The organism is Thermophilibacter immobilis, assembly GCF_015277515.1.
Taxonomy (GTDB): Bacteria; Actinomycetota; Coriobacteriia; order Coriobacteriales; family Atopobiaceae; genus Thermophilibacter; species Thermophilibacter immobilis.
The window spans coordinates 1092777-1149290 of sequence record NZ_CP063767.1 but is presented as its reverse complement, the minus strand read 5'-3'; the positions used below and the strand labels follow the sequence as shown (position 1 = coordinate 1149290).

Genomic DNA, 56514 nt, shown 5'->3' with positions numbered 1-56514 from the left:
TTCCTCACGCCTCCCAGGCGCAGCGATCCATGTCCACTCGTCCGTTCGGCAGAAAGCTCACGCCCTCGCCCTCGAGCAGGCGGCGCTGCTCGTCCGGCCCGCCGAAGGCGAAGCCGGGCGCGAGCGAGCCATCCTTGAAGACCACGCGGTGGCAGGGGACGCCCCCGGCCATGCCGGGGCTCGCGTGCAGGGCGAAGCCCACGAAGCGCGCCTTTCTTGGCTCGCCGAGCATGCGGGCCACCTGCCCGTAGGACGCGACCCGTCCCTCGGGGACCTGCCTGACCACCTCGTAGGTGCGCTCGAAAAGGGAATCCACGGCTACGGCCTCGCTCTCGTCTTGGGTGCGTGCCCACTCAGGCTACCATGGAACCACATCAAGCGAGGAGGAAGCCATGCAGCTGGACAGGGACGTCTGCGCCCTTCTGGTCATCGATGCGATCGAGGCCGTCGACGACGATAGGGTCTACGACCCGGACACGGCCACGAGGGCCTATCGCGCCCAGGTCGCGCGCACCGTGGCAGCCTGCCACCGGGCGGGCGTTCCCGTCATCTTCTGCAACGACGAGCATGTCAGGGGGCTTGACCACGAGCTCGATCTCTGGGGCGAGCACGGCATCGCGGGCCGCACGCGCATCTTCGGCGAGATCGAGGTGGGGCAGGGCGACCTCGTGATCCCCAAGCGTCGCTACTCGGGCTTCTTCCAGACCGACCTCGACCTTACCCTGCGAGAGCTGGGCACAAGGACCGTCATCGCCGTGGGCGCCGACACCAACATCTGCGTCCTGCACACCCTGGCCGATGCCTTCTTCAACAACTACGCCTCCGTCGTGGTCTCCGACGCCACGATGACCTTCCTCTGCGGCACGCAGGACTTCGCGCTCGAGCACTGCGAGAGGTGCTACGGCTCCGCGATCTGCACGGTGGCCGAGCTCGAGGGCGCCCTGGCGTAGGCTTTCCTCTTCGGCTTGCCCTCAGAGGTCCTTCCCGTCGTGGACCCCGTTGCGGATCCCCTCGCCGATTGGGGCACTTTTTTGATGCTCATGGCCTTCTCGCCAGCGCCCAACAGGCCTTTTGTCAGACGAGAAGGCCGCGAATCTCGCCTTGAGCCTGTATCACATCAAGAAGTAGCCCCAATCGGCAAGAGCCGAGAAGCGAGGGTCGAGAAACGCGACGAAGCGAAAGCCGCCCCTACTCGTGGCGGGTGACGAACCGCTCGACGGTCTCGTTGTAGAGGTCGGGGAACTCGACGTTGCACAGGTGCGTACCGTCCTCGATGAGCAGCCACTCCTCGGCGTTGGGCAGGCGGTCGTAGAACTCCTTGGCGATGAGCGGGGTGCACTCGTCGAACTCGCCGGAGATGACCAGGGCTGGCTGGGTGACGTCCTTCAGCTGGTCCTCGACGTCGTAGGTCCTGAGGTTGCCGGTGAACACGAACTCGCTCGCGCCCTGCATCTCCTGGTAAGCGGGGCCCGTCTGCGAGAAGCTCCTCTTGACGCTTTCGGGCCAGTCCTTGGGGTCCAGCGAGCAGACGTGGCGGCGATAGAACTCGTCACCGGCGGCCTGGGCTGCGGAGGAGTCGTAGTCGCCGGTCCGGTCGGCCTCGTCGAGGGCCGCGCGCATCTCGGGCGGAAGCAGGCCCTTGAGCTTGCCGGCCTCCCTGATCCAGAGCTTGGCGCTCGGAAGCCCGGAGGAGACGACGATGGAGGCGACGCCCACGGGCTTCTCTTGCAGCAGGTAGAGGAGCATCAGGACGGTGCCCCACGACTGTCCGAGGATGTGGAGACGCTCGAGGCCCAGGGTCTCGCGAACGACCTTGAGCTCCTCCACGAACAGCTGCGCGTCGTAGCGCAGGGCGCCCTCGGGCACCGTGGACCTGCCGCAGCCGATCTGGTCGTAGTAGATGACCTGCCTGCCGCCCTCGGCCAGCGGGTCCAGGCTCTCCATGTAGTCGTGCGGCATGCCGGGCCCGCCGTTGAGGACGAGCAGAGGCAGCCTGCCGGGGTCATTCTCGCCGACGATGCAGTAGTGGGTCTGATAGCCCCTGAACGCGACGCTGCCCTCTGTGATCTTGGCCATGATGCTCCTTACCTGGAAGCCGGAAGTTGCCCCAGTATACCAGCGAGCTTGCGCGCGATCGGCGATTGAGCTCCACGTCAGGATTGGGGAGCATCTTTGACATTGTTGCCGAGAAAGTCAAGTTCTTGTCAGCGTTTTCCCAGTTGGCGAGAAGGACAGGCTCCTCTGGTGGCCGCGTGAGGTCGTTTTACATCAAAAACTGCCCCAATTCTCGCGAGGGCCCAATCCTCACGAAGAATCCCAGCAGGGGACAACAAGGAGGCGCGACGGGGGACCGTAGCGTGACCACCGCGGCGCAAAAAAAGGTCGTCGGCACACTGCCGACGACCCCTCATATCTGGTCGGGTGGACTGGATTCGAACCAGCGACCCCTTGACCCCCAGGGCGCAATCCTTGATGAATGTCAATAGACACCAGAGGACACCACTTCCACAAATTGTGCTGTTTAACTGGGCATTTGCTGACCTTGGCGAACATGAGGCGACCACAGCCCCCGTCATGTAAAGTCGTCCGCAGTACGCAAATAGTACGCCACGTACTATCCACGTACTGCACGTACTGCGACGCGCGCGGGCAGGCGCATCAAAGGTTCAAACGTTGATGGGGGCACGATGCCGAGGAATCTGAGCAACGGGTTCGTCTTCAAGGACGAGAGGTCCGGCCACTGGAGGGCCGCAATCAGCTGGCAGGACGACGACGGCAGGCAGAGGAGGATGACGCGCAACACCCCCGTCGCCTGCTATCCCGACAGAGTGAGCAGGAAGACCGGGAAGGTCACCAGGGACAACCGCGGGAAGGGCGCCGCCGAGGACTTCCTCAGGGAGTGGCGCGACGAGGAGGTCCGAAAGGACGAGGAGCTCTCCGGCACCGTCTCCTGCGAGACGCCGGTATACCGCTACGTCCTCGACTACATAGACATGAAGGAGTCCACCGGCAACATCCTCGCCTCCACGGCGGACGGCTACCGCTGGTACGCGAAGCACCTCCTGGGCACCGAGCTCGGCAAGACCCCCGTGGGGCAGGTCACCGCGAGGCAGATCCAGGAGTTCGAACGCGACATGGTGCAGGACGGCTACGGCGGCAACACCGTCTCCCACACCCACGTGCTGCTCAAGACCGCATTCATCAGGGCGCGCAGGCTGGGCGACATCCCTTCGAACCCCTTCGACCTCGTCGATGCTCCGAAGAGGCCCACGAAGCCGATAAACTCCCTCGACGCCACGAGCGTCCGGCAGCTCAACCAGACGCTCGGGAGCGTCGCCGACCCGTTCTCCACGGCCGTGCTCCTCGCGCTCATGACGGGGATGAGGCAGGGCGAGATATGCGCCCTCAGGTGGCAGGATGTCGACCGCGTGTCGCGCAAGATCCGGGTCTCGCACGCGCTCACGAGGGCGAACGGCACCTTCGCGCTCTCCACGCCGAAGACCAGGAGCTCGTCCAGGACCATCCCCTACGGCGACGAGCTCGCACGCGTACTTGAGGCGAGGGCGCGCGCCATGCACGGCGAGCGCGAGGCGATGGGCCTCGACTGGGACGAGGGGCTCTTCGTCGTGGGCAGCGCCGTCACCGGCGCCTGGAAGAGCCCGATGGCGCTGGGGCAGGAGTGGCGGGCGTTCGTGCGGGTGGCGAGGCTCGTGGGCTCCCAGGGCGAGCCGCCGAGGTTCCACGACCTCAGGCACACCTTCGCGACGATGGCGATCGGCTCCGGCGTGGACGTGAAGACCGTGAGCGCCATCCTCGGCCACTCCAACGCCGCGATGACCTTGAACGTCTACGCCGACGCGCTCGCAGACAGCAAGAAGGCCGGCATGGACCTCATGGGCAGGATCATGTCCGCGGGGCTCTCGTAGGAACGGGGTGCAGACGGCACCCATCGAAGCATCTGAAGCGGATTCGGGGCGGAAGAGAGTCCGGTTGCCGCAGCGCGTGCGGACGCACACTCTGGGGCGAACGGAACGCCGATGGCGACTTTGGAGGATTGCATTATGGAGCGTTCGATTGAGGATGTGTCAAATGTAGAGTGTCTTCGCTATACTATTGCCATGGCTAAGATAGATGACATATACGGGGCGGCCGACGACTACGGCCTCGTGACGTCCGCGGACGCGAGGGCGCTCGGCGCCTCCGACGCGGAGGTGGTGCAGTACGCGGCGCGCGGCAGGCTCGAGCGCGTGGCCAGGGGCGTCTACCGAGTGCCCGTGTGGCCCTACCAGGAGCAGGCCCCCTACGCGATCGCCGTGAGGGCCGCGGGCGAGGGCGCCTACCTCTACGGCGAGTCCGTGGTGGCGCTCCTCGGGCTCTGCCCCACCGACCCGCGCGCAATCCGGGTGGCGACGCCCAGGAGGACCAGGCGCAGCCTCGGCGAGGGCGTGAGGCTCGTCTGGCGGAGGCACCCGGACAGGGTCACGCTGTACGAGGGCATAGCCTGCCAGAAGGCTGCCGACGCGATCCGCGAGGCGACGAGGACCCTGGGACCCCTCCGCGCCGTCGACGCGGCGCGCGAGGCGGAGCGGAGGGGCTACGTCACGCCGGCCGAGCTTGCGGAGATCGAGGGGGAGGTGGGCGCCCATGCCTAGGCGCCCGAACAGCATGAGGCACCTGGACGACGCCATCCGGAGGGCCTCCGGCGGCACCGCCGACGGCTACGTGCGCATGCGCACCCTCGTGGCGAACGCGATAGTGGCACAGATGCTGCCCGACGGCGTGGTGAAGGGCGGAAGCGCCGTCAGGATGCGCTTCGGGTCCGGGGCCACGCGCTACACGACCGACCTCGACACCGCCACGGCGAGCGACCCGGACGAGTACGCTGCGAGGCTGTCCGAGGCGCTCGCCGCCGGATGGGAGGGCTTCACCGGCCGCGTCGTGCGACGCGAGCCCGCCGCGCCACCGGGCATCCCCGGCGAGTACGTGATGCGTCCCTTCGACGTGAAGCTCTCCTACCTGGGAAAGCCCTGGTGCACGGTGCCCCTAGAGGTGGGGTTCGACGAGATTGGTGACGCCGAGCGGGCCGACGCGACCAGCCAGGTCGAGGCGTCGGACGCCCTCGAGAGGCTCGGGTTCCCCGCCGTCGGGGACGTGGCCCTCATGGACCTCTGCTACCAGGTGGCCCAGAAGCTACACGGGCTCACGAGCGGCGGCGACCGCGTGCGCGACCTCGTTGACCTCCAGCTCATCATGGGCAACGCCGACGTGGACCTGGCGCGCACGAGGCGGGTCTGCGTGAGGCTCTTCGCCTACCGGAAGGCCCAGCAATGGCCGCCCAGGGTCGTCTCCGGAGAGGGCTGGGACGAGCTCTACGCCGCCCAGGCGGAGGGGCTCGGCGTGCTGCAGGACCTCGCGGAAGCCATCGCGTGGGCCAACGGACTCGTCGCCCGCATCGATGCCGCACGGTAGCGGGAAGTCGCGATGCCGCTCCCCGTCCTTCAATACCAGTCGCAGGACTCAGAATGCGACCACACGCTGCCCCCGTTAGCACGGCGACGTCCAGACCACGAACCCGATTGACCGCCAATCCCGGTTGGCTAGAATGGACGCAGATCGCAAAACCCGAGAGGGTTTTATGTGGCGGGGACGCACGAGCGCCTCCGCCTAATTTTTGCTCGAAGGCATCACTGGCATAGCTACCAAAACACATGGACACGAGACATGGAGTCGGGACGATGAAGTGGATCTACGATGCCGACGGCAACGCGGACCTCGAAGAGGTCGCGTTCGCGGAGAAGGGCATCTCGACAATCCTGGAGAACGTCGACCTCTCTTCGGCGCCAAGTGACGCTGCGGACGCCGCGATGTGCTTCCTGGGGCGTTTGGTAAGGGAGCTCGCCGAGGCGACCGAGGCGCACTCCCATGCGGGAGGCGGCTTCCCTGCGCGGTAGGGTCATCCTCACCGTGCGGACTAGGCGCTACCGAGCATGATAGCAGCGCGGCAGCAGATGGCACACCACGGCTCAGCGACTACGCGCAGCGCGTGATTGGTGAGCTGGACCTAGCACCGCACCCCGAGGGCGGGTGGTATCGCCGCACGTGGCAGTCGGCGTTGGCGACAGACGCTAGTGGGAATCGCCCACTTGCATCGTGCATCTATTTTCTGCTGCCGGCGGGTGACGCCAGCGCGTGGCATGTTGTCGACGCAGACGAGCTGTGGCTCTGGCACGGGCCCGGTGCGGTGACGCTCGAGCTGGGCGGCAACGGCGAGCAGCCTGACGAGCGCGGAGCGCGGCGCGTGACGCTGCGCGTAGACAATCACGGCGCCTGTGGCGAGCTGATTGTCCCCGCGGGGGTCTGGCAACGCACGCTTCCCGCCAGCGAAGATGCGCTGGTCTCCTGCGTGGTAAGCCCGGGCTTTACCTTCGACGGCTTCAAGCTGGCGTCTCAGGACTAGGCATGCACGTGGCCCACGACGACAACATACCCTGCCAGCAGTGCGAGGACTGCGGCTTCAAAGCGGCAAACGGCACCTGCGTGAACAGGATTCGCCTGTTCGCGGGCCTGCCCGACAACGCGAAGCACGATCTTCTCGCCCGCTCGGTTCGTTCCACCCACCGGCGCGGGGACATCCTGGTGCACGAGGGCGACCCCATCGACTCAGTCCTTATCGTACGGTCTGGGCGAATCAAAACCTTCCGCATCGACCCCGACGGCGTGGAGTACGTACTCGACGTGCTGCACGATGGACAGGCAATCTGGCACGGAATGTTCCTCGAGGACAACGTCTACCACTACTCCGTAGGCTGCCTTACCCGCGTTGAGCTGTGCTCCATTCACCGTACGGACTTCGAGGCCATGCTCTCGGAGCACCCCGACGCCGCCATGGGACTCATCCGCATGGTGTGCACCGAGCTGGATGACGCGGAAGAAAAGGCCATGATGCTGGGCATTCGCGACCCGCGGCGACGCGTGGCGCAGTACCTGCTGCTTCGTGACGAGCGCTGCATGGGCACCGAAATCCACCTTGGGCTGGAAGACATTGCGGCCTCGGTGGGCTTGCGGCCCGAGACCGTCTCTCGTGCGATATCCTCGCTGAGCAAGGAGGGGCTGGTCGAGCGCGTGGGCCGCGGGCGGCTGCGCATCATCGACCGCGACGGCATGCGCGGGGTGTAGCGCACGGATAGCACTGTCATCTGACAGCCGTGACGCATAAAAACCGCCTATCGAACAGAATTTGGGATCAGCGTGCACAAATTCTGTTCGATAAAGCGTTTTTATGCGGCGCCGATAGCATTACCAGATCAATGTCCCTCGCATAAGGCTTCCAATCTAGGGTGTCGCATATGGTGTGCACCATTTATCACCGCCGCTCCCGCAGTATTGCTCTGAAATTTCCCATTACTTGATTTCAATCAAGGAAACATCTAGGTCCTCACCCTACATTTGAGCGCGCAGTGTGGGTTTGGACTAGCTCGGGGGCGGAGGCAAACCATGCAGGGACGTGTTCACTCGACCGAGTCATTTGGCTCGGCGGACGGCCCGGGCGTACGCTTCATTGTCTTCCTCCAGGGATGTCCCATGCGCTGCCGCTACTGCCACAATCCCGATACCTGGGCCCTCGACCGCGGCACCCTCATGGAGCCGGCCGAGCTGCTCGACCAGGCAGAACGTTATCGAAGCTACTGGGGGCGTGAGGGCGGCATCACCGTCTCGGGTGGTGAGGCACTGCTCCAGCCGGAGTTTGTGGCGGAGCTCTTCGAAGCCGCCCACGCCCGCGGCATCAACACGTGCCTGGACACCTCGCTCGCGCCCTTCACCCGCCAGCAGCCATTCTACCAGGCATGGGAACGCATCATGGCCGCCTGTGACCTGGTTCTCGCAGACATCAAGCACATCGACCCCGTCGAGCACCGTGCCCTCACCGGCCACTCTAACGAGAACATCCTCGACGCCCTGCGCTGGCTCTCCAACGCAGGAGTACCCGTGTGGATCCGCCACGTGCTGGTCCCCGGCATCACCGACAACGACGAGTACCTCCGTCGCACCGCGGACTTCATCAAGACGCTCTCGAACGTCCGCCGCGTCGACGTGCTCCCCTACCACAGCCTGGGCGTCTACAAGTGGGACGAGCTCGGCATACCTTACACGCTGCGCGACACCCAGCCGCCCAGCAAGGAACGTGTGGAAAACGCGGAACGAATCCTCGGCGCGGCCGTGTCGGGGCTTCCGCAGGCATAGCAACTACAGGAGGAACGCATGGCACTACGTGAAGAATGGCAGGGCTTCTCGGCAGGTCACTGGACGGACGACGTGAACGTCCGCGACTTCATCCAGCGCAACTACACCCAGTACGACGGCGACGAGTCGTTCCTCGCCGGCCCCACCGAGGCCACCGACAAGCTCTGGGGCAAGGTCCAGGAGCTCCAGAAGCAGGAGCGCTCCAACGGCGGCGTGCTCGACTGCGAGACCGAGGTCGTCTCGGGCCTCACCGCATACGGCCCCGGCTACATCGACCCCGAGCTCAAGGACCTCGAGAAGGTCGTTGGCCTTCAGACCGACAAGCCCCTGAAGCGCGCCTTCATGCCCTACGGCGGCATCAAGATGGCCCAGCAGGCGGCAGAGAGCTACGGCTACAAGATCAACTCCAAGTACGACCAGATCTTCAGTGAGTACCACAAGACCCACAACCAGGCCGTCTTTGACGCCTACACCCCCGAGATGCGCGCCGCCCGCCACAGCCACGTAATTACTGGCCTGCCCGACACCTATGGCCGCGGCCGCATCGTGGGCGACTACCGTCGCGTGGCGCTCTACGGCATCGACTTCCTTATCGCCAAGAAGCAGGAGGACCTGCTCAACTGCGGCGACGGCACCATGACCGACGACGTCATCCGCCTGCGCGAGGAGATCTCCGAGCAGATCCGCGCGCTCAGGGGCATCAAGGCTATGGCCAAGATCTACGGCTACGACATCTCCCAGCCTGCGCGCGACGCGCACGAGGCGGTGCAGTGGCTCTACTTTGGCTACCTGGCTGCCATCAAGACCCAGAACGGCGCCGCCATGTCCGTGGGCCGCATCTCCACGTTCCTTGACATCTACATCCAGCGCGACCTCGTGGCGGGCAAGATCGACGAGGCCCAGGCGCAGGAGCTCATCGACCACCTGGTCCTCAAGTTCCGCATGGTCAAGTTCGCGCGCATCCCCAGCTACAACGAGCTGTTCTCCGGCGACCCCGTGTGGGCCACGCTCGAGATGGCCGGCCTTGGCCAGGACGGCCGCCACATGGTGACCAAGAACGATTTCCGCTTCCTGCACACGCTCGAGAACATGGGCCCCGCGCCCGAGCCCAACCTCACGGTGCTCTACTCTAAGCGCCTGCCCGAGGCCTTCCGTCGCTACGCGGCCAAGATCTCCATCACCACCAGCTCGATCCAGTACGAGAACGACGACGTCATGCGCCCGGTGTGGGGTGACGATTACAGCATCTGCTGCTGCGTCTCGGCGACCCAGACCGGCAAGGAGATGCAGTTCTTTGGCGCCCGCGCGAACCTCGCCAAGTGCCTGAACTACGCCATCAACGGCGGCAAGGACCTCAAGTACACCGACAAGCAGGGCAACCACATGCAGGTTGGCCCCGAGCTTGCCCCCATCACGAGCGAGTACCTCGACTACGATGAGGTCATGCACAAGTTCGGCATCATGATGGACTGGCTGGCCGGCCTGTACGTGAACATCCTCGACCTCATCCAGTACATGCACGACAAGTACTACTACGAGGCCGCTGAGATGGCCCTCATCGACACCGACGTGCGCCGCACCTTCGCCACCGGCATCGCGGGCTTCAGCCACGTGGTGGACTCGCTCTCGGCCATCAAGTACGCCCGCGTGCGCACCGTGCGCGACGAGTCCGGCCTGGTCGTCGACTACGTGCCCGAGGGCGACTTCCCGCGCTACGGCAACGACGACGACCGCGCCGACGACATCGCCGTGTGGCTGCTCAAGACCTTCATGGCCAAGATCAAGAAGCACCACACCTACCGCAACTCCGAGCCCACGACGTCCATCCTCACCATCACGTCCAACGTGGTGTACGGCAAGGCCACCGGCGCGCTGCCCGACGGCCGCCCTGCCTACACGCCCTTCTCGCCCGGTGCCAACCCCAGCTACGGCGCCGAGAAGAACGGCCTGCTCGCAAGCCTCAACTCCGTGGCGAAGCTGCCCTACGAGTACGCACTCGACGGCATCTCCAACACGCAGACCATCAACCCCGGCGCGCTTGGCACCGACGAGCAGCAGCGCATCGGTAACCTGGTGAACGTGCTTGACGGCTACTTTGCCAACGGCGCGCACCACCTCAACGTCAACGTCTTTGGCGTCGAGAAGCTCAAGGACGCTATGGAGCACCCCGAGAAGCCCGAGTACGCCAACTTCACGATCCGCGTCTCCGGCTATGCGGTGAAGTTCATCGACCTCACGCGCGAGCAGCAGCTCGACGTGATCGCGCGCACCTGCCACGACCACATGTAGGACGTCTGCGAGATAGACGCACGTACGGGGGATGGCCGTCTTGCGGCCGTCCCCCGTTCTTATGCCGAACGGCGCGTCTCCACCCCCCCCGGCGCTGTTGGGAACTTTCCGTACGTTTTGACCGCCGCGTGAGAGCAATTCTGTCCAATTTATTCCTCAGCAGCACCTGGTGGCCAGATCGTGTCGCGAAAGTTGGTGTAAGCACGTTCCCCTCAGGCCTGAAGGCCTGAGGGGAACGGCCATCGCCCTAGAATCCCGAACAGCGACGTATCGGGACTAGGAGAGGCGATGACCGCTATGGCAATCATAGGCGATGGGCAGGACGGTGTGACACCGGGGCTGCCCCGGTTCGACGACGGGATGGTGAACGTGGGCGAGCTGGCGAGGGTGCTCGCCGAGTCCGTCGTCAACGAGGTGATGAGCGTCGAGGCCGACCTCGAGTGCGAGGGCGGCAACCAGAGGAACGGCTACCGGGAGCGCTCGCTGCTCACGAGCGTCGGCACGATCACCCTCCGCATACCCAAGCTCAGGCGCGGGTCCTTCTTCCCCGAGGACCTGGTGGAGCGATACTCCAGGACCGACCGCGCGATCGTGGCGGCCGTGGCCGAGATGGTCACCTGTGGGGTCTCGACGAGGAAGGTCGAGCGCGTGGCCCACACGCTCGGTGCCGACAGGCTCGGCAAGGATGCCGTCTCCCGGATGTGCGCCACGCTCGACGAGACGGTCGCAGACCTGCAGGGGCGCGTCTTCCGCGACCTGCGTTTCCCCTACCTGTGGCTCGACGCCACCTACATCAAGGCCCGGGAGGGCGGGCACGTCGGCTCCGTGGCCGTGGTGACGGCGATAGCGGCCGCCGATGACGGCCACCGCTACCTCGTCGGCGTCGACGCGGTCGACACGGAGTCCTACGCGTCCTGGCTCGGGTTCCTGAGGGGCCTGCGCGACCGTGGCGTGGCGGACGTCATCTGCGTCGTCTCCGACGCCCACGAGGGGCTGAGGCGTGCCATCGAGGAGACCTTCCCGGGCGCCGCCTGGCAGCGCTGCATCGTCCACCTCGAGAGGAACTGCTGCTCGCTCGCCAGGACAAGGCGCCAGCGCGCCCTCGTGGGGCAGGTGCTCTCGGCCGTGTTCGCGGAGCGTGACCCGGACCTCGTCAGGGAGCTCTACCACCTGGCGATCGACGAGGTTGGCGCCATCTGCCCCGCGGCGGGCGAGCTCCTGGAGGAGACCGAGGCTGACGCGCTCGCCTACCTCGACTTCCCCTACGAGCACCACATCAGGCTCAGGACCAACAACATCCAGGAGCGCACCAACCGGGAGATCAAGCGCAGGAGCCGCGTCGTGCAGGTCTTCCCCTCGAGGAGGAGCCTCCTCAGGTACGTCGGTGCCGCTCTCTCGGAGATGGACGAGGCCTGGCAGTCGAGACGCTGGTTCTCCGCAGGGTCCATCCAGGAGGCCTACGAGGAGGACTCCCAGCGTACGCCAGCGCCGGCACCGACGTACGAGGGAACCGCGGCCGAGCATGCCGCCGCCATCATCCGGCTGGTGAAGGCGGACGGCGTTGACTCGAGGAGGAGGGCGGCATAGGATGCGTTAGGAGGAAGCGGGTTCACGGGCGAAGGCACCGCTTACACCAACTTTTGAGACACTACCGTGGCCAGGTAGTGAGAACTGTTTAGCATGTTGCTCGCCCACTCGGGGTGAGCTCGCAGGGTCAATCAGGACTTAGCAAACCGCAGAGCAGTCAACGAGAATGCGGCTGCAACGGCAGCAACGATTGCCAGTACGACAAAGGCGGCTTGTCCACCTAGCACCATTCCTGTCGTAATGTCAGCACTAGAAGATTGAGCAGCGGCCACAACCGCTGTAACAGTGCTCACCCCTACCGAGCCACCTAGTTGTTGAAGAGAGTTACAAACTGAAGTCCCATCAACCCGCAGACTATCGTCAAGAGAAGAAAGACCGTAGGTCATCGAGGGGCTAGCCAACAGGCCTTGGCCCATTCCCGATAGCAGGTAACACACCACCAATCCCCAGGCGGTATCTAATCTGTAGATGCACATCAGAATAGCACCCAACACCATCAGCGTCGCACCTGCGACAATGGGAGTGCATGGTCCTTTTCTGTCAAGAAGTCGACCAGCAACCGGGGAGAGTAGCATTGCCGCTACACACCCAGGAACCACTACAAGGCCAGAAACTTTTGCCCCCGTACCAAGAGCTACCTGGATGAAGTTGGGAATCAACCATGCATATCCGAGGCATACGAATGACGCGCTCGCAATTGCAGCTACTGAAGTCATAAATCGAGTTGAGGAAAACACTTCAGGAGACACTAAGGGATATTTTACATGTCTTACGTGTTTTACAAATTGAACAAGAAGAATGAGGCCGGCAACTAGAAGAGCTGCAACAAAAGCGGTGAGCCCATCGTTAGAGAGCCGATTCACCCCCACCACAATCAGAAGAAAACCAGAGGCTACAAGAAGGAACCCCGTCGCGTCAAATGGGCGTATAGCCAGTTCCGTTGTCTGTCGTAAACAGACCATTCCTGCAGCGAATGCCACGGCAAGGAGGGGGACAGCAAACAAGAACATCGTATGCCACCCAAACGCTTCTAGCACAACTCCACCATAAGCAGGCCCAATTGCCGGTGCCAACGAAATTATCAGCGACGCAACGCCCATCATCATGCCCATGTGCTCAAAGGGTACTTGATCTATCACAACGTTGAACATAAGCGGCATCGCAACACCAGTCCCCAGCCCCTGAATAATTCTGCCCAACAGGAGCTGGGGGAATGTAGTCGCTGTACAGCAAAGCAGCGTTCCTGCTGTAAAGGAAAGCGTTGAAGCGGCAAAAAGGCGACGCAAGGAATAGCGTGACTTGAGTACAGGGAATACGGGAATCGTCACCGACAAAACGAGTAGGTATGCGGATGTAATCCACTGTATTGTCGCCGTATCAACCCCTAGCTCCAACATCATGACCGGAATAGCAACGTTTGTTGAAGTCTCAAACACAATCGCACAGAAGGCGAGACTACCCGAAGCGATTATTGATACAACCGTTCTCGCATCGAGTACACGAGAGGCGGAGCTCTCGGAGTACGCACTACTATCTCTCACGTCAATCGGTAGCCTTTCTAGAAGCGACCAGCAATAAACTTGAAGGCGCTCGGCTCTGCCTTTTCGGGAGAATACTCCTCAAGAACCTTGCCATACCTAGCGCGGTAATCATTGTCAACTTCTGCCTGGGGGAAGACCAAGCATCCTTCATCATAGAATTCGCGGGATCCCCGGCCTAGCTCACGGCCGCGACGCGTATGCTTGTCGAGCGCGATATCGGGAACCTCGGGCACCTGTCCCATTGCAGCGGTTTTAATAATTATGTTCTTCAGAAAATCACTCGAACGGTCCTTTTCGCTTCGGCATAGGATACGAATCGCGTGAACGAAAAACATCGGCTGGTCAGGATCATCATAGGGATAGTTCTTGCGCATCTCGTTAAGCGTATGCACATAAACCGCTGCATTGAGATTTCCGAATCCAATGTCCTCCACAGAGATAGACTCTAGACGGCTCCAGACCTTTTCAAGCAGAGCTGGGCTTGTCGTGTACAATTCGTATGCAAATCGAGCCGCATCTTCTTCGCGGGCTCGTCGGATGCACTTTTGCAATGCGGAGACTGCCTCATCGACTTCTATACCATGGTTTGTATATGCGTGTTCCCATATCGAATAATTCTCTTCCATTTGTACCTCCGAATAGTAAGAGCACCTTGCAGAGCAACGCCCGCAAGGTGCCAGAGACTAATAGGTTAGTGGAGCTCAGGCCAATAGCCCTCGTTTGCAACAATGAGCTCATCAAGAATTTTCTTCGCCACATTTGCGGAAGGGACGGTCTTTGAGAGTGTCATTGCCTGCAGCATCTTGAGGTAGCTATGCTGTTCGTAAGCGTCAGCAACAAGTTTCTCGACACAAACCTGCTCGTACATGAGACCTTTCTGAAATGTTGGAATTTTTCCAATGGAAAGCGGCTCGTAGCCGTCCTTACCGACCACACAAGGAATCTCAACCATCGCCTCGGGGTCGAAGTTCTCAATTGCACCATTGTTCGGGACAATCAGCAGCATTCTTTCATGAGTATTAAAAGCAAGTGCCGTCGCAAGATCAACTATGAACTCCGCATGAATGCCAATTTTGAGAGTCGTTCCGGCTGCAGTGCCCGCCTCTGCAATACGGGCACATTCGCCAAAGACGCGCTTCTCGCGACCATCCATCACCATGTTTGCTCGCGTGTAATGGGGATCCGAATGGGCAACCATGTCATCTGGAAAGAGGTAATACTGCAGATACGAGTTAGGGGCCATCGAGGGATCTAGAGAAACAATATCCTTAACCTTCAAAGCGGTGTCGTACCAGGTATGGTCTGTATAGTCATCCATGCTTTCACCGGGCATGGTGTTTCCATACTTGAGCTCATGTCCCACAAGCTTCGGAAGAAGTTCATTACCCTCAGGATCTTTTACCGATGTATACCAGCCGAAGTGGTTTAGCCCAAAGTAACGATAGTCAAGCTGCTTACGGGACTGGAAGCCCAATATGCGTGCAAAGGAGTCCTCGAGTCCAATCGGCATATCACAAATATTAATTACACGCGAATTTGGTCGAAGCCTTCTGCATGCTTCTGCAACAATTGCTGCCGGATTTGAATAATTGAGCATCCAGCAATTCGGAGAATACTTCTCCATGTAGTCAATATTTTCAATCACGCCCGGAATCGAACGTAGGCCATACGCAAGCCCACCTGGTCCACAAGTCTCTTGGCCTACAACTCCATACTTGAGTGGAATCTTCTCATCAAGTTCACGCATGGGGAGTTTTCCAACACGAATGTGAGCCAGGCAGAAGTCGACGTCTGTATAGGCAATCTCTGGATCCGTGGTAGCAACAAACTCAATCGAGGGGTCACGCTCTTCGATGAGTATTTTTACCGCAGGAGCAAGCAGCCCCTGACGTTCACCGTCATTATCGTAAAGCTTGATGCAACACAGCGGAAGCCTGTCGAGATTTGCGAGGAGCATTAAAATAATTTCTGGGGTATAGGTGCTCCCGCCTCCCGCGATGACGACCGAGAAACTCTTCTTCCCTGCGTCCTTCATGTACTACCTCCTAATTTATCGACTCTTAAACCGTAGCTTCGTCCGCCACCACTTCTTGCTGCTCCTCACGTGCAAGAGCCTCGCGCTCCATCGCCTTGAAAAATGGGTAGTAAAACGCAGCCATAATTCCGAGAAGCACGAATACAAGCACGACCGCTTTCCAGTCGTAGGTCATGAGGAATGCTCCGACACCGGGAGGCATGAAGCCGGGAGGTACTGCAACTGGCATTCCCACCAGTCCGCTCTTAAAGGCAAACCAAGCGATGGTAGTAGGAATAAGTGGACCGATAACGAACGGTACAAACATGAATGGGTTGAGCATGATAGGAAGTCCAAAAATAACCGGCTCGTTAATCCCAAACAGAGAGGGTACAATGGCCGCGCGTCCAACAGCCTTGTAGGTGTCGCACTTCGAGAGCATCATGAAAATGACGAGCCCCAAAGTAAGACCAGAGCCTGTTACCTGCAGGATGTTGTAGTAAAAGCCATAAGTGAACACGTGAGTAGCTGCTTCTCCGGCAGCGTATGCCGCAACGTTTTCAGTCGCGTATGCAATTGCAAATGGCGCCCAAACCGCCTGGGTAATCGAAGGCCCATGCAACCCAAAGAACCAAAGAAGCTGTGTAAGGAATATTACTATGAGGAGAGCAGGAAGCGTATCCATTGATGTAACTGCAGGCGCAAGTATCGTCTGAAGCAGCGCAGGAAATACCTCTCCCGCACCAGCTTGAGAAATAACCGTAATGAGCGATGCAATTCCACAAGTCGCGGCAACAGGAATCAATGCGCTAAAACTATCGGCCACCATTTCGGGAACACTCTCGGGGAGTTTGATAACCCAGCCTCGTTTAATAAAGAGCTGAGTAATATCAACTGTGAGAAGTCCAGAGATGATGCTGACGAACAGACCCTGAGAACCAAAGTATGTCGTTGCAACAGCACCGTCAACTCCATCAAGGGCAAAACCCGTGAGAATCAACTGAACAACGACGGCGTTAATGCCGATGATGGGACCATCAATCTCATCTCGCTTTGCAAGCGACCGCGCAATAAGATATGCAGCATATAGGCCTACATAATCGTTTGTAAATCCTGCAATTTTAGTAAAAAAAGGATTTATGACACTTAAAAAATCATACACCGATCCAGAACCGATTAGATTCATAAGTGCCATTGGAATGAGGCACATCGACCCCACGATGATAAAGGCAGTCGCCCCAATCATTCCATCCTTGACTGCCTGGAGGTGTTTGCGCTTCTCCACCCAAGTGGTGACGGGCATTAGCACCTTCATGAGCCTATCCTGTGCATTGGCCATGTCGTTTCCTTACGTGTGTAGTTGTTAGTAGCATTGCCGGCTTTGGGTTACTTACCAGAAAGCATTCCTTCGATCTGCTGGAAAATTGCCTGGCAGTTTCCGATTGCGTAGTCAGCGGGCGCAATTACGCCAACTGGCTTCGATTTGCCCGCTACGCCGGAGATCTCATCAAGTCTGTAGGATATTTGCGGCCCAAGCAGAACTACATCATATGCATCGACAACATCACGGAAGTTCCCGACACCAGTCGCCTTGACTTCAAAGTCGTTAATTCCGTTCGTTTTTGCATAGTCCCGCATCTTCTTCATTACGATGCTCGTAGACATTCCACCCGCACAAACCAGTAGAACTTTCATATATCCCTCCAATCCCCGTTTATCTAAAACGCGCCAATACACGAATAAAGAATCAAATGTCCTCCTCCCTCCTATCAGCCTTTGTCTCGTGAAGAATAATCAGCTCTTCAATAAGTTCTTGTGCAAGCATTGAGGTCATAAGGTGATCTTGCGCATGCACAAGCAATACGTCGATTTCGATGTGCTCCCCAGACGCTTCACGGGTAAGTAAATGCGTTTGACATTCATGGGCCTTCAGAGCAGCCCGTTTTGACTCTTCCAGTAGGGCATGCGCCTCATCGATATGCCCACCGCGTGCCTTGGCGAGTGCCTGAAAAGCTAGGCTGCGAGCTTGACCTGAAGAGGCAATAATTCCCAGCGAGATATTCTGCATCTCGTTATCCATAGCCTTGCGCTCCTCATCGCTCATTTCTGGCTCCCATTCCCAAATTCCTTGAGCAGGCACTCAAAGGTCTGCTCATCGATAAGATTTGAAATAGACCTCTCATCTGTGAACAAATCCGCAAGCAACGAGAAAACCTCATCGCCATCTCGAGCTCCATGGGCATATGAGACCAGGAAGACAGCCTGAACGTAATGCCCCCATTCATCCCAGGACATCGGATTATCGAGCAGCGCAACCGCAACACGAGTCTCATTGCTCATGGGTTCCATGGGGTGTGGCATGGCAACGTTGTTTCCGAAACAAGTCGCCGCAGCATCCTCGCGGAGTTCTACGGAATCGCGAAGCTGAGACTGAGCGACTCCCGCTTTTGCCATTTCAGAGCACATCATATCCAGCAGCGAGCTCTTATCCTTTGCTTTCACGTGAGGAAAGAACAGTTCACGGGAAAACATGGATGCAGCATCTCTCGCATCCGCCCTCTCCAAGATGCGACGTATGTAGTCCCCAGCATCTCTGTCAAAGAAATAACTAATCTGGCAAACTGGCACTGGGAGATTAGGCAGCGGGACCGTAGAGAAGACGTAATCGACATCGGAAAAATCTTTTCCTACTACGCTCGCAGCATCGCATGTATCGCACCGCTCAAGCAGTTCGCCAAACTCCGAGATAAACCGCTGCCGAAGCAAACGCGCACTTCCCATGCCAGAGGCACACACCACTAGTACCCGCATCTTGCGAGCCGGCGTTCGCCGGCGTTCTAGCGAAAGAGCAAATGACAGGGCGAGAAAGCCAGTCTCATCCTCATTGGGCATGGCACCATAGTGGCGCTCAAGCACTTTCCCCGCCTCGAGCGCCATTGTCCATGCAAGCGGATAGCGCAGCTTTGTCTCTTCGAGTAATGGGTTCTTTGCAGGCATTCCATATCGAAGCCGCACTGAGAGTGGCACGATGTGACGAGCAAGGTTCATTCGCAGCTCAAGATCGCTTCTAAGGTCTATCCACATAGCAAGACGAGCAGCATCAAGGATTTCGCCAACGATATCCCAGACGCTACCGCTGATTACGGTCCCATCTGTATCGACCTCTTGGGAAAGGGCATCGATAGAATGCTTCCCCGCAAGGTGAATAGTAATGAAAGCAACCTCCGAGCTTGGGAGGTAAATCCCAAGATCATTCCCGATGGCCTGCGCAAGTTGTTGGGCAGTAATGCTTTCCGGCAGTGCCATCAGGCGTTCCCTCTGCTCGACATCCATGGGAACATAGCAACCCTGCTCTATTCGCTCGGCTGCAACCACGAGGTGCACCACAAGATTCTGAAATGCAATAGAGCTAATAGAAAAGTTATTCTCACCGAGTACCCGCTCGACTGTCTTCCCTATTGTCTTGGCACGATTGGATAGCGCCTCAGTATTTCCGGTGCCACCAACGAGAGAGGCTGAGATTACCGAAGCAAGACATGTGCGTCTGTTGATTTCTGGTCCCTCGACACGAATCCCGTACCACGGACGCTTTACAAGCGAAAGCTCAAACTTAGAGAGTTCAGCTTCAACCTCATGCAAGTCCACAGAGATGCTTTGGGACGAAACGAAGAGGCGATCGGCCAAATCGGGAACTCGCACCCAGCCATCGGTAAGTAGAAGGTAATTGAGGATACGGGGCACGCGTCTGACCGAACCAGCCTGCTCCTGTTCGACTTTATTGCCCCGATCAAGCCAAGTTTGAAATGCATCTTTATTAAGGACCTCGAGTTCATATACATTGTTTTTTCTCGAGAACTGAATGAGAGCGATATCTTCAAGCATTTGGTTTGCCGCATGGACATGCGAGCGCACTGTACGGGTACTCACTTTGAAACGTTCCATGAGCGTCTCAAGGGAATCACCCTCGTCATCAAGCAGTGTTTGTATGAGCTCGATGGTTCGCATCTTTCCTCCTTGGTTTTGCATAGTAAAAAGTCGACAAGAAGCATTCCATCACGTCGCCTGCCACTTTCGTGGCAGGCGACGTGATGGAACTGCGCGTTTATATCCACCTGCAACATAGCCGCAGCACAAGCGAAACGAGTTATGGCTCCCGAAACAATCGCTGAGTCAATAGTCCTGGGCCGAGAGTTCTTATCGTGCTTTCCGACCGGTGTTGCTGAGAACTAATTCGACGTTTTGAGCCGAGCGGAGGCACCATTCTGGCGAATTTCTTCTCAACAGCGCCAGGCAGGCAGGAGGTCAAACGGCATCGCTACTCCACCGCATGCCGTCGTCGCCTCACCGCCACCAGCGTGGGAACAACCGCAAGCGACACCAGCGCGCCGGCTAAGAAGATGAGCGACGACGGCGTAAACCCATCCCCAACCACGCCAAATCCGCCAATAGCTCCAGACCCAGAGCTCACCGCCGACCCAATCCACGGTCCCACAAGCATGGGTACCAGCACCACCATAAACATGCGCACGCCCTGGAGAACCCCCGCGCGGTCGGCCGGCGTGTTGTTGCGCACCTCGGCGGCAAAGCAGGCCACGGCTCCCAGGTACCCGCACAGCATGAGAACCGAGCCCACAAAGACGCCCGCCACGCTCGTGAGCAGCGTGAGTGCCAGGCACCCCGCCACAAACAGCACCAGCGGCAGGCGCACGGCGCGCTCAAAGCCAAGCTTGTCCAGGCGCCGGCCGTAGAAGATGGTGAAGACGGCCGCAATCACAATGCCCGGAGCCATCACAAACACGTAGTCCTCGCCAAGCACATAGGGAAGCCGCAGGTAGAGCACGTAGTATGGCATAAAGACTTGAAGCGCTGTCGAGAAGATGCAGTAGCCGAGAAGCACCAGGTAGAGCACCGGGTTTTCACGCATCGCCACAGGCGAGAAGTTCCGCGCCACCCCGCGCAGCCAGCCCTGCTCGACCGAAGACGCCGGGTGGGAGTCCCGCATGAGGATACCGGCCACAACCGCGGCCGCCCCCACCAGCACGCCGACCGTCACAAAGAGCGCCGGGTAGTCGTACGTCACGGTCCCGTCATCGCCCACGTGCATGAGGGCCATCGCGCCACCAAAGACGGCCAGCATCGCGATGAGCGGCATCGCGGAGTTCACTCCCTCCACACGGCCGCGGTTTGTCTCGTCCGTCACGTCGGTGAGCCAAGCGTTGAACGCCGCGTCGTTGGAGAGGCTCCCAAAGAAGGTCATCACGCAGTCAAAGACGATCGTGAGAGTGACGCCCATGCGCGCCGCCTGGGTGGCATCCGGCGAAAGCGTGTCCGAGATTCCCTGAATGGACGCAAAGCCAATGATCGAGACGCCCCACAGAGCTGCGCCCGCCACCACAAAGACCTTGCGACGGCGCACGCGGTCCGACCACGCGCCCACAAACAGCGTGGTCAGCGTGGCAGTAAGCGCCGAAGCAGAGACCATGAGCGCTACGTCCTGCAGCGAGGCGCCAAAGGAGTCCTGGACAAACAGGTTGAGAAAGTTATTCTCGACCGCCCAGGCAACCTGCCCCACAAAGGCGAGAAGCACGATGACCAACCAAGTAGTCCGAGATACTGTGGGGTTGGTGGCACGCGATGCGGTACGCCTTGTCTTGTCTGCCATGGTTACCTCTCCCCTCTCGGAAGCGCCCGCGACGCACGCAGGACACGCCGTGGTCGTCTACGACAGCAGCTTGTTCACACGACGGTCAAAGCTGAGAAGGCCGTTGGTCTCCTCCTCCACGTCCGAGAGCTGCGTGTACACGTAGCCGGAAAGACCCTTGGCCTCGAGCGCGCGTGCCTCATCGAGAAGCGCCCGCACCGCACGGCGCCATTCCTCCAGGCTGGGAAACCCCGCGTAGCCATAGGGTTCCGAGAAGGAGCTGTGACCCTTTACGTACCAGGTAAGCCCACCAAACTCAGAAATCACAAAGGCGCGAGAGGAGCCTCGAGGAAGGTGCACGCGAAGCTTCCGGAAGTAGTTGTGCTCACTCACAAAGTCACCGCAGCCCTGGTCAAACCATCCGCTGGTAGCGTCGATGGGCCGCGTGGGGTCAATCGCGCGCACGCGGCGCACCGCATCGCGCGCATCGAACTGCCCCCAGCCCTCGTTGAAGAGGACCCACGTCACAATGCAGGGGTGATTGTGCAGGTAGCGAACCGTGCCCTCGCAGTCGCGCGTCCACTCCTCCTGGAAGGCGGGGTCTGCCGAGGAGAGACGGGCCTGGTGGACAGCGGTGTCGTCGCGAAAGTGACCACACGCAAAGCGGGAGATTGTGGGCTTCTGGTTGACCTGCCACATGTCGTAGGGAACCGGGCCTATTTGCCATCCATGCCGAGCCAGCAGGACATCCTGCTGTCCCTGCCGAGCGTCCTCATGAGCTCCGTCCTGTCGATGCGCCATTGGTTGCCGACTTTGACGGCGGGAATCTTGCGGTCTATGCAGAGCCGCCTGACCGTCCTGGCGGAGACCCGCAGGATCCTCGCCGCCTCGTCCGCCGATATCATGTCCAGGTTGCTTCCGATTTCCCGACGAATCATCCGAACCCCCTTGCCCCTACTAGGCAGCGAGGATACGAGGTGACGGCACTCCTCTTCAGGACGGGCCCGCGGCCAACCTTCCATAAGCTTCCACAACGGCGGCCTGCGCACAAAACGCACGACGCCGCTTCCAAAGGCGGCGTCATTGGTCCAGCATCCCGACCAGCTGGGCGATCTTCCTCGGCGAGTAGTACCAGTTGTGGCCGAACTTCTTCGCTGGGATCTGCCCGTTATGGACCATGCGCAGGACCTGGCGCTCGCACAGCCCGAGGTACCGCGAGACCTCCTGCGTGCTGAGCGGTCGGTTCATCTGGGAGAGGTCTGGTGTCTGCTCTTCCTGCATGCGTGTCGCCTTCCCTCATCTGGTGTCACCTCCCATCCTCCGATGGAGCGTGACGCCCTTGGGTTACCTGATGATTCGCATGCTATCCGCTGGTGTCGGCACCTCTGGCTGTATTGTCTGGCCTGTCCCCACTGTCCGTATCGGCCGCAATGGCCCGGAGTTCCCCCAGGGCGCCACGATTCCTACACATGCGCCCAACTCCGAGGATACCCAAGGCCGGCTGAAAGTTCGTATGCCGCGAGCATAGTCGCGGACATTTGTCGCCAGGCGAGCACTCTTGCGGAACCGAGGGGCCGAAGGACGGGCGGATTACACGCGTGCAGGCCAGCGGAAGAGGTTTCTAGGGCAGACGAATCGGCACATTACTGATGCGATGATCTTGCACGAAGACGCGTACCGCGACCGTTCACCGAACAGTTTCTCACGGCGGGAGAAAAGACAAAAATGGACTTCAAAAGAATCGAGGGACACGGTTTGCAGTACGTAAATAGTACGTCAAATAGTACGTATAAGAAAAAAGGTCAGAGGCTTAAGCCTCTGACCTGCGGTTTCGTGGTCGGGTGGACTGGATTCGAACCAGCGACCCCTTGACCCCCAGTCAAGTGCGCTACCAAACTGCGCCACCACCCGTTGTGCGCCAACCGCGCGCGACTAGATAATCTACCAGCCTTGGGGCCCCGGCGCAAGCGAGAATTTCGCGCGCGGCGAATATGCCGCTCTTCTCGCCCCGTCATTTCCAAACGAAAAACAGGTTGACGCCCCGCAAGGCGGGCTGGTAGGCTACAGGCGTCCTGAGCTTTGGGCATCGAGCCTACGAAAGAGGGGTGGAGCGCGTGATCTGCAGCGGCGTCGCAGTCGAAGGTCGTTTCGCGACCCGCAGGCCCCCTCTGTGTTATGGCCGTTTCTGTATGATGCGAATGCTCTGCTCCCGGGCGTGCCGTCTGGCATAGGTTGGACCATCTCGCCGGTTCGGCGTGCGCGGGAGAAGAGCTCACGATTGACGTCGCCCGCAGGCGGCCACCTCACACATCACACAGCGACGGGAACTACCCATGTTCGACTTTTCCTATTTCCTCTCCTGCTTGCCCAAGATTGCCCTGCGCCTTGACGTAACGCTCGAGCTAACCATTATATCCACGGTCTTTGCGCTGTTCATCGGCGTGCTCGTGGCCATGGTCTCCCTGTACAGGGTGAAGGTCCTCTACCCGATCTCGCGCGTGTACGTCTCGTTCATGCGCGGCACCCCGGTCGTGGCCCAGCTCTACTTCTTCTACTTCGGCATGGCGGTGTACAGTACGGCGATTCGCGACATGACGCCGCTCATCGCCGTGTCCGTCGTGCTCAGCCTGAGCGTGGGCGCGTTCATGTCCGAGAGCATCCGCGCCGCCATCCTGTCGGTGGACGAGGGGCAGAGGGAGGCCGCGGCCGCCTTCGGCCTCACGAACGGGCAGACCTTCTGGCACGTCATCATCCCCCAGGCCGTGCGCGTTGCCGTGCCGCCCCTCTTCAACGACGTGATCAACCTCATCAAGCTGTCGTCGCTCTCGTTCATGATCGGCGTGCCCGACATCATGGGCGCCGCCAAGATGGAGGGCTCAGCGACCTTCAGGTACTTCGAGATCTACGCCGCGGTGATGCTCGTCTACTGGGCCGTCATCTCCCTGTTCAGCCTGGTGAGCAGATACGTCCAGCGCCGCTGCGAGCGAGCGTTCTAGCCTCGTCCGCCGACCGATACCCAACGTGAAAGGAACCTTCATGAACAACCAGATCTCTCGTCGCACCTTCCTCCGCTCCGCCCTGGCGAGCGGTGCCGTGGCCGCAGGAGCCGTCTTGGCGGGCTGCTCGGGCTCGTCCGACACGAGCGAGGGCACGGGCTCCTCCGACGCCATCACCAAGGTGACCCTCGTGTCAAGCGGAAACGGCCTGCCCTACTCGCTCCTTGGCTCCGACGGCTCCTGGACCGGCATCGACGCCGACATCTGGGAGCAGATCAAGAGCGACACGGGCATAGAGCTCACGGTCAAGCAGGCCGAGTTCTCCGCCATGTTCGGCGAGCTCGACGCCGGAAGGGCCAACCTCGTCGCCAACTGCCTGGCCGTCAAGCCGGAGCGCACTGAGAAGTACCTGGCATCCAACCCGTACTACGGTGACGCCCAGGGCGTCGCGGTGGCCCCGGACAACACGACCATCAACACCTTCGACGACCTCGCGGGCAAGACCTGCGGCGTGACGAGCGGGCAGGCCTCCGAGACCATCGCCCGTCAGATGGCCGAGGACCTCGGCTTTACGATCACGACCTACGAGGAGTCCAACGCCGGCATGAGCGACCTTCTTCTCGGCCGCATCGACGCCATGTTCACGACCGACACGGTGGTCTACCAGTTCAACGATGCCAACAGCGTCACCTGCCGCATCCTCGACGAGCGCACCGCCTCCAACAACGTGGCCTACTTCTTCCCCAAGACCGACGAGGGGCAGCGCTACTGCGACTTCGTGAACGCCGAGATAGACAAGATGCTCGATGACGGGCGCATGTCCCAGATCATCACGGAGTGGATGCACAGCGACATGACCACCCTGATCAACCACGACGAGGACTAGGCGGCCGTCATGGGCGAACCCCTCGTGCGCATCGAGCACCTCTACAAGAGCTACGAACAGACCGAGGTCCTGAGGGACGTCAGCCTGACGGTGGACCAGAACGAGACCGTCTCGATCATCGGCCCCTCGGGGACCGGCAAGTCAACGCTGCTGCGGTGCCTCAACTACCTGGTCGAGCCGACGCGCGGAACCATAAGCATCGCTGACGTCACGGTCGACGCTGAGAGCCACACGGCAGATGACATCCGCAACCTGCGGAGCCACTCAACGATGGTCTTCCAGAACTATAACCTCTTCAAGAACTACACCGCCCTGAGAAACGTGTCCGAGCCGCTCGTGCTCGCCAAGAAGATGGGCAAGGTCGAGGCGGAGGAGCATGCGAGAAGGTACCTGGACCTCGTGGGAATGGGCGACCGGGCCGACTTCTACCCGTCCAAGCTCTCCGGCGGCCAGCAGCAGCGTATCGGCATCGCCCGTGCGCTCGCGATGGAGCCCAGCGTGTTGCTCCTGGACGAGCCGACCTCCGCGCTCGACCCGCAGCTCGTGGGCGAGGTGCTGAACACCATCAAGAAGCTCGCCGAGATGGGCATGACGATGGTCCTGGTCACACACGAGATCCACTTCGCCCACGAGGTCTCCGACCGCATCGTCTTCATGGACGAGGGCCAGGTCGCAGCCGAGGGGACGCCCGAGGTCATCCTCGGCGCGCAGGCGGGGCCGCGCCTGCGCGAGTTCCTGAACTACATAGAGCGCTAGGACAGCTTCTCGCGTCCCCGCCTCGCTCCCGCGCGCTATCCTCTAGGTGGGGGCGGGGACGCCCACGTCGGGGGAAGGCGGTGTGCATGGGCAACGACTACACGGAGCTCTACCGGAGGCATCTGGCGGGGGAGAGCTTCAACGTGAGCTTTGTTCCGAGCGAAGTCCCCGAGACGGCCTACGTCCGACGCTTCCAGTCCCCTGCGCGCCTCATCGTCTTGGGCGGCGGCTACGTGGGACAGTCCGTGTGTCGCTTTGCCTCGGCGCTCGAGTTCCAGGTCGTCGTCGTGGACGACCGGCCGGCCTTCGCCAACCGCACCGTCTTTCCCGACGCCGCCCACGTCATCTGCGACGGCTTCGCCGCAGCCCTCGCGCGCCTGCGGGTGGCGCCCCAGGACTTCGTGGTCATCGTCACGCGCGGGCACAAGCACGACGCCGAGTGCCTGCGCGTCATCCTCGCCCAGGAGATGCCGCGCTACGTGGGGCTCATCGGGTCCAGACGGCGCGTGCGCGGCCTCTTTGACCTTTTGGCCAAGGAGGGCTTCGACCAAGCGCGCATGGACCTCATCCACACCCCCATCGGGGTGGCTATCGGTGCCGTCACCCCCGACGAGATCGGCATCTCCATCCTGGCCGAGCTCATCGCGTCTCGCAGCAGCCGAGGGGAGAGGGGCGACGGCCTGCTCGAGCAGACCAACTGCGACCCCGTGCTGCTGGCGTACCTGGCCCAGGGCGAGGCCTGCGCCCTCGCCCTGGTGGTGGGCCGACACGGCTCGACCCCGGTCAAGACCGGTGCCCTCATGGCCGTCGATTCCCAGGGCCAGACCTTCGGCACCATCGGGGGAGGCTGCGGCGAGCACGAGGTCGTCATGGCGGCCCGTCGCGTTCTGCGCCGGGGCGCAGACGAGCTCGTCTGCGTGGACATGACCAACGACGTGAGCGAGGACGAGGGCATGGTCTGCGGTGGCACCATGGACGTCCTCATCAAGGTCGTGGAGGCCGCGCCCCTCGGGGCGAGCGCGACGGCGGGGGAGCTCTCGGGATGAGGGTCTATGCCGACAACGCGGCCACGACCCCCCTGAGCGCCCGTGCCCTCGAGGTCATGGACCGCTGTCTGCGCGAGGTCTACGGAAACCCCTCCAGCCTGCACGCCGTGGGGCAGCGCGCCGCCGACGCCCTGCTCGAGGCGCGCCGGGTCGTGGCGCGCTGTCTGGGCTGCGTGCCCGCCGAGGTCGTCTTCACCTCCGGGGGGACCGAGGCCAACAACCAGGCGCTCGTCTCGGCTGCCCTTGGGGCAAGACGCGCGGGCAAGACGCACCTCGTGGCCACGGCCTTCGAGCACCACGCGGTGCTCAACACGCTGAGGAGGCTCGAGGGGCAGGGCTTCGAGGTGACCCTCGTGCCCGTGGGGGCAGACGGGGTCCTCGAGGTCGAGAGCGTCGAGCGCGCCCTACGGCCGGACACGGCCCTGGTCAGCGTCATGTACGCCAACAACGAGGTGGGCACCGTCCAGCCCCTGGCGCAAATAGGCACCCTCTGTCGCGCCCACGACGTGCTCTTCCACACCGACGCGGTCCAGGCGGCCGGGCACCTTCCCATCGACCTGCACGCGCAGGGCGTGGACCTGCTGTCCCTCTCGGGTCACAAGTTCGGCGGGCCCAAGGGGGCGGGCGCCCTGTGCGCGCGGCGCGGCGTGGTGCTCACGAGCCTCCTTGTGGGGGGGCCGCAGGAGCGCGGGCGACGCGCGGGCACGGAGAACCTGCCCGCCATCGCCGCGATGGCCGCGGCCCTCGAGGAGTCCTGCGCGCACATGGACGAGGACGCCCGCTACGTGAGCGCCCTGCGCGACCGCCTCGTCCGCGCGCTCGGCGCGGTCCCGCACTCCCGCCTCAACGGAGACCCCGTGCGCCGGCTCCCGGGCAACGTGAGCTTCACCTTCGAGGGGGTGGACTCGGAGCGGCTCATCATGGCGCTCGACGCGCGCGGCGTCTGTGCCTCGGCCGGATCCGCCTGCGGCGCCGGCTCTCCCGAGGCAAGCCACGTCCTGCTCGCCATGGGCCTGCCCCAGGAGCTGGCCTACAGCACCGTGCGCCTGTCCCTCTCGCCGAACAACACCGCCGAGGAGGTCGACTACCTGTGCGCGATCGTCCCTCAGGTGGTGTCCGAGCTGAGGCGCGACTCCCCCGCGTGGCGCGAGGTGTCCGCCGGCGCGCGCGATCCACTCATTCCCTAGGGCGTGCGCTCCCGCTCGAGACGCACATGTGCTAGAACTTAGACGAGGTTAACTTTCTGCCCCCGATGTCGGTCCCGCATCCTTCCTCGTCGCCTGGAGGCACGCCCATGTTCAACAAGAGGCTTTTGAGTCTCGTGCCCGACGCCACGCGCTCGGCCCTGCTCTGCGTCGTCTTCACGTGGCTCGCGCTCGTCGCGCGCATCTTCTTGCTCCTGGGCGTGGCGAACGCGCTCGCGGGGCTCTTCCTCGGCGCGAGGCCTGCGACCTCAGCATACGGCGTCGCGGCGGCGCAGCTCGCCGCCCTGTGCGCCCTGCAGGCGCTCGCCTGCTGGCACGCGCGCCGCGCGGGCCAGCAGGCTGCGGCCAGCATGAGCAGGGAGGTGTTCGACAAGCTCGTCCGCCTGGGACCCTCGTTCGAGAGCAGGGTGGAGGCCGGCGAGGCCTCTCAGCTCATGGGGGAGGGCGCCGAGCGCCTGCGCCCCTACTTCTCCGAGTACCTGCCCCAGTTCATCTACGCCCTCGCCGCCCCCCTCACCGTGTTCGTCGTGATCTGGCCTCTGAGCTGGCCCGCGGCCCTTGTCATGCTGCTCTGCGTGCCCCTCGTTCCGGGCTCGATCATGATGTTCATGAAGCGCGCCAAGCGCTTCATGGGGGAGTACTGGGGGACCTACGTCGACCTCTCGGGGGCGTTTCTCGACGCGATCCGCGGCCTCGTGACGCTCAAGTCGTATCGCGCCGACGCCACGTGGCACGAGCGGCTCAACCACCAGGCCGAGGAGTTTCGCCAGGTGACCATGAGCCTGCTCAGGGTGCAGATGGGAAACGTCTGGCTCATGGACCTCTTCACCTACGCGGGCATAGCGGCGGGCGTCGTGGTGGGCCTGACCCAGCTCGCCGCCGGCAGCCTGGACCTCACGGGTTGCCTCGTGATCGTGCTGCTCGCGGCCGACTTCTTCGTGCCGATGCGCCGCTTCGGCTCGCTGTTCCACACGGGCATGAACGCCAATGCCGTCGCTGAGCGCATCCTCGCCCTGCTCGACCTCCCCGAGCCCGCCCATGGCGAGAGGGACTGCGACCTCGCGCGTCCCGAGATAGCGGCCGAGCACCTCACGTTCTCCTACGACGGCTTGACGCGGGCGCTCGACGACGTCGCGCTTGAGGTTGGCGTCAACGCGCTCGTGGGGGTGACGGGCGAGAGCGGGTCGGGCAAGTCCACCCTCGCCCGCGTGCTCACCGGAGGCGCCTTCGACTACGAGGGGAGCGTCACCGTCTGCGGGTGCGAGCTCAGGGAGCTCTCGCGCGAAGCGCTCGGGCGGTCCGTGACCGTGGTCTCCCAGCGCAGCCACGTGTTCAAGGGGACCTTCCGCTCGAATCTCGCGCTCGGTCGGGAGGGCGCGACCGACGAGAATCTCTGGGGCGCGCTCAGAAACGCCCAGCTCGACGACTTCGTGCTCGCGGCGGGAGGCCTCGACGCCGAGGTGCGCGAGGGCGGCTCCAACCTGTCGGGCGGCCAGCGCCAGCGGCTCTGCTTCGCGCGCGCCCTCCTGCGTGACACGCCGATCTACGTCTTCGACGAGATAGCGTCGAACGTCGACGCCGAGAGCGAGCGCAAGCTCCTCGAGGGCATCCAGCTCCTCTCCGTGACGCGCACGGTCCTGGTGGTCTCGCACCGGCTCTCCACGCTGGCCTGGGCGGACCGCACCTACGTCATGGACGCGGGCCGCATCGTGGAGAGTGGGGACCACCAGAGCCTCATGCGCCGAGGGGGGACCTACCGCCGGCTCTGGGACCAGCTCCAGGAGCTCGAGGACTTTGCCCGCGCGAACGAGGTCGCCTATGACGACGACGCGTACGTGCCCACCGAGGCCGAGCTCCGCGTCCAGGAGGTGACCCGCCTGCACCCCGAGATCCCACTCATGGGGGCCCAGACCATGCAGGCGGCCCTCGACGTGCTCGACTACGCGCGCTACCGGCAGGCCCCGGCGGTGAGCCTTCCCGCGGGGCACCCCTCCTGGATCCCTCTGCCCGACTACGAGGCAGAGGCGGGGTCGAGTCCGGTCACCCCCTCCTTGGACGAGGCCGCCGGGAAGGCCCCGTCGGACCCCGACTCCGCCGGTGCCGAGGACCCGGGTCCCACGCCCGCCCCCACGAGAGGGTCCGCGCCGCGGATCGTGGCAGGGATGGTGCGCCTCACCGGCCGCATGGCGCCGGAGCTTGTGGTCGCGGGCGTCCTGGGGGCCACGGGCAACCTCTGCGCGGCCGGCCAGCTTGTGGCGGCGGGCGCCTGCGTGGCCGCCCTGGCCTCTGCGGGCTCGCGGGCGCTGCCGGTCGCGGGGCTCGCCGCCGTGGTCCTTCTGGGCCTCGCGCGCGGCGTCGTGCACTACCTCGAGCGCCTCCTCACGCACGACCAGACCTTCCGCACCCTCCAGCTCGTGCGCGACCGGGTCTTCGGGGCCCTGCGCAGCCTCGCCCCCGCCAAGCTGCAGGGGCGTGGCGCAGGCGACCTCGCGGCGCTTCTGAGCTCGGACGTCGAGACGCTCGAAGGCCTCTACTCGCGGATTCTCGCGCCCACGCTCGCCACCCTGCTCAGCTCGGTGGCGCTCACGGCCTTCGTCTGGGAGCGCTCGGCTGAGCTCGGGGCCCTGACGCTCGTCGCGCTCGTAGTCGTGGGGGTCGTCATGCCCCTGGCGGGCTCCCGCCTCACGCGGGAGCGCGGCACGCGGGTCACAGACTACTCCGCCCTCATGGGTGCGTTCGTGCTCGACAGCCTCGAGGGCATGGGCGACCTCCTGCAGTACGGGCGCGCCTCCGCCTTCTCCCAGGAGCTGGGCGCGCACGCGGGCTCGCTCTCGGACGGCTCGCGCGGCTATGACGCGAGGACCTCGACCCTCGGCGCGCTCCCGCCCGCGCTCGGCCTCGCCTTCGTGGCCGCCGCAGTGGCGCTCTCGGCCGGTCTCGTCGCATCGGGCGCGCTCGCGGCCCCGGACGCGCTCGCCTGCGTCCTGGCGCTGATCGCAGCCCTTGACCCCGTCGAGGAGGTCGCGCACCTGGGCTTCTCGCTCCAGCGGACGCTCTCCTGCGCCCGTCGGATCCTCGACGTGCTCGGTGAGGAGCCGGCCGTGCGCGACGTGGAGCCGGGGGAGCGACCGGGTTCCCGGGCGAGCGTGGAGGTCGCGCACGTCTCGTTTGCCTACGAGGCCGGCGCGGACGTGCTGAGCGACGTCTGCCTGACGGTCCGCCCGGGCGAGGTGCTGCGCGTCGTGGGAAGAAGCGGCGTCGGGAAGTCCACGCTCCTGGGGCTGATCATGCGCTTCTGGGACGTGGACGACGGGGCCGTCGAGGTGGCCGGCCGCGACGTCCGACGCCTGGGCACGGGTGCGCTGCGCTCCCTCGAGGCATACATGACGCAGGACACCTACCTCCTCGACGCGACGCTGCGCGAGAACCTCATGCTCGCGCGCCCCGACGCGAGCGAGGGCGAGCTCGAACGCGCCCTTGCGGCTGCGGCGCTCGCCTCGACGGTGGCACGGCTTCCCCGGGGGCTCGACACCCCCGTCGGCGCGGGCGCGAGCCCCCTGTCCGACGGCGAACGGCAGCGTGTGGGCCTCTGCCGCGCGCTTCTCTCGCAAGCCCCCATCCTCCTGCTCGACGAGCCCACGAGTAACCTGGACAGCCTCAACGAGGCGGCCGTGCTCAGGGCGCTCGACGAGGCGCGCGCGGGCCGCGCCGTCATTCTCGTAAGCCATCGCAAGGTGGCGGCCGCGCTCGCCACGCGGACCCTCGTCCTCACGGGCCGCGCCTCGTAGGACTTCCCATGGCGGCGCGAGGCTGGCTCGCGCCGCCATGGGAATCCTAGCCAAAACGGACGCCCCGGCCCCAAAGGGGCTAACCCGCCGCCGACCGTCGCGAATCGACTCTTCAGGGCGTATAAAGGAACGAGCAAGTATCCCATGGCTTACTTTCAAGCCCTCTGGCTCTGACCCCAACCCAAGGAGCGTCGCTTGGAGATCTTCGTCGCTAACTTCCTCATCGCCCTGCGCGAGGGCGTCGAGGCGGCCCTCGTGGTCGGCATCCTGGTCGCGTACATCTACAAGGTCGGCCGCGAGGACATCATGCCTAAGCTCTGGCTGGGCGTGGTCATCGCCGCGATCGTGCCGCTGGGGCTCGGCGTCTACTGGACCTGGGGCCCCATGACCATCACTTTCCAGACCCAGGAGATTCTGGGGGGCTCTTTGTCCCTCGTGGCGATGGGGTTCGTGACGTGGATGATCTTCTGGATGGGCAAGAACTCCCGCAGGCTCGCCCGGGGCGTCGAGGAGCAGGCCAAGGAGGCGCTCGACGCGGGCAACGTCAGCGGTCTCGTATGGCTCGCCATCGTCTCGGTGGGCCGCGAGGGCGCCGAGACGGCCGTCTTCGTGTGGGCCACCGTGCGCTCATCGGGGGAGCAGGGGGTCGCGGGCCCCGCCGCCGGCGTGCTGCTCGGTCTGGTGGGGGCCGTCATCGTGGGATACCTCGTCTACAGGGGCTCCACCCTCATCGACATCCACAAGTTCTTCGCGGTGACGGGCTACCTGCTCATCTTCGTGGCCGCGGGCATCGTCATGTACGGGATCAAGGACCTGCAGGAGGCCTCGGTCATCCCGGGATACGCCGTCTACCTCTACGATCACTCCGCCATGATCGCGGCCGTCGCGGGAACCTGGTGGTTCACCCTTCTGCGCGCCTTCTTCAACCTCGACATCCTCTTCTCGCCCACCTGGCTGCAGCTCGCCGCATGGGCCACGTACCTCGTCGTCGTGCTCGTCCTGTTCACGCTTCAGCTCAAGGGCAAGATCTTCGTCGACACACCCAACGCGTCACCGGAGGCCTCGTAGCCCCGGCGCGCGCACTCGCTCGCCACGTTCGTGGAATGCCGAAAGGCGTACGCATCTGGATAGGAAAGGAAGTTCCATGCTCAATCTGAACACGGGTACCTGGGTGAGGAAGGCCGCGACCGCGGCCATAGCGGGCGTCCTGGTGGCCGTCCCTCTCGCGGGCTGCCAGTCCAACGCCACCACCCAGTCCGGCTCGGACGCCTCCCAGGCGACGACCGCCTCCGACCAGTCCTCGCAGGAGATCACCGTCACCATCGACGACTCGTCCTGCAAGCTGAGCGCCAACGCCACCAAGTCCGGTACCGTGACCTTTCACGTGACCAACAACGGGACGTCCGTCAACGAGTTCGAGATCCTGGCCGAGGACAAGCTCCAGATCAAGACCGAGCGCGAGAACATCACGCCGGGCACAACCGTCGACGTGACGGCCGCCCTCGAGCCGGGCACCTACTACACCGCCTCCAAGACGAACATGGTCGGCCCGCTCGTCGACGCCACCGAGTTCACCGTCGAGGACTCCGGCGAGGAGGTCGCCGTCTCCGACGACGAGCAGGAGCTCCGCAACCAGGCCGTCACCGCCTACACCGCCTACATCAAGGACCAGTCGGGCCAGCTCCTGGATGCCACCACTGAGTTCGCCGAGCACTACAAGGCCGGTGACACCGCGTGGTGCAAGGAGAACTATGCCCTCGTGAGGATGCACTACGAGCGCATCGAGCCCACGGCCGAGGCGTTCGGCGACATCGACCCCTACCTGGACGAGCGTCGCGCCGACGCGGGCGACGACGGCTACAGCACCGACCATGTAGACTTCGAGGCCGGCGACGATCTGCACGAGAACGGCTACTGGACCGGCTGGCACGCCATCGAGCTCGACCTTTGGAGTCCCGACGAGGCCGGCTACTCCGACGACTACCGCGCCGCCCTGGCCGACACGCTCGTGAGCGACACGCAAGACCTCTACGACCTCGTCTACGCGAGCAGCTTCGAGGTCTCGCTCGACGACATCTCCAACGGCGCCATCTCGCTCCTCGAGGAAGTCGCGACCACCAAGATCACCGGCGAGGAGGAGGCCTTCTCCCACACCGACCTGTACGACTTCCAGGCTAATGTCGAGGGGGCCAAGGTCGCCTACGGCGCCGTGCGCGACCTCGTCGAGACGAAGGACCCCGACACCGCCACCGAGATCGACAAGGCCTTCGTGACGATGAACGACGAGCTCTCCCAGTACAACACGGGCGACGCCGAGAACCCGGTCTACCCCTCCTACGCCGAGCTCGATGCCAACGCCGGCGAGGGTCAGGACGAGGACAGCCTCTCCGACGCCGCGCGCAAGCTCTCCAACGAGGTCAACGCGCTGCGCGAGTCCGTCGCCCAGCTGACCGCCATCGTCTTGGAGTAGGAGGCGCCCCTTCGTCCATGAAGACGCATCCGCAGGTATAGGCGTCAGCAGACCGACGGTCCCAAGACCGTCGGTCTGTCGGTGTTTTTGCAACAGAGAGGAACCCCTGATGTCCGACAAGAAAACAGCACCCGCCGAAAAGAGGCCGATGAGAGCCGGCGTCACGCGTCGCGACGCCCTCAGGGGCCTGGGCACCCTCGCCGCCGGGACCATCGCAGCCGTGGTGCTCCCCGGCTGCGACGACGCGAAGGCGTCCTCCGCCCCGGCCGCCGCGTCGAGCGAGACGGTCTCCAACCAGGCCGAGACCGGCGTGGCCGTGGCCACGGACGACTGGACCGAGGACGGCTCGATGGTCAGAAACGTCCAGCGCATCGAGGTCCCCATGCGCAGCGTCGAGCACCAGCCCGGCGTGACCGGCTCCCAGCAGAACCTGCAAGCGGTCGCGTTCGACATGAGCGACGCGGCCACCCGCGACGACCTCGTCGCCCTGCTCAAGACCTGGACAAAGTACTCGGAGAACCTCTGCGACGGCTTTCCCGTGGACGAGCCCAGATCCGACAAGAACGCGCCGCCCCTGGACTCCGGCGAGACGTACGACCTGGGCGCGGCAGGCCTCACCGTCTCGCTCGGCTTCGGGGCGACGCTGTTCCAGGCCTCCGACGGCACGGACCGCTACGGCCTCGCGGCGGTCAGGCCCGAGCGCCTCGACTACACGATGCCGCACTTCTCCGGCGACCAGCTCGCAGACGACGAATGCGGGGGCGACCTCTTCCTGCTCATAGCCGCCGAGGACCCCAAGGTGGCCTTCCACGCCGCGCGCAACCTGATCCGCGCGGCGTACGGCACGGCGACTATCCGCTGGAACAAGGTCGGCTACTACCACACGCTCTCGCCCGAGGGCTACGCGCATGCCGACCGCGACCTGTTCGGCTTCCGCGACGGCACGACCGCCCCGTCCCCCGAGGACGAGGACTACATGGAGAAGTGCGTCTGGATACAGCCCGACGACGATCCCCACGGCGAACTCTACGCAGGCGGCACGTATATGATGTGGCGCTCGTTCGACATGAAGATCGAGGCCTGGGACCAGCAGACGCTGGCCGAGCAGGAGCGCGTCATCGGGCGTACGAAGCTCGAGGGCATCCCCCTGTCCGGTGGCGAGGACGAGACGGCCGAGCCCGACCCCGAGGCGCTCGACGAGAACGGCGACCCCCTCATCGACCCCGCCTCCCACGTGGGCCTGTTCTCCTCGCTGCGCCACTCCTCCGGTCACACGATGTTTCGCTGGGGCTGGAACTTCTCCAACGGCTTCAACGCCGTGGGTCAGCTCAGGGCCGGCATGCACACCGGCGGCATGGCGCGTGACCCCGAGAACGACTTCTACCAGTTCATGCGCCTGTGGCGTGACTGCGACCTCACGGAGTACCTGTCCTTCACCGGCTCGGCCTCCTGGCTCATGCTCCCCGGCCTGCAGAAGACCCAGGAGTACTTGGGTCAGAACATCCTCGAGGCCACGGCCACCAGCTAGGGCGGGCCTCGCATGGTCCCGCCGACGAGAAAGGGGTGAGAGGTGACCCGCATACCGAGGAACCTCCTCGTGCGCTCCCTGTGCGTAGGGGCCGTTGCCGCCTCGCTCGCAGGCGCCAATGCCTTTCTGAGCGTCTCGTCCGCGCAGGCCGCGCAGGCGGCCCAGGAAGGGCGCACCTCCGGCGAGCGAGGACCGCTCATGAAGGACGGCACCTTCGAGGGCACGGCCCGCTCGTTCGGCGGCCCCCTCTCTGTCTCGGTGAGCGTGGAGAACGGCTACCTCACCGACATCTCCGTCACGAGGACGGGTGACACCGACTCCTACCTCAGCCTCGCGTCCGAAAAGCTCATACCCGAGATCGAGGAATCCCAGAGCTGGGACCTCGACACGGTGAGCAGCGCCACCTACTCCAGCCACGGCATCATGAACGCCGTCAACAACGCGCTGGTGAACGGTGGTGCCGCCGAGGGCAGCACTGCGCGGACCAGCATGACGACCAGCTCGTCCGCGGCCCACTCCACCTCCGAGCTCAAGCGGATCGCGCAGACGAGAGCCGACGAGGACAGCGCCGCATGGTACGAGCTCACCGTGGGCGACCTCCTCGGGCAGAACGCATCGACCGAAGAGCAGAACGCCATCACCTACGGCTACACCCTGCGCCAGCAGTCTGACAGGACCCACTAGGTGAGCGCGATGTCCAAAAGTGCCAAGAAAGTGTGTGGTGCCTCGGCGGCCGCCTCTCACGCGGTCCCCCGCAAGAGTCGCCGCGACTTTGTGCGCTGGTCTCGTCTCGCCCTGCAGGTGGCCTTCTTCGTGCTGGCGCCCCAGGCCTTCTCGATGGCGTTTTCCGGTGCGCGCTCCCTCATGGTGGCGCTCGGCAGGGGAGAGGCCGCTGACGTCACGAGCTTCGTGCTCACGCTCGTCTTGCTGCTCGCGCACGCGGTCGTCTTCGGGCGCTTCTTCTGCGGCTACGCCTGCTCGTTCGGCACGCTCGGTGACGTCCTCTACCAGCTGGGAAAGCCGCTTCGCAGGGCGCTGCACGCTCATGGGCATCGCCTGTCCGCCCGCACGGAGGACGCGCTGCGCCTGATCAAGTACGTCGTGCTCGCCGTCGTGCTCGTGGCCTCGTTCGCGGGCGCCGGAGCCGTGGTGAGCGCCGTCTCACCGTGGACCGCCTTCGGCCAGCTCGTGAACGTGAGCCCGGCGAGCGTGGGGGTGGTCGGGGGCATCGTCCTCCTCGCTCTCTGCGCCCTCATGGTGGCCAAGGAGCGCTCGTTCTGCGAGTACCTCTGCCCCCTCGGCGCGCTCTTCTCGCTCATGCCGATACTGCCGCGCTCCAACCGGCACGTCGACCCGGGCCGTCCCGGGCAGGCGGAGGCGTGCAGGCGCCGCTGCCCCGTGCGCATCGCGCCTCCGGGCGAGGGGCCGCAGATGGGGGAGTGCGTCCAGTGCGACCGCTGCGAGACCGTCGCGCAGGCGGGCTGCGTCAACTTTGGCCCCGCCCTCAGGCGCGCGGAAGAGGCGCTGGACCAGCAGGGCTTCGCCGTCGACAGGGCCACGGGGCGGCCGACCTCCTACGAGCCCGCGAGGGATCGTCGCACGCGCCGCGTCGCTGCTCATTGCGCTGTGGCTCGGCGGTGCCGTGAGCTTTTTGCCGGCCCCTCCCTGGGCATGACGGCCGGCGCGGGCACCTCGCGCCCTTGTGCCTCTCGGCCTCCCCTCATCATGGGGGCCGGGGAGTTCTTCGACACGCTCGTGCGTATCAGGGCCGACTGCTCGCAGGAGCTGATGGACGTCTGCCTCGCCCGCTGCGCGCGCTTCCACGCCGCCCTCAACCGCTTCGACCCCACAAGCGACGTAGGGAGGCTCAATGCGGCGGGAGGGCGTCCCGTCGAGGTGGACCAGGACACCGCGGACGCCCTCCGGGAGTCTGTGCGCCTGGCGGAGGAGACCTGCGGCGCCTTCGACGCGAGCGTGGGGGCCGCGAGCGCGCTGTGGGACTTCAAGCGGGGGACGGTTCCCTCCGAGGCCCTCCTGCGCGCGGCCGTGGGGCACATCGGCTGGCGCCACCTTCACGTCTGCGGAAGGCGGACCTGGCTCGACGACCCGGCCGCCCGCATCGACCTGGGCGGCATGGCCAAGGGCTTCGTCACGGACGACCTCGTAAGCCTCCTTAGGAATGCGGGCTGCGTGCGCGCCGTGCTCGACCTGGGCGGGAACGTCCACTGCTTGGGCACGCGACCCGACGGGCGGCCCTGGCGCGTCGGCGTGGCCGACCCCGACGACACGTTCGGAAGGCCCCTGGCGGCCTGCGAGCTGGGGGACCAGAGCCTCGTGACGAGCAGCGTGCGCACCCGCGCGTTCGAGAGGGGCGGCGTACGCTACGCTCACATCCTCGACCCCCGGACGGGCGCGCCGCTCAAGACGAACCTGGCGAGTGCGAGCGTGCTGTGTGCGAGGTCAACGGAGGGCGAGGGCCTTGGAAAGCTGCTCCTCTCCCTGGGATGCCAGGGGGCCCTGGACTACGTGAACGGACACGACGGCATCGAGTGCCTCCTCGTGCGCGCGAACGGCGAAGTCACGCAGTCTGCGGGCGGCGCGTTCTCTATCCGAGGGAGCTCTCGATCCCCGTCCAGGAACCGTCCCTGAGGGCGTCGTCGATCACGCTGCGCACGACCACCGCATGCGCGTCCGAGTCGTCGAGGCAGGGGACCCACACGAAGCGCCCCCTGGGCCCGATGGCGCCGCCTTTGAGGCAGCGCGCCGGGCTCGGCGGCTCCACCTCGTCGCCCTCGAGCGCGCTCAGGAGCTCCTGGGGGACGTCGTAGAGCGTCTCCAGGCACTCGACCGCGAAGCCGGGGCAGCAGAAGAAGACCCTGAACTTCTGGTCGCGCCAGCCGCGCAGCACGTCAAGGGAGAGGGGCCGCGCCCAGGCGCTAGGGTCCGGCCCGAAGACGCTCTGGTAGGACACGGTGACGGAGGCGGGGTCGACGCCGAGCCGCTCCGCCACGGCGTCCGCCGTCTGTCGGGCCTGCTGGCGGTAGGTGTCCCCGGCGCGCTCGTCCTTGAGCGGAGCCGAGTGAAACGAGAGTACGAGGCGGTCGTCGGGACGCTGACCGAAGCCGCGCCCCTCGATGGAGGAGGCGACGGCCTCGAGGTAGAAGGCGTTCTGGGCATAGCCCTCGACGACCCTTCGCGGGGGGGTCCCACCCGAGCTCCGCGAGCGTCCGCTCGAAGGAGTCCGCGACCGAGCCGGTGATGCAGGAGGCCGTCTGCGGGTAGAGGGGCAGGCAGAGCACCCGCTCGGAGCCATCCTCCCGAAGGCTCGCGAGAGCATCTGCCATGCTCGGATCCCCGTAGCTCATGGCCGAGCGGACCGAGACGCCGCCGGTGGCCGAGGGGAGCAGCCCCTCGCGGTTGCACATCCACTGGACCTTGGCGCGCAGGCGCTCCTGGTGCGCGACGAGGGGGGCACCCCCCTCCTCCCACACGAAGCGGTACCGCTCGCTCGAGGAGAACCTGCGCTTGGGCAGGATGGCCTTCCTAAGCAGAATGTTCCACGCGATCTTGGGAAGCTGGCGGATGTGGGGGTCCATGAGGTAGGAGGAGAGGTAGGTCTCGACCGCGTCGGGAGTGGGGGCCGAGGGGGAGCCCGTGTTGGCTATGACGATTCCGGTGTCCAAAGGTCACTCCTTGGGGAGAGAATGTAAGCCATGAGTTACTTTAAGCGTTCTCCAGTCTATACTATGGTCTCGCGCATGAGCCCTGCCGGGGAGCGCGTGCGTCCAAAAGGGCCCGGGGGCAACGACGCCCCCTCGTTTGGCACGGATCCAATAGGGGTGAGCCATGTCGCAAGAGCGTCACATACCTGTCTTTGAGGGTGTCACCACTCGCATCGTCCGCCTGCGGCCCTCTGACGGCCCGGTCTCCATGGCGCGCGACCTGCCTGGTGGATCACTTCTCGTGGGTGGGTGCTGGCGAGGTATGTGCACCCTGCGCCATGGAGCCCTGCGCCTTCTCGTGGCTCCAGGAGACCTCTGCCTCCTGGTTGCGCGCCCGAGCCTGGGGGAGGAGCTCGTCGCCCTTGACGACTTCGAAGGCCTGTTTGTCTCGCTAAGTGCCGAGGGCCTCTCGGAGCAGACGCACGCGGTTCTCGTGGCCTTCGACGTGAGCCCGCAGGACCTGCTCGCGCGCATCCCCGCGGGCACTGGCTTCTCTTGGCTCACCGAGTGCCCCCGGGTTGCGCATGCGATGTGTGAGATGGACATTCGTTCGATGGGGAGGATGGGGGCGGGGGCCTATCGCCTCAAGACGATCGAGCTTCTGCACGCGATCTGCCAGGCGTCCCCTGGTGAGCGATGCGACTGCTGTGCCTCGACGCTCGCGGCGCACGAGGACATCGCGTGCCGCGCCCAGCGGGCCATGACCCAGAACCTGCGTCTCCCCAAGACCATAGACGGCCTCGCCGGGGAGTGCCATACCTCGCCAACGGTGCTCAAGCAGTCCTTTCGTGAGGTGTTCGGCGTGTCCGTCTACCAGTGGTACCGCTCCTATCGCATCCGTCGCGCGGCTGAGATGCTGTCTGCGGACAGCCGCCTCACGGTGTCCGAGGCCGCTGCCGCCGTGGGCTACTCGAGCCACTCCAAGTTCTCGCGCGCGTTTGGCGCCGTTATAGGCGAGACGCCGAGCGCCTGGCGCGCCCGCGTCGCGGTGGGGGAGCGGTAGAGCTCGACTTCTGCGTCGAGCATCAATCGTCGAGCCTGCCGCGGCGCACGCAACAACCCTCAGAAGGCTGCGTTCTGTGCAGATGGGCAGGCTCGGTGCGGCACCCGGGGCCTTGCCCCTGTTTTGAAAGGCTCTGTTAACCCGCCAATGACATTAGTGTCCGACCTGGAGAGTATTGTTCTCCCCAGGGTGGTAAGACGGTTTGGGGGAGGACGCATGGGGGACGGGATGAGGGCAATCGTTCGTAACATGAGCGCCAGGGAGCGCGATGAGATGTTGGGGCTGCTGCTCGAGGCGACGGCCGACGAGACGTCTGACGATTCCGAGGACTTCGAGGCACGGAGGTGTCCGAGATGCGGGTGCGCGCATGTCGTGCGCAAGGGTCGTGATCTGGCCGGACGCCAGCGCTGGCTCTGCCGCGGGTGCTCTCGCACGTTCGGGGGAGCCACGGGCAAGGTGCTCGGGACCACGAAGCTGCCGGCTGTCACGTGGGCCGAGTACGCCCGCTGCGTCGTCGACGGCCTCACGCTGCGCGATGCGGCAGAGAGGTGCGGGGTATCGCTCAAGACGAGCTTCTTCATGCGTCACAGGGCCATCGAGGTGATGGAGGGGATGCTCTCTCCGTTCGAGGCCGGTCCGGATTGTCCGGTCCAGGCCGACGAGACCCTCGTTCCGGACTCCCTGTCGGGCAACCACGCCCGCCGCCTGGGTTTTCCATGCCCCGTCCGGCCAGGCACCGCGGCCGCGACGGGGTCAGACGCGGCGTGAGCGGGGACAAGGTGAGCATCATGACATGCGTGAACGCGAGGGGGGATGTGTTCCTCCAGGAGGTGTGCCTCGGCAAGGCGGGCGTCGGCGCGTGCAGGGCCGGGCTCGCCGGATGCGCCCTCAGGGGCGCAATCGTCTCCACCGACAGGCTTGCGGGATACGTGAGGCCACTTGCGGAGATGGGCGTGGCCGTACACGGGAGGTTCTCCTCCGGTGGCAGTCATACACCCCTTAACAGGGTGAACGCCCTTCACTCGACCCTCTCGCTCTTTCTCTCGCCATTTCGCGGGGTGTCGACGAGGAGACTCCACGGCTATCTCATGTGGTTCAAGTGGACGCTCGAAGCCCGGCGCTCACGAGGACGTACGGACCTCCTGCTCGAGCAGCTCGATGCGGGGTCGTACGCAAGGACGTGGCGTGGCTACGCCGAGACTCCTTATCCATTCCATCCGGAGCTCAATCAACAGATGTCATCGGTGGTTTAACAGAGCCTTTTGAAAAAAGGTCCCAACCTTCCGCGCGCCTCCTCCGGCGCGCATATACTAACTCGCGAGTTAGGTAGCGCTGACAATCTAAGGGGTGGGAAGAGACGGCGAGCCATTCGAACCCCGACAAGATGGGCGCGCGCGACGCGGTGATGGTGGGTGCTCTGGGGGCGGTCATAATCGTCATACGGTTTGCCCTCATGATCGTGGGAGGCCTCGGACCCTACGTCTGGTTTTCCTCGCACTTCGTTGACGCGCTGCTCATCGGCCCCGTGTTCATGCATAGCCAAGCTCGATGACTCCGTAGCATTTGACTTCGACGATTTCCCCTGGGGCTGTGAGTACTATCTGAGAACCGGCAAGATGATGGCGGACGACGGCATAGAGCAGTTGCGCGCTTTTGATGCGATTTACCGGGGCGCCGTTGGCGCCCCGAGCGTCCCCGATCATATTTCGCTGTGGGGGCTGCTGCTCAAGATTAGAAAGGAGTTCGACGAGTATGTGAACGTGCGCCCGGTCAAGCTCCTCGAGGGGGCACATGGTGTGATTACCCCGCTTAAGAACGTGGGGCGGGGAGACATCGACATGACGGTCATACGCGAGAACAGCGAGGGAGAGTACGCGGGGGCGGGAGCCTGGCTTTACAAGGGCAAACCTCACGAGACCGTTCTGCAGACGGGGGTGTTCTCTCGGGTGGGGACCGAACGCATCATCCGCTACGCGTACGATCTGGCCCGTGCGCAGGGCAAGACGCTCACGAGCGTCAGCAAGGGCAACGCACTGAACTATTCGATGGTCTTCTGGGACGGGGTCTTCGAGGAGGTGGGCAGGGAGTACCCAGACGTGGAGACCCACTCGCTGCTGGTGGACGCGGCGGCCATGAACTTCGTCATGCACCCCGCCCGCTTCCAGGTGGTCGTGACCTCAAACCTGTTCGGGGACATCCTGACCGACCTGGGCGCTGCAATTGTCGGCGGCATGGGGCTAGCCGCCGGTGCTAACCTCAACCCCGAGAAGAAATACCCCTCGATGTTCGAGCCCATCCACGGGTCCGCCCCCGACATTGCCGGACGGGGAATTGCCAACCCCCTGGCGTCTATCTGGTCAGTCTCCCAGATGCTGGACTTTCTCGGCCTGCCCGCATGGGGAGCCGCCGTCATACAGGCGATCGAGACGGTGGTGCGGGGCCCCGTCCTTACCGTGGACATGGGGGGAACGGCCTCCACGTCAGAGGTCGGCGACGAGTTGGCACGCGTTCTTGTCGCCCCGAACGACTAGTCGCGCTACGCATGAAAGCAGAACAGCCTCTAAGAAAGGGATGCACCATGAACAAGACCGGATTTGCGGTGCTCGTCGACCCCCTGCTCAACAAGGGCACGGCCTTCACGGCGGAGGAGCGAGCGCAGCTGGGCCTCCAGGGCCTTCTGCCCGCCGGGGTCCAGACCATCGAGCAGCAGGAGAGGGAGGTCTACGAGCGCTTCCTGGCCGAGCCCACGGACCTCGCCAAGCGCATCTACCTCATGGGCGTGCGCGACTCGAACGCCCGCCTTTTCTTCTACAGCATGGAGCGCCACCTGACGGAGTACATGCCCATCGTCTACGCCCCCACGGTCGCGCAGTCCATCGAGAACTACGACGAGCACTACTTTGGCAGCAAGGTCGCCTACGTCTCAGTCGACCATCCCGAGCTGGTCGAGGAGTCGCTCCGTGCCTTCGCGGGGGAGGGTGCCGACATCCGCCTCGTGGTGGCGACCGACTCCGAGGGCATCCTGGGCATCGGCGACTGGGGCACCAACGGCGCCGAGATCCTCACCGGCAAGCTCGCCGTCTACACGGCGGCGGCCTCCATCGACCCGGCCAAGATCCTACCCGTCATGGTGGACGCGGGCACCAACCGCAAGGAGCTTCTCGACGATCCGCGCTACCTGGGCAACCGCTTCGAGCGCGTCCGCGGCCAGCGCTACGATGACCTCATCCAGGCGCTCGTGGACGCCTCGCTCAAGCTCTATCCGAGCGCCCTCCTTCACTGGGAGGACTTCGGGCGTCCCTGCGCCGCCCCCATCCTCGAGCGCTACCGTGACACCGTCCTCACCCTGAACGACGACATCCAGGGCACGGGCGTGACGGTCCTGGGCGCCCTCATGGCCGCCACCAAGGTCGCGGATGCCCCGCTCAGCGACTCGCGCATCCTCACCTTTGGCGCCGGCACGGCTGGCATCGGCATCGCCGACCAGATCGTCGACGGCCTCGAGAAGCTCGGTGGGCTCACGTCTGCGGAGGCGCGCTCACGGGTCTACCTCGTTGACCGTGACGGGCTCATCCTCAAGGGAATGCCCGACCTGACCGAGGGCCAGGTCCGCTATGCCCACGACGCCTCCGAGTTTGCCGCCGACCTTAAGACCACCTCGCTCGCGGCCGTCGTCGACGCCGTCCGCCCGACGGCCCTTATCGGTACCTCGACCGTTCACGGAGCCTTCACCGAGGATGTCGTGCGCGCCATGGCCTCGCACGTCGAGCACCCCTTCATAGCGCCCATCTCCAATCCCACGAAGCTCGCCGAGGCCACGGCCGCAGACGTCATTCGCTGGTCGGAGGGGCGTGCCTCGGTGGTCACCGGGACGCCGTCCGCCCCGGTCGACTACGACGGGGTGACCTACCACATCGGTCAGGGCAACAACGCCCTCATGTACCCGGGCATCTGCCTGGGGGCGCTCATTCCCAGCGCCCGCATCGTGAGCCGCGGCATGCTGCTCGCCGGCGCCCAGGCCCTCGCGGATATGATCGACACCTCCCAGCCCGGTGCCCCGGTCCTGCCGCCCATGAGCGACCTCACCCAGATCACGCGCAACGTGGCCACGGCGGTCGCCGAGAGGGCGCTCGAGGAGGGGCTGAACCGGGTCGAGGTCGCGGACGTGGGCGCGGCGATCGATGCCGCGGCGTGGCACCCGGAGTACTAGCTCCGCGCGCTCGCATCCTCCCACAGACGGAAGGTCGTCAGGTAGACAGCCATGGCCGCCATCAGGAACATTCACGATCTTGAGGTCTTCGAGCGGGTGGTGAGCACGGCAGCTTCACGAAGGCCGCCCGTGCTCTTGGCATGTCGCAGCCCGCGGTGTCGCTGGCCGTCAAGCGCCTCGAGCGCCAGCTGGGCACCGAGCTCTTCTTGCGCCAGCAGTTCGACTCGAGCGACGTCTCGCTGACCGACGCCGGCAAGATTCTCGTGGCCCATGCGGGCGCGGCGCTGTGCGAGATCGACGCGGCCGCGCGAAAGATCGAGAGCCTGGAGTGCCGCCGCGCGATTCGCCTCAGCCTGCCCCCCATCATCCTGGACCGCTACTTCAAGGATAACATGGGCGCGCTCGCCACGGCGTTCCAGGGCCATCGGGTCGTGGTCTCGTCTTGGGGCTCGCAGCGCACCCTCGAGGAGATCCGCCACCATAACCTGGACGTGGGGGTGGTGGCCTCCGCGGCCGACGAGCTCGACATCCCCCACGTCAGGAGCCGCAGGGTGGGCACCTTCCCCTTCTGCCTTGCCCTGCCGGCGGGACAGGCGGCCCCGTGTCCGGGGGCCTCGATCAGCTTCGAGGAGTTCTGCGCCCTCCCGAGCCTGCCGTTCGTCTCGTTCACGAGCGACTACATACAGCGCGACATCCTGCAGGGGCTCTCAGAGCGCTGCGGGAGGAGCACCCAGATAGCCGCCGAGACGGACCAGATATCCGAGCTCAAAGGACTCATCGAGGCGGGAGTGGGCGTGGGTTTCGTGACCAGCCTCGTCATGGACGGGGACGCCCTCACCCTCGTCCCCCTCACGGGCCCGGGGACGCCGACGTTCAACATCTTCGTCTTCGAGGACCTCTCGCGGCCCTTCCACGCGGACGACTCCTGCATCCAGGACATCCTGCGCGTCCTGCGCGAGACGATCGCCACGCCGCACCCCGCAGACCCGGTCTGACGCCGACCTGCGCGCCGCGGCGGGGGCGGTAGGGCCCTGAGTGAGCGTCGAGTCTGCCCACCTGCACGGAATGCAGCTCTCTAAGGGGCGTTGTGTGCGCCGCGGCAGGCTCGACGCCGCGCGCGCAACCTTGTCCCTGTTTTGAAAAGGTCCCAACCTTCCGCGCTCCTCCTTCGGCGCGCATACACTATGCTAACTTGCGAGTTAGGTAGCACTGACAATCTAAGGGGTGCGAAGAGATGGCGAGTCAGTCAAGTTCCGACAAGATGACCGCGCGCGACGCAGTGATGGTGGGTGCCCTGGGGGCGGTCATAATCGTCATACGGTTCGCCCTCATGATCGCGGGAGGCCTCGGACCCTACGTCTGGTTCTCCTCGCACTTCGTCGACGCGCTGCTCATCGGCCCCGTGTTCATGCTCGTCATGTCCAAGGTCAGAAAGCCCGGGGCCTTTCTCATCATCAGCGTGGTCACCGGCCTCGTGTTCGTGGAGGCGACGTGGATGATCCTCGTCACCGGAATCGTGGGCGGCCTGCTCTGCGAGCTCTTCGCCAAGAGGGCCGACTATCGCCCCGGGGCCCTGGCGACGGCCGCGTTCTGCTTCTTCAACCTGGGCTTCATAGGCGACTTTCTCCCGCTCTACCTCACCAAGGAGCAGTACTTCGCCACGGCGATGACGCAGATGCCTCAGGCCTACGTCGACCAGCTGTACGCGCTCATCAGCGCGCCCGTCCTCGCCCTGATCGTGGCCAGCGTCATCGTAGGCTCCATCCTGGGCGCGCTGTTCGGGGCGAGGATGATGCGGAGGCACTTCGCCCGCGTCGCCCCCGCGAAGTAGGCCCCGTGAGCATGAGACGCAGCCGGCTCGCGCTCGACCCCCGCACGAAGCTCTTCCTCATCGCGGTGACGAGCGTCGTGGTGTTCGTCGCCCCCTACACGGCGTACACGATGGCCCTCATGGGGCTGTACTGCCTGCTCTTCGCCCTGGGGGGCAGGCTCTCCTCGGCGCTCAGGCTCATGGCCTGCTACCTCGCCATCGCGGCGCTCAGGGCCTTCGTCGTGCCCGTGGTCCCCGCGCAGGTGGGCGTCATGCTCTCCGTTATCGGCTACGTGGGCATCGTGTTTCCCTGCGCCATGGCGGCGGCGTTTCTGGTGGACACCACCTCCGTGGGGGAGCTTGCGGCGGCCCTGCGCGCCCTGCGCTCGCCCGAGACGCTGACGGTCGCCCTGGTGGCGACGCTGCGCTTCTTCCCCGCGATAGGCCGGGAGGCGGCTCACGTCCGCGACGCCATGCGCCTGCGCTCCGTCAGGGGCTGGGGACGCAAGCTCGAGTGCCTCTACGTCCCCCTGCTTCTGAGCATAGCCTCCACCGCCACCGACCTGGGGTCCTCCGTCGCGGTGCGCGGCATCGAGAACCCCGGGCCCAGGAGCTCGTGGCACGAGATAGGCATGGGCTCCGCGGACGCCCTCGCGATGGCGGCCTTCTCCGTCGTGCTCGTCCTCGCCGTCGCGTCGAGGGTGGCGGTCGCATGAGCATGATAGAGCTCCGGGAGGTCACCTTCACCTATGCGGGCTCGGGTCACCCGGCACTGCGCGACTGCTCGCTTCGCGTGGAGGAGGGGGAGACGGTGCTGCTCGCCGGCATGAGCGGCTGCGGGAAGTCGACGGTGCTCAACCTGGTCAATGGCCTCTTGTTCCACGGTGGCGAGAACCGCGTGGGAGGTGAGGTTACGGTCGACGGGGCTCCCGTGCGCGCACGGGAGCCGTGGGAGATGGCCTCCCACGTGGGGTCGGTCTTCCAGAACCCCAAGTCGCAGCTCTTCAACCTCGACGTGGCCGACGAGATCGTCTTCGGTCTCGAGAACCTGGGGGCGTCACACGATGCGATGGAGGAGGCGCTCGCGCGCGCCTCCGCGGCATGCGGCGTCGAGGAGCTGCTCGGACGCAGCATCTTCGATCTCTCGGGGGGCGAGAAGCAGCGCGTCGCCTGCGCGAGCGCCTACGCCCTCGACCCCTCGGTCATCGTACTGGACGAGCCGTCGGCGAACCTGGACGAGGCCGGCATCCTCGGCCTGAGGAAGATCCTGAGGACGTGGAGGCTCGCGGGCAAGACGGTGCTCGTCGCGGAGCATCGCCTGTGGTACGCCCTCGACGTGGCCAATCGCGTGCTCTACCTGCGCGGAGGACGCGTCGAGGGGGAGTACGCCCCCGACGCGCTCCTCGCGCTCACGGACGAGGAGCGCGAGGAGCTGGGCCTGCGCCAGGCCTCGCGTCCCGCGCCCCTCGTCGTTTCCGCAGACGAGCCGGCCACGGGCGATGGCCTCTGCGCGCGCGACCTCGCCGCCTCCCACCGGGGGCGCACCGTGTGGTCGGGAGTCACGTTCAAGGCTCCCCGCGGGAGCCTGTGCGCGATAACGGGACCTAATGGCACGGGCAAGTCGACCCTGGCTCGCGCCCTATGCGGCCTGGTGCGCCGCGACGCGGGAACGGTGAGCCTCGACGCCGTCGCGCTCACCCGCCGCCGTCAGCGCGCGTCCTGCTCCCTGGTCATGCAGGACGTGAACGCCCAGCTCTTCGGCGAGAGCGTCCTGGACGAGGTGACGCTGGGCGACGCCTCCCTGGAGGCCCGGGCGCTCTTCGTGCTCGGGGAGCTCGACCTGGGCGACTACCTCGACCGGCATCCCATGAGCCTCTCCGGCGGCCAGCGCCAGCGCCTCGCCGTCGCGGACTGCCTGGCGAGCGACAAGGACGTCCTCGTGCTCGACGAGCCCACGAGCGGCCTGGATATGTTCCACATGCGCGAGATGGGACACCTGCTCAGACGCCTCGCCGATGCGGGGACCTGCGTCATCGTCATTACGCATGACGTGGAGTTCGTCCGCGAGACGCAGGCCGTCGTGCTCCCCTGGGCATGCGACGCCCGATAGCGTGGCGAACGTGGAACCCCCTGAGAGTCCATCCCCCGTTGCAGTAAGTGATTAGTAGCTATACACTTACTGCAAATGAGGGGAGAGCTCATGAGGGAAGAGAGCGAGAACGCGAGCGTGGGCGAGCTGCTGCTCGCTGCCTACGACGGCTTTTACGAGGCCGACGTCCGTGCGCAGGACTTTGGGACGGGGGAGCGCCTGCACCACTCGGAGATCCACCTTCTGCAGGCCGTTGCCGACGCTCCCGGCGCAAGCGTGACGGCGGTCGCACGAGAGCTCGGGATCACACGCGGGGCCGTGTCGCAGACGCTGGCGCGGCTCGAGGAAAAGGGCATGGTGCAGCCGGAGGGCGCGCGAGTCCGCGGCGCATCGCGCCAGCTTGCTCTGACGGGGCTCGGGCAGGTGGCCGTCCGCAACCACAGGGCCCATCACGCGAGCTACGACCTGCTCGCCGAGAGCCTCCTTTGCGACGCGAACGACCACGAGCGGGCCTTCCTCGTTGGCTTTCTCGCCCGCCTTGTTCGGACGCTCGCCGAGGAGGGACGCTGCGCCAAAAGCGACGTGAGAGCCGTGGCGGCGTGCACGGAGAGGGGAGCGCTCAATGCGAGCTCGCAGCGATAGCGACATGGCGGCGGAGGCGCGCGGGCGCTTCGAGCTCACACGACCCCTCGTCGTGCTCATGGCGCTGACCTGCGGGGTCTGCGTCGCGAGCCTCTACTACATCCAGCCCCTCGAGACGGACGTGGCCGCGGAGTTCTCCGTGACGCAGGGCGCCGCCGGGCTCGCCGCCACCTGCGCGCAGGTCGGCTACGCCCTCGGCCTGCTGCTAATCGTGCCCCTCGGCGACATGCTCGAGCGGCGCGCGCTCGTGGGGCGCATGATGCTCGTGTCCGCGGTCGCGCTCGTGTTGGTCGCCTGCGCGCAAAGCTTTCCCGCGCTCCTCGCCTCTCTTCTGGCCGTCGGTGTGGTCTCCATCGTCCCGCAGCTCATAGTCCCCTATGCCGCCCACCTTGCCCCTGAGTCCGAGAGGGGCCGGGTCATAGGCGACGTCATGAGCGGCCTTCTCGTGGGAATCCTCCTCTCGCGCACCTTCTCGGGCCTCTTGGGAAGCGTCCTGGGGTGGCGTCTCGTGTTTGTCGCCGCCGCGGCTCTCGTTGCGGCGCTCTCCTTTGCGATACGATGGTCCCTCCCGGCGGACCGAGGGCAGTCTCGCGTGGGCTACGGTGCGCTCCTACGCTCCCTTCCGGGGCTGGTTCGCAGGTGGAGGCCCCTGCGCGAGAGCGCCTGCAACGGCTTTCTCATGTTTGGGGCGTTCAGCGCCTTCTGGACCTCGCTGTCCTTCTGGCTGAGCTCGCCGACCTTCGGGCTAGGCCCGCGCGAGGCGGGCCTCATGGGCCTCGTGGGGCTTGCGGGCGTCATCGCCGCTCACTTCATCGGCGGCGTCTGCGACCGGCGTGGGGCACGCTTCTCCGTGGGGGTGGGCACCGTGCTCTCGTCAGCCGCCTTTGCCCTGCTCTTCTTGCTCGGTCGCTCCGTGTGGGGCCTCGGCGTGGGCGCCGTCGTTCTCGACCTGGGAAACCAGTTCGGGCAGGTCTCCAACATGGATCGCGTCCAGTCTCTCGGGGACGAGGTGCGCAGCCGCACCAACACGGTATTCATGTTCTCCTACTTCGTCGGGGGCTCACTGGGCTCGTTTTTGGGAGCGACGGCCTTCCAGTCGTTCGGTTGGACGGGCATGTGCGGGGTGGGAGCCGCCTTCATGGCTCTTGCGCTGACGACCCACTTTGTCATCTTCAGAAATCCCGCTCAGGTTACGTCCACGACCCACTAGGCACCTGACAAGTCCCAGCAGAACCTCGTCGACCTTTGCGAGTACGTACGTCTGAGATCGACTTCCCACGATCAACCACACGAGCCTGCCCCTACACACAAAATCGCCTCCCCGAGGCACCGTTCCGTGCGCACAGACAGGCTCGACACGGCCGCTCTTTGTTTCCGTATGCGCAACGACTCGCGCGTCGTACGCCGCGAGGCCGCTCATGAACGAGAATGGAAGCTGCGGATAAGCACCCCTGGAAACAAGAGGGGACCGAGCGCGTACCAGAGGCGCTCGTCTCACGCGACAGCGAGGAGGTTACATGGAACTGATAAAGCTGCTCGGAATCCTGATCGTGGTGGTTGGGTTCGCCCTCAAGTGGGACTCCATCCTCACCATCATGATCGCGGCGGTCGTCACGGCCGTCATAGCGGGGATGGACCCCGTCGCCTTTCTCCAGACCATGGGCAAGGGCTTCGTCTCCAACCGCAACATGCTCATCAGCGTGGTCATCTTCCTGCTGACGGGCACCCTCGAGCGCAACGGCCTCAAGGAGGCTGCCAGGTCGCTCATGGAGCGCGTCAAGAATGCCTCGGCCGGGCTGGTGATGGGTGCCTATGGGGTGTTCCGCGTCATCTTCGCCGCGTTCAACGTGGGCTTTGGGGGCGTCGCGGGCTTCGTGAAGCCCGTCGTCATGCCCATGGCAGAGGCGGCCGACGAGATGGACGGCCGCAGGATCTCCGAGAGGCACCGCGACTCCCTCAAGGGAATGGCGGCCGGCATGGAGAACGTCGCCTGGTTCTTCGGCCAGGTGCTGTTCGTGGGCGGCTCGGGCATGCTGCTCGTCCAGGGGACCATGTCCGACCTCGGCTACGCGGTCGAGCTCCCGCAGCTCGCGGCCATACAGATCCCCGTCGCCGTCGTCGCCGTGGCCGTCACGACCGTCTACTACTTCGTGTTCGATCGCAGGCTCTGCCGCAGGGACGCTGACGAGCTGGCCAAGAAGTCGACTGCGGCCACCGACGTGTCCAGCGCAGGAGGGGGGGCGGAGTAGATGGGACCCGTCGAGTTCATCCAGAGCGCGGACGTCACCTTGTCCGAGAAGCTCCTCGAGGTCGTCTATGTCATCATCGGCCTCGTGTGCATCTACGCCGCCGTCCGCAACCTCCGCGACCGGACCAACGAGAAGCGCGTGGGCACCGCCGTCTTCTGGGGCGTCCTGGGCCTGCTCTTCGTCATCGGCCGCTGGATCCCCTCCGAGCTCGTCGGCGCGCTCGTGATCGTGATGGTGCTCCCCACGATTTTCAGGCAGGTGGGAGCTGGCGTCGACAAGCTCAGGCCGACCGAGGCCGAGACCGCAGGCGGCTTCGAGGCCATCGGCACCAAGATCTTCATCCCGGCCTTCTCCATAGGCGTCGTCGCCCTCGTCTTCGCGCTGTTCACCAAGATCAGCTCGCTCGTGGGCATCACCGTGGGCGTGCTGCTGGGCATGGTCATTCTCGCCGTGCTGCGCCCCAAGAAGAACGGCCCGCGCGTCTTTCTCGAGGACTCGCGCCGCATGCTCGACACCGTGGGCCCGCTCATCATGCTGCCCACGCTCCTGGCCATCCTGGGTGCCACCTTCACGGCGGCCGGCGTGGGCGACGTGATCTCCGAGATCGTGGGGGCTGTGATCCCGCAGGGCAACCTCGTCGTGGGAATCGTGGTCTACTGCCTGGGCATGGCCATCTTCACCGTGATCATGGGCAACGCCTTCGCCGCTATCACGGTCATGACCGTGGGCATCGGGGCGCCGTTCGTGCTCTCCCTGGGTGCGGACCCGACCGTCGTCGGTTCGCTGGCGCTCACCTGCGGGTTCTGCGGCACGCTCATGACGCCCATGGCGGCCAACTTCAACATCGTACCCGTCGCCATCCTGGAGATGGGCGACGAGTACGGCGTCATCAAGAAGCAGGTCGTCCCCGCCCTTATCATGCTCGCGTTCCAGATCGTGATGATGATCGTCCTGGTCGCGCTCTAGTCAGCCCGACGGCTTGACGAAGCGTGTCCGGCGAAATCGAAAGGAGAGCTACCATGGCACGAAAGATTCTGGTGACGGGCTTCGAGCCCTTCGGCGGCGAGACCATGAACCCCGCGTGGGAGGCGGTGCGCGCGCTGCCCGACGCCATCGACGGCGCGCAGGTCGCGAAAGTTGAGATTCCGGTCGTCTTCGGCCGGGCCCCCGAGGCCGTAGAGGCCGCCATCGAGCGGGAGTCCCCGGACCTCGTGCTCTGCGTGGGACAGGCCGGCGGGCGCGCCAAGCTCACGCCCGAGTTCGTGGGCATCAACTGCGCGGACGGCCGCATCCCCGACAACGACGGCTACCAACCCGCCGGCGAGAAGATCGAGCCCGACGGTCCCGACGCCTACTTCGCCACGCTGCCGGTGAAGGCCATGGCGCAGGCGATGAGCGAGGCGGGCGTCCCGGCCGACGTCTCCTACACGGCGGGCACCTACGTGTGTAACGACGTCATGTACGCACTGCTCCACGCCCTGGCGACCCGGCACCCGGGCGTGCGCGGCGGCTTTTTGCACGTGCCCTACGCGACCGAGCAGGCCACGCACCTCCCCGCCGTCACGCCGAGCATGAGCGTCCCCACCATGACCGAGGGGCTGCGCGTGGCCCTGTCCGCGGCGCTCGCGCACGAGGAGGACGTCGCCGTCTCCACGGGCATCACGCACTAACGCCTCAGGCGAGCGGGCGCGGTCGAACAGGCCCCCGCGGCACTTCTCGTCGCTCATGTAGACCTGCCCCGCAGAGAGTCTCCTCAGCTTCTGCGGGGCAGGTCGCGTTCTTTCGCACGCATCCGCCGCATATGCCCCGTGGGGCCCGCCGTGACTCCGCAAGAAGCACCCATGGGGCGCTCGACGCTTTTTCTCACAAGGGGACGCTGCATGTGCCCCGTCCAACAAAGCCGAGAAGACCTCGGCGGGGCACATGCAGCATCTCTGGTAAGGAAGGGACTACGCCTCGTAGTACTCCGGATCGAGGGGAGCTGCCTGGAGTTCGCGCATGGCCGCAGGCGAGATGTGGCAGTAGCCCCCGGGATTCTTGACGAGGTAGTCCTGGTGGCACTCCTCGGCGGGATAGAAGTCGCGCAGCGCCTCGAGCCGTACGCGGAAGCTGTTCGCCCCGTGCTTCGCCTCGGTGCGGGTGCGCTCGATTGTGCCCACGCGCAGGACCTCGCCCCGCGTTGCCTCGTCATCGGCAGGCCAGAAGACGCCGGCCTGGTACTGGCTGCCGCGGTCGTTGCCCTGACGGTCGACGAGCGTAGGGTCGATGACGCGGAAGTAGGCGTAGAGCAGGGCGTCCAGGGAGGTCCGCGCGGGGTCGAAGCTCACCCGGCAGGTCTCGTGGAAGCCGGTCTCGTTCGCGCACACGCTCTCGTAGGTGGCCTCGTCGACTCCGGCCACGCCGTTGCCGTTGGCGTATCCCACGCAGGTCCCCGTGACGCCCGGCATGCCGCGAAACAGCTGCTCGGCTCCCCAGAAGCAGCCTGCCGCGAGGTAGATGGTGGTCTCTCGTTGCTTCAAACCGGCCATGGTCGGCCCCTTTCTCTCTGACGCGCGACGCGCGTGACGCATTGCTGCTCTCTTACCCGTACGGCCGAGCCCGCGCTTCCGAGAATCGCACATGTCGCACGTGTCCTAGTATGGGGGCAGGCGAAGGGAGCGTTCTTGGATAGCTGGAAGCGGTTCGGCGGGCTTATCGGGAGCCACATGGCGATAATCGCCCCCTCGTGCGTGGTGCTCGGGGCGCTCTTCCCGAGTCAGCTGAGCATTCTCAAGCCCTGGGTGACGCTCCTGTTCGCGTTCATGACGTTCCAGGGCGCACTCTCCAACACGTTCGGCAACCTCCTCAGGACGCTGCGCCATCCCACCCAGATGCTCGCGGCGCTCTTCGTGTCCGCAGTCGTCATGCCCGCGCTTGCGTTTCTCCTCGCCTCGCTGTTCTTCTCGGCGAGCCCCAACCTCGTCTGCGGGATCGTGCTGGAGTACAGCGTGCCCGTCGCGGTGGTCTCGAGCATGTGGATAGCCATGCTGGGCGGCGACCCCTCCCTTGGGCTCGCCACGATACTTGTCTCGACGACGCTCGCGCCGCTCACGATCCCCCTCACCCTCCACGTGCTTCTCGGCCAGGAGGTGGAGGTCGACGCCGCGCGCATGATGGGCGAGATGACCGTCTCCATAGCCCTTCCGGCGCTTCTGGGGACCACCTTCAACGAGGTCTCGCGCGGGCGAGCGGCCCACGAGCTTTCGCCCGTCATGGCACCGGCGGCAAAGCTGGTGCTCGTCCTCGTCATCCTGACCAACTCAACGGGCGTGGCTCCCTACATGTGCGCCCTCACCCCCACGCTCGCCGCGGTGACGGTCTTTATCGGGCTCTTCTCAACCCTGGGATATGCACTCGGCCTCGTGGCCGAGCGCCTCACCCACGCGAACCACGCCCAGAGGGTGGCGCTGACCTATCTGTGCGGTTTGCGCAACATATCTGCCGGGGCCGTCATCGCCGGCGAGTACTTTCCGGGCGAGGTGATGTTTCCCGTGGTGATTGGCACCCTCTTCCAGCAGGTCGTCGCCTCGCTCTTTGGCTTCGCGCTCAGGTGCTCCAAGACAAAAGGACGCGCGGAGCACGAGGCTCCACGCGTCCAACCGTCAGCTAGACACTCCGTGCGCTAGCAGCAGCCGCAGTCGCAGCCTGAGTCCTCCTCGATCGCGAGGGGCTGCGTGAGGTAGCGCAGGGGCTCGAGCTCGTCGAAGGTGTGGTAGCCCGCAGGCGCCGCGAGCACGGTGGGGATGCGCTGCACGACCGTGGCACAGGTGTGCTCGACGGTCGCGGGCTTATCCACGTGGAAGGTCGTGTCGGGCTCGCCGGAGATCCTCCAGTCGCAGAGGTCGCCGTCGTCTGGGCCGTAGACCTTGCCGATCTGCGAGGTCACGATGTCGATGCCCTGGTAGGTCTTCGTGGTGACGCGCGTGTTCATGCCCAGGACCCGCCCGGCGGCGATGGTTGCTCCCATGGTCTCGGAGTAGGTGTCCTTCTCGGCGAGGTAGGGGACGTTCTCCTGGACGATCTCGGAGATCGTGAGGCCCAGAAGCTGTGCCAGGGCCTCGTTTGAGTTCCACACGTAGGAGGGGACGACTTCGTCCGGGTGGGCGAGGGTATTCTCGAACTCGTCGGGCGTGAGGCCGACGCCGTGCGCCTTGGCCAGGGCCAGGCCGTACTCCTCGACGTTGTAGGAGACGGCACCCTCGATCTTGTCGATGCGGTTGACGGCCCCGGCGAGAAGCCCCACGACGTGCACCCAGAAGACGTCCTCCATGCCCGCGCCGATCATGGTGGCACCTGTCTCCCGGGCGATGGCGTCGAGGCGGTTGGTCACGGCCGAGGAGGTGGTCCACGGGAAGGTGGCCTCCTCGCAGGTGGTTATGACGCTGATGCCGCGGGCGACGCACTGCTCGGCCATGGGCTCAATGTCATCCATGAGGCTGAAGAGCTCGAGGATCGCGACGTCCGGGGCGCTCTCGTCGAGCACCTGCTCCGCGTCGGCGGAGATCTTGACGCCGAGCTTCACGGGCAGGCCTGCGAACTCTCCCGCGTCCACGCCCACGACGTCCGGATTGGTGTCTATGGCGCCGACGAGCTGCGCGCCGTGCTCGTGCAGGTAGCGAATCGTGTACTTTGCCATCTTGCCGCAGCCGTACTGAACCACCCTGATAGGCCTGCGTCCCATGTCGTGCTCCCTTCGTCGTGTGCCAAAGTGCGCGCCCACGTTCTCGACGCGACACATGCTTATGAGCCCTGTATACCCAAA

The 56514-nt window shown here is 64.5% G+C and carries 53 protein-coding genes, 1 tRNA gene and 1 pseudogene; 37 read left to right on the top strand and 18 right to left on the bottom strand.

Translation table 11 applies throughout. The features are described from left to right. Positions 1-4: 4 nt before the first annotated feature. The gene (locus tag INP52_RS05105) at positions 5-316 is read right to left on the bottom strand and encodes an MGMT family protein (RefSeq protein ID WP_194369633.1); all 312 of its coding nucleotides are present in this window, start codon (positions 314-316) and stop codon (positions 5-7) included. A 76-nt stretch (positions 317-392) separates the two neighbouring features. On the opposite strand from INP52_RS05105, the gene INP52_RS05100 reads away from it, so the two are divergent. After that, positions 393-950, top strand: coding sequence for a cysteine hydrolase family protein (locus INP52_RS05100; protein ID WP_194369631.1), 558 nt, complete (start codon positions 393-395; stop codon positions 948-950). A gap of 238 nt (positions 951-1188) precedes the next feature. On the opposite strand, the gene INP52_RS05095 is transcribed toward INP52_RS05100, so the two are convergent. Next, entirely contained in the window at positions 1189-2076 is an 888-nt protein-coding gene (locus tag INP52_RS05095) for a proline iminopeptidase-family hydrolase (RefSeq protein ID WP_194369629.1), read from the bottom strand. 611 nt (positions 2077-2687) lie between these two features. Between INP52_RS05095 and INP52_RS05090 the strand changes: the two genes are divergently transcribed. The 9 genes from INP52_RS05090 to INP52_RS05050 all read left to right on the top strand — a co-directional run bounded on the left by INP52_RS05090 (position 2688) and on the right by INP52_RS05050 (position 12117). Then, positions 2688-3926, top strand: a complete 1239-nt coding sequence (locus INP52_RS05090) for a tyrosine-type recombinase/integrase (protein ID WP_194369627.1) — start codon at positions 2688-2690, stop codon at positions 3924-3926. Between the two features lie 192 nt (positions 3927-4118). Beyond that, entirely contained in the window at positions 4119-4652 is a 534-nt protein-coding gene (locus INP52_RS05085) for a type IV toxin-antitoxin system AbiEi family antitoxin domain-containing protein (protein WP_194369624.1), read from the top strand. Beyond that, on the top strand, positions 4645-5469 hold the full coding sequence (locus INP52_RS05080; RefSeq protein ID WP_194369622.1) for a nucleotidyl transferase AbiEii/AbiGii toxin family protein: 825 nt from the start codon (positions 4645-4647) through the stop codon (positions 5467-5469). The genes INP52_RS05085 and INP52_RS05080 overlap by 8 nt, the downstream gene beginning before the upstream one ends. Before the next feature lie 266 nt (positions 5470-5735). After that, positions 5736-5951, top strand: coding sequence for a hypothetical protein (locus tag INP52_RS05075; protein WP_118111750.1), 216 nt, complete (start codon positions 5736-5738; stop codon positions 5949-5951). Further along, positions 5867-6457 carry a cupin domain-containing protein gene (locus tag INP52_RS05070; RefSeq protein WP_228478261.1) on the top strand — a complete coding sequence of 197 codons (591 nt, stop codon included), beginning with the start codon at positions 5867-5869 and terminating at the stop codon, positions 6455-6457. Before INP52_RS05075 ends, INP52_RS05070 begins: the two co-directional genes overlap by 85 nt. Positions 6458-6459: 2 nt before the next feature. Next, positions 6460-7176 (top strand): Crp/Fnr family transcriptional regulator, encoded by a 717-nt coding sequence (locus INP52_RS05065; protein WP_118310855.1) that lies wholly within the window; start codon positions 6460-6462, stop codon positions 7174-7176. A gap of 318 nt (positions 7177-7494) precedes the next feature. Next, positions 7495-8241, top strand: coding sequence for a pyruvate formate-lyase-activating protein (gene pflA / locus INP52_RS05060; protein ID WP_194369619.1), 747 nt, complete (start codon positions 7495-7497; stop codon positions 8239-8241). An 18-nt stretch (positions 8242-8259) separates the two neighbouring features. Continuing rightward, on the top strand, positions 8260-10530 hold the full coding sequence (gene pflB, locus INP52_RS05055) for a formate C-acetyltransferase (protein ID WP_194369617.1): 2271 nt from the start codon (positions 8260-8262) through the stop codon (positions 10528-10530). A gap of 297 nt (positions 10531-10827) precedes the next feature. Continuing rightward, on the top strand, positions 10828-12117 hold the full coding sequence (locus INP52_RS05050) for an IS256 family transposase (protein WP_228478260.1): 1290 nt from the start codon (positions 10828-10830) through the stop codon (positions 12115-12117). A 131-nt stretch (positions 12118-12248) separates the two neighbouring features. Here INP52_RS05050 and INP52_RS05045 read toward each other — a convergent pair whose 3' ends face one another. The 12 genes from INP52_RS05045 to INP52_RS04990 form a co-directional block, all read right to left on the bottom strand. Further along, positions 12249-13658 carry an MFS transporter gene (locus tag INP52_RS05045; protein ID WP_194369613.1) on the bottom strand — a complete coding sequence of 470 codons (1410 nt, stop codon included), beginning with the start codon at positions 13656-13658 and terminating at the stop codon, positions 12249-12251. Between the two features lie 17 nt (positions 13659-13675). Next, positions 13676-14284: a hypothetical protein gene (locus INP52_RS05040; RefSeq protein WP_194369611.1), complete on the bottom strand. Its 609-nt coding sequence runs from the start codon at positions 14282-14284 to the stop codon at positions 13676-13678. Between the two features lie 65 nt (positions 14285-14349). Next, on the bottom strand, positions 14350-15693 hold the full coding sequence (locus INP52_RS05035; RefSeq protein WP_194369609.1) for a 6-phospho-alpha-glucosidase: 1344 nt from the start codon (positions 15691-15693) through the stop codon (positions 14350-14352). Between the two features lie 25 nt (positions 15694-15718). After that, a complete protein-coding gene (locus tag INP52_RS05030) occupies positions 15719-17011 on the bottom strand; it encodes a PTS sugar transporter subunit IIC (protein ID WP_228478259.1) in 1293 nt (430 codons plus the stop codon). A 47-nt stretch (positions 17012-17058) separates the two neighbouring features. Then, a complete protein-coding gene (locus tag INP52_RS05025) occupies positions 17059-17337 on the bottom strand; it encodes a PTS sugar transporter subunit IIB (RefSeq protein ID WP_332307352.1) in 279 nt (92 codons plus the stop codon). A gap of 82 nt (positions 17338-17419) precedes the next feature. Beyond that, on the bottom strand, positions 17420-17776 hold the full coding sequence (locus INP52_RS05020) for a PTS lactose/cellobiose transporter subunit IIA (RefSeq protein ID WP_194369605.1): 357 nt from the start codon (positions 17774-17776) through the stop codon (positions 17420-17422). Next, positions 17773-19677 (bottom strand): BglG family transcription antiterminator, encoded by a 1905-nt coding sequence (locus tag INP52_RS05015; RefSeq protein ID WP_194369602.1) that lies wholly within the window; start codon positions 19675-19677, stop codon positions 17773-17775. Before INP52_RS05015 ends, INP52_RS05020 begins: the two co-directional genes overlap by 4 nt. 310 nt (positions 19678-19987) lie before the next feature. Further along, positions 19988-21334 carry an MFS transporter gene (locus INP52_RS05010; RefSeq protein WP_194369600.1) on the bottom strand — a complete coding sequence of 449 codons (1347 nt, stop codon included), beginning with the start codon at positions 21332-21334 and terminating at the stop codon, positions 19988-19990. Between the two features lie 57 nt (positions 21335-21391). Beyond that, a complete protein-coding gene (locus INP52_RS05005; protein ID WP_228478258.1) occupies positions 21392-22012 on the bottom strand; it encodes a glycoside hydrolase family 2 TIM barrel-domain containing protein in 621 nt (206 codons plus the stop codon). 17 nt (positions 22013-22029) lie between these two features. After that, positions 22030-22251 (bottom strand): helix-turn-helix domain-containing protein, encoded by a 222-nt coding sequence (locus INP52_RS05000; protein WP_059055376.1) that lies wholly within the window; start codon positions 22249-22251, stop codon positions 22030-22032. Between the two features lie 142 nt (positions 22252-22393). Further along, complete coding sequence (locus tag INP52_RS04995; RefSeq protein ID WP_059055374.1) at positions 22394-22594, bottom strand: helix-turn-helix domain-containing protein; 201 nt, start codon at positions 22592-22594, stop codon at positions 22394-22396. A gap of 553 nt (positions 22595-23147) precedes the next feature. Further along, positions 23148-23224 (bottom strand) — tRNA-Pro (locus INP52_RS04990). Positions 23225-23646: 422 nt separating this feature from the next. Between INP52_RS04990 and INP52_RS04985 the strand changes: the two genes are divergently transcribed. The 11 genes from INP52_RS04985 to INP52_RS04935 all read left to right on the top strand — a co-directional run bounded on the left by INP52_RS04985 (position 23647) and on the right by INP52_RS04935 (position 38637). Next, positions 23647-24309, top strand: a complete 663-nt coding sequence (locus INP52_RS04985; protein WP_194369596.1) for an amino acid ABC transporter permease — start codon at positions 23647-23649, stop codon at positions 24307-24309. A 40-nt stretch (positions 24310-24349) separates the two neighbouring features. Continuing rightward, positions 24350-25195, top strand: a complete 846-nt coding sequence (locus tag INP52_RS04980; protein ID WP_194369594.1) for a transporter substrate-binding domain-containing protein — start codon at positions 24350-24352, stop codon at positions 25193-25195. A 9-nt stretch (positions 25196-25204) separates the two neighbouring features. Then, entirely contained in the window at positions 25205-25951 is a 747-nt protein-coding gene (locus tag INP52_RS04975; RefSeq protein ID WP_194369592.1) for an amino acid ABC transporter ATP-binding protein, read from the top strand. An 86-nt stretch (positions 25952-26037) separates the two neighbouring features. Next, complete coding sequence (locus tag INP52_RS04970; protein WP_194369590.1) at positions 26038-26997, top strand: XdhC family protein; 960 nt, start codon at positions 26038-26040, stop codon at positions 26995-26997. Further along, on the top strand, positions 26994-28184 hold the full coding sequence (locus INP52_RS04965; protein WP_194369589.1) for a cysteine desulfurase family protein: 1191 nt from the start codon (positions 26994-26996) through the stop codon (positions 28182-28184). The genes INP52_RS04970 and INP52_RS04965 overlap by 4 nt, the downstream gene beginning before the upstream one ends. Before the next feature lie 107 nt (positions 28185-28291). Beyond that, positions 28292-31990, top strand: coding sequence for an ABC transporter ATP-binding protein/permease (locus INP52_RS04960; RefSeq protein ID WP_194369587.1), 3699 nt, complete (start codon positions 28292-28294; stop codon positions 31988-31990). A gap of 195 nt (positions 31991-32185) precedes the next feature. Further along, a complete protein-coding gene (gene efeU / locus INP52_RS04955; protein ID WP_228478257.1) occupies positions 32186-33058 on the top strand; it encodes an iron uptake transporter permease EfeU in 873 nt (290 codons plus the stop codon). A 76-nt stretch (positions 33059-33134) separates the two neighbouring features. Further along, on the top strand, positions 33135-34460 hold the full coding sequence (efeO, locus tag INP52_RS04950; RefSeq protein ID WP_194369585.1) for an iron uptake system protein EfeO: 1326 nt from the start codon (positions 33135-33137) through the stop codon (positions 34458-34460). A gap of 109 nt (positions 34461-34569) precedes the next feature. Then, positions 34570-35988: a Dyp-type peroxidase gene (locus INP52_RS04945; RefSeq protein ID WP_194369583.1), complete on the top strand. Its 1419-nt coding sequence runs from the start codon at positions 34570-34572 to the stop codon at positions 35986-35988. 42 nt (positions 35989-36030) lie between these two features. Next, on the top strand, positions 36031-36672 hold the full coding sequence (locus INP52_RS04940) for an FMN-binding protein (RefSeq protein ID WP_194369581.1): 642 nt from the start codon (positions 36031-36033) through the stop codon (positions 36670-36672). Between the two features lie 9 nt (positions 36673-36681). After that, positions 36682-38637: an FAD:protein FMN transferase gene (locus tag INP52_RS04935; protein ID WP_194369579.1), complete on the top strand. Its 1956-nt coding sequence runs from the start codon at positions 36682-36684 to the stop codon at positions 38635-38637. Here INP52_RS04935 and INP52_RS09905 read toward each other — a convergent pair. After that, positions 38594-39301: a ferrochelatase gene (locus INP52_RS09905; RefSeq protein ID WP_228478256.1), complete on the bottom strand. Its 708-nt coding sequence runs from the start codon at positions 39299-39301 to the stop codon at positions 38594-38596. The genes INP52_RS04935 and INP52_RS09905 overlap by 44 nt on opposite strands. After that, a pseudogene (locus tag INP52_RS10145) lies at positions 39261-39671 on the bottom strand (ferrochelatase); the annotation flags it as partial. The gene INP52_RS09905 and the pseudogene INP52_RS10145, both read right to left, overlap by 41 nt. Positions 39672-39834: 163 nt before the next feature. Between INP52_RS10145 and INP52_RS04920 the strand changes: the two are divergent. The 15 genes from INP52_RS04920 (at position 39835) to pcp (ending at position 53383) form a co-directional block, all read left to right on the top strand. Beyond that, positions 39835-40713 carry an AraC family transcriptional regulator gene (locus tag INP52_RS04920; RefSeq protein ID WP_194369566.1) on the top strand — a complete coding sequence of 293 codons (879 nt, stop codon included), beginning with the start codon at positions 39835-39837 and terminating at the stop codon, positions 40711-40713. A 216-nt stretch (positions 40714-40929) separates the two neighbouring features. Next, positions 40930-41481, top strand: coding sequence for an IS1 family transposase (locus tag INP52_RS04915; RefSeq protein WP_194369564.1), 552 nt, complete (start codon positions 40930-40932; stop codon positions 41479-41481). Further along, on the top strand, positions 41478-41966 hold the full coding sequence (locus tag INP52_RS04910) for a hypothetical protein (protein WP_194369562.1): 489 nt from the start codon (positions 41478-41480) through the stop codon (positions 41964-41966). Before INP52_RS04915 ends, INP52_RS04910 begins: the two co-directional genes overlap by 4 nt. Before the next feature lie 131 nt (positions 41967-42097). Further along, the gene (locus tag INP52_RS10140) at positions 42098-42265 is read left to right on the top strand and encodes an MptD family putative ECF transporter S component (RefSeq protein ID WP_194369560.1); all 168 of its coding nucleotides are present in this window, start codon (positions 42098-42100) and stop codon (positions 42263-42265) included. Further along, the gene (locus tag INP52_RS04900; RefSeq protein WP_194369558.1) at positions 42216-43244 is read left to right on the top strand and encodes an isocitrate/isopropylmalate dehydrogenase family protein; all 1029 of its coding nucleotides are present in this window, start codon (positions 42216-42218) and stop codon (positions 43242-43244) included. Before INP52_RS10140 ends, INP52_RS04900 begins: the two co-directional genes overlap by 50 nt. Positions 43245-43291: 47 nt before the next feature. After that, entirely contained in the window at positions 43292-44923 is a 1632-nt protein-coding gene (locus tag INP52_RS04895; protein ID WP_194369556.1) for an NAD-dependent malic enzyme, read from the top strand. 140 nt (positions 44924-45063) lie between these two features. After that, the gene (locus INP52_RS04890; protein WP_194369554.1) at positions 45064-45918 is read left to right on the top strand and encodes a LysR family transcriptional regulator; all 855 of its coding nucleotides are present in this window, start codon (positions 45064-45066) and stop codon (positions 45916-45918) included. Between the two features lie 239 nt (positions 45919-46157). Then, entirely contained in the window at positions 46158-46754 is a 597-nt protein-coding gene (locus tag INP52_RS04885; protein ID WP_194369552.1) for an MptD family putative ECF transporter S component, read from the top strand. Between the two features lie 11 nt (positions 46755-46765). Then, positions 46766-47449: an energy-coupling factor transporter transmembrane component T gene (locus INP52_RS04880; RefSeq protein WP_228478428.1), complete on the top strand. Its 684-nt coding sequence runs from the start codon at positions 46766-46768 to the stop codon at positions 47447-47449. Next, on the top strand, positions 47446-48843 hold the full coding sequence (locus INP52_RS04875; RefSeq protein WP_228478254.1) for an ABC transporter ATP-binding protein: 1398 nt from the start codon (positions 47446-47448) through the stop codon (positions 48841-48843). Before INP52_RS04880 ends, INP52_RS04875 begins: the two co-directional genes overlap by 4 nt. Positions 48844-48933: 90 nt before the next feature. Next, on the top strand, positions 48934-49464 hold the full coding sequence (locus INP52_RS04870; protein WP_194369548.1) for a MarR family winged helix-turn-helix transcriptional regulator: 531 nt from the start codon (positions 48934-48936) through the stop codon (positions 49462-49464). Continuing rightward, positions 49445-50674 (top strand): MFS transporter, encoded by a 1230-nt coding sequence (locus tag INP52_RS04865; RefSeq protein ID WP_228478253.1) that lies wholly within the window; start codon positions 49445-49447, stop codon positions 50672-50674. Before INP52_RS04870 ends, INP52_RS04865 begins: the two co-directional genes overlap by 20 nt. Positions 50675-50981: 307 nt before the next feature. Beyond that, a complete protein-coding gene (locus INP52_RS04860) occupies positions 50982-51713 on the top strand; it encodes a 5-oxoproline transporter, DUF969 family subunit (protein ID WP_194369540.1) in 732 nt (243 codons plus the stop codon). After that, positions 51714-52679 carry a DUF979 domain-containing protein gene (locus INP52_RS04855; RefSeq protein WP_194369539.1) on the top strand — a complete coding sequence of 322 codons (966 nt, stop codon included), beginning with the start codon at positions 51714-51716 and terminating at the stop codon, positions 52677-52679. Between the two features lie 53 nt (positions 52680-52732). Further along, positions 52733-53383, top strand: coding sequence for a pyroglutamyl-peptidase I (gene pcp, locus INP52_RS04850; protein WP_194369537.1), 651 nt, complete (start codon positions 52733-52735; stop codon positions 53381-53383). Between the two features lie 279 nt (positions 53384-53662). Here pcp and msrA read toward each other — a convergent pair whose 3' ends face one another. Then, a complete protein-coding gene (msrA, locus tag INP52_RS04845; protein ID WP_194369535.1) occupies positions 53663-54241 on the bottom strand; it encodes a peptide-methionine (S)-S-oxide reductase MsrA in 579 nt (192 codons plus the stop codon). A gap of 135 nt (positions 54242-54376) precedes the next feature. On the opposite strand from msrA, the gene INP52_RS04840 reads away from it, so the two are divergent. Further along, positions 54377-55378 carry a bile acid:sodium symporter family protein gene (locus tag INP52_RS04840; protein ID WP_194369533.1) on the top strand — a complete coding sequence of 334 codons (1002 nt, stop codon included), beginning with the start codon at positions 54377-54379 and terminating at the stop codon, positions 55376-55378. Here the strand turns inward: INP52_RS04840 and INP52_RS04835 are convergent. Next, the gene (locus INP52_RS04835; protein ID WP_194369531.1) at positions 55375-56433 is read right to left on the bottom strand and encodes an NAD(P)H-dependent amine dehydrogenase family protein; all 1059 of its coding nucleotides are present in this window, start codon (positions 56431-56433) and stop codon (positions 55375-55377) included. The two genes, INP52_RS04840 and INP52_RS04835, sit on opposite strands and share 4 nt — an antisense overlap. Positions 56434-56514: the final 81 nt, after the last annotated feature.

What these genes read in the sequence shown, in the direction of transcription:
- INP52_RS04935 (WP_194369579.1), top strand. Translation starts at nt 36,682, where the DNA reads ATGTCCAAAAGTGCCAAGAAAGTGTGTGGTGCCTCGGCGGCCGCCTCT.
- INP52_RS05040 (WP_194369611.1), bottom strand. Translation starts at nt 14,284, where the DNA reads ATGGAAGAGAATTATTCGATATGGGAACACGCATATACAAACCATGGT.
- INP52_RS04870 (WP_194369548.1), top strand. Translation starts at nt 48,934, where the DNA reads ATGAGGGAAGAGAGCGAGAACGCGAGCGTGGGCGAGCTGCTGCTCGCT.
- INP52_RS04985 (WP_194369596.1), top strand. Translation starts at nt 23,647, where the DNA reads ATGTTCGACTTTTCCTATTTCCTCTCCTGCTTGCCCAAGATTGCCCTG.
- msrA (WP_194369535.1), bottom strand. Translation starts at nt 54,241, where the DNA reads ATGGCCGGTTTGAAGCAACGAGAGACCACCATCTACCTCGCGGCAGGC.
- INP52_RS04965 (WP_194369589.1), top strand. Translation starts at nt 26,994, where the DNA reads ATGAGGGTCTATGCCGACAACGCGGCCACGACCCCCCTGAGCGCCCGT.
- INP52_RS04885 (WP_194369552.1), top strand. Translation starts at nt 46,158, where the DNA reads ATGGCGAGTCAGTCAAGTTCCGACAAGATGACCGCGCGCGACGCAGTG.
- INP52_RS05005 (WP_228478258.1), bottom strand. Translation starts at nt 22,012, where the DNA reads ATGTGGCAGGTCAACCAGAAGCCCACAATCTCCCGCTTTGCGTGTGGT.
- INP52_RS05000 (WP_059055376.1), bottom strand. Translation starts at nt 22,251, where the DNA reads ATGATTCGTCGGGAAATCGGAAGCAACCTGGACATGATATCGGCGGAC.
- INP52_RS04860 (WP_194369540.1), top strand. Translation starts at nt 50,982, where the DNA reads ATGGAACTGATAAAGCTGCTCGGAATCCTGATCGTGGTGGTTGGGTTC.
- pcp (WP_194369537.1), top strand. Translation starts at nt 52,733, where the DNA reads ATGGCACGAAAGATTCTGGTGACGGGCTTCGAGCCCTTCGGCGGCGAG.
- INP52_RS10140 (WP_194369560.1), top strand. Translation starts at nt 42,098, where the DNA reads ATGGGCGCGCGCGACGCGGTGATGGTGGGTGCTCTGGGGGCGGTCATA.
- INP52_RS05075 (WP_118111750.1), top strand. Translation starts at nt 5,736, where the DNA reads ATGAAGTGGATCTACGATGCCGACGGCAACGCGGACCTCGAAGAGGTC.
- INP52_RS05020 (WP_194369605.1), bottom strand. Translation starts at nt 17,776, where the DNA reads ATGAGCGATGAGGAGCGCAAGGCTATGGATAACGAGATGCAGAATATC.
- INP52_RS04875 (WP_228478254.1), top strand. Translation starts at nt 47,446, where the DNA reads ATGAGCATGATAGAGCTCCGGGAGGTCACCTTCACCTATGCGGGCTCG.
- INP52_RS04865 (WP_228478253.1), top strand. Translation starts at nt 49,445, where the DNA reads ATGCGAGCTCGCAGCGATAGCGACATGGCGGCGGAGGCGCGCGGGCGC.
- INP52_RS05035 (WP_194369609.1), bottom strand. Translation starts at nt 15,693, where the DNA reads ATGAAGGACGCAGGGAAGAAGAGTTTCTCGGTCGTCATCGCGGGAGGC.
- INP52_RS04945 (WP_194369583.1), top strand. Translation starts at nt 34,570, where the DNA reads ATGTCCGACAAGAAAACAGCACCCGCCGAAAAGAGGCCGATGAGAGCC.
- INP52_RS04920 (WP_194369566.1), top strand. Translation starts at nt 39,835, where the DNA reads ATGTCGCAAGAGCGTCACATACCTGTCTTTGAGGGTGTCACCACTCGC.
- INP52_RS05085 (WP_194369624.1), top strand. Translation starts at nt 4,119, where the DNA reads ATGGCTAAGATAGATGACATATACGGGGCGGCCGACGACTACGGCCTC.
- INP52_RS05030 (WP_228478259.1), bottom strand. Translation starts at nt 17,011, where the DNA reads ATGGCCAATGCACAGGATAGGCTCATGAAGGTGCTAATGCCCGTCACC.
- INP52_RS05015 (WP_194369602.1), bottom strand. Translation starts at nt 19,677, where the DNA reads ATGCGAACCATCGAGCTCATACAAACACTGCTTGATGACGAGGGTGAT.
- INP52_RS05095 (WP_194369629.1), bottom strand. Translation starts at nt 2,076, where the DNA reads ATGGCCAAGATCACAGAGGGCAGCGTCGCGTTCAGGGGCTATCAGACC.
- INP52_RS04895 (WP_194369556.1), top strand. Translation starts at nt 43,292, where the DNA reads ATGAACAAGACCGGATTTGCGGTGCTCGTCGACCCCCTGCTCAACAAG.
- INP52_RS04835 (WP_194369531.1), bottom strand. Translation starts at nt 56,433, where the DNA reads ATGGGACGCAGGCCTATCAGGGTGGTTCAGTACGGCTGCGGCAAGATG.
- INP52_RS05090 (WP_194369627.1), top strand. Translation starts at nt 2,688, where the DNA reads ATGCCGAGGAATCTGAGCAACGGGTTCGTCTTCAAGGACGAGAGGTCC.
- INP52_RS04975 (WP_194369592.1), top strand. Translation starts at nt 25,205, where the DNA reads ATGGGCGAACCCCTCGTGCGCATCGAGCACCTCTACAAGAGCTACGAA.
- INP52_RS05080 (WP_194369622.1), top strand. Translation starts at nt 4,645, where the DNA reads ATGCCTAGGCGCCCGAACAGCATGAGGCACCTGGACGACGCCATCCGG.
- INP52_RS04960 (WP_194369587.1), top strand. Translation starts at nt 28,292, where the DNA reads ATGTTCAACAAGAGGCTTTTGAGTCTCGTGCCCGACGCCACGCGCTCG.
- INP52_RS09905 (WP_228478256.1), bottom strand. Translation starts at nt 39,301, where the DNA reads ATGGCTCCGAGCGGGTGCTCTGCCTGCCCCTCTACCCGCAGACGGCCT.
- INP52_RS04995 (WP_059055374.1), bottom strand. Translation starts at nt 22,594, where the DNA reads ATGCAGGAAGAGCAGACACCAGACCTCTCCCAGATGAACCGACCGCTC.
- INP52_RS05050 (WP_228478260.1), top strand. Translation starts at nt 10,828, where the DNA reads ATGGCAATCATAGGCGATGGGCAGGACGGTGTGACACCGGGGCTGCCC.
- INP52_RS05100 (WP_194369631.1), top strand. Translation starts at nt 393, where the DNA reads ATGCAGCTGGACAGGGACGTCTGCGCCCTTCTGGTCATCGATGCGATC.
- INP52_RS04855 (WP_194369539.1), top strand. Translation starts at nt 51,714, where the DNA reads ATGGGACCCGTCGAGTTCATCCAGAGCGCGGACGTCACCTTGTCCGAG.
- INP52_RS04915 (WP_194369564.1), top strand. Translation starts at nt 40,930, where the DNA reads ATGGGGGACGGGATGAGGGCAATCGTTCGTAACATGAGCGCCAGGGAG.
- INP52_RS05025 (WP_332307352.1), bottom strand. Translation starts at nt 17,337, where the DNA reads ATGTCTACGAGCATCGTAATGAAGAAGATGCGGGACTATGCAAAAACG.
- pflA (WP_194369619.1), top strand. Translation starts at nt 7,495, where the DNA reads ATGCAGGGACGTGTTCACTCGACCGAGTCATTTGGCTCGGCGGACGGC.
- INP52_RS05010 (WP_194369600.1), bottom strand. Translation starts at nt 21,334, where the DNA reads ATGGCAGACAAGACAAGGCGTACCGCATCGCGTGCCACCAACCCCACA.
- INP52_RS04970 (WP_194369590.1), top strand. Translation starts at nt 26,038, where the DNA reads ATGGGCAACGACTACACGGAGCTCTACCGGAGGCATCTGGCGGGGGAG.
- pflB (WP_194369617.1), top strand. Translation starts at nt 8,260, where the DNA reads ATGGCACTACGTGAAGAATGGCAGGGCTTCTCGGCAGGTCACTGGACG.
- INP52_RS05065 (WP_118310855.1), top strand. Translation starts at nt 6,460, where the DNA reads ATGCACGTGGCCCACGACGACAACATACCCTGCCAGCAGTGCGAGGAC.
- INP52_RS04880 (WP_228478428.1), top strand. Translation starts at nt 46,766, where the DNA reads ATGAGACGCAGCCGGCTCGCGCTCGACCCCCGCACGAAGCTCTTCCTC.
- INP52_RS04980 (WP_194369594.1), top strand. Translation starts at nt 24,350, where the DNA reads ATGAACAACCAGATCTCTCGTCGCACCTTCCTCCGCTCCGCCCTGGCG.
- INP52_RS04890 (WP_194369554.1), top strand. Translation starts at nt 45,064, where the DNA reads ATGTCGCAGCCCGCGGTGTCGCTGGCCGTCAAGCGCCTCGAGCGCCAG.
- efeO (WP_194369585.1), top strand. Translation starts at nt 33,135, where the DNA reads ATGCTCAATCTGAACACGGGTACCTGGGTGAGGAAGGCCGCGACCGCG.